The organism is Candidatus Protochlamydia sp. R18 (assembly GCF_000648255.1).
GTDB lineage: Bacteria > Chlamydiota > Chlamydiia > Chlamydiales > Parachlamydiaceae > Protochlamydia > Protochlamydia amoebophila.
The window spans coordinates 1-57671 of the sequence record NZ_BASL01000696.1; the positions used below are offsets into that span (position 1 = coordinate 1).

Below are 57671 nucleotides of genomic sequence, written 5' to 3' on the forward strand. Positions count from 1 at the left end.
ATGGAGTTTTGTAGGAAATAAGAAAAATGATCAGTGGTTATGGCTCATCTTGCATAAAAAAAGTCGCCAAGTGCTTGCTATGCAAGTGGTTCCTCGAGATAAAAAAATCGCTGAGCTTCTTTTTGCAAACTACCTGAATCATTAAAAAAAGCCCTCTGTTTCACTGATAAATTTAATGTCTATTATGAAACCATTCCTTGGAGTCAACATCAAACAGTTAGCAAGCAATCTGGTCAGACAAACTACATTGAAAGATTTAATTGTACTCTCGGGCAAAGACATGCAAGACTTGTAAGGAAAACACTTTCATTTTCTAAAAAACTAACTAATCACATTTAGTTAATAAAATACTTTATTTGTGATTACAATAGACAATTGGGAGCCTTACCTATTTAGCACTACCCTTTTTAAAGTGATTTTAAGCCTTTTACAAGCATAAAATATAGAGGAAGGGTCTACATTAAATTCTTTCGCTATCTCTTTCAAATAACTATCAGGAGGTTTTTTGATATAGCTCTTTAGTTGGTCATGATCAATTTTAATTGGACGTCTTTTCCTTGGTTTGTCTTCTAAACATCTATTCCTTTGGCGCTTCAGCCAGTTAAAGACTATTCTTAATGCTACACCGAAAACTTGTCTAACTTTTTCTGCAGATTGCTCCAACCACCGTAATCTGGAGGCAAATCCCTCCATGGAGCTCCCGTTCTTAATATCCAAAATACTGCATTGATAAAAGTCCTATTATCTCTTGCTATACCACCCCAAGCCCCTCTTCTTCCTGGCAAATGAGGTCCCAGTAAATTCCAAACTCTGTCGGATATATCATGTCTTCTGTGCACTTCCATAAGATGCTCCATTGATGAGCGTAGAAGAGTAGCACATTTAAGCATTTATTTTATTTCTCGTGACTACACTATCTAGACAAATCATCCACAAAACAAAACAGTTTGATCCTCTCTATCTCGTTCATTTTGGCCTCTTTGCTTAGTTTTTGTTCTGGAAAACAAAATCTTCTAACAGAAAAGAGGCCTTTTTTCAACAAAGATCCCTCAAAATATAGCCAGAAGATAGATTACGTTAAACTGGCGTAAAAATTAATGTAGTTATAGACATGTTTGAAAGTTTTGTCATTTGACTGATGAAATAAAAAGATGATGGTCATCATTTCAGCTGGAGTTAACACAGATTCTGGACTCTTTTTGTGCTTTCCAGATTCTATAAAGTGTTTTTCCCATTCTTGCTTGAAAGTTTTCCAGAAATCATCAATTGTACAATAGAGTTCAGTCACATCCATTTTTGACCTCTCATGATTTAAGTATGATTGTAGTAAACAATGCTTTTAAATCATGTTGAGGTCTTTTGTCATTCAAATCTTATGTAAACTTTTAAGCCTAAACACCTAAATCCAAAGTTCAGGTTATAAGATAAAACAAATTAGCTTCACGAATAAGGAACGGCGGTCTTCAAAAATCCAGACGAATAGGATTAATTTGAGGAGCGAATTACAAGTGGATCATATTTAAATAAGAAAATCTGATAAAGATGTTTCAAACAAGAACCATTTAACTGTAGAGTTTCTTGAGAAGAATCAAATTCTAGGATTAATTATCTAAAAATGGATTTTACAAAAAAATACTTATTTAAATGGATATCGAAATTTTAAGAGATAACTAAAAGGTCAATATTGGGGGTAAGAACTTCAGAAACTTCTTGCACAATATTACCTCTGAGCATCTGTAGCAACGTACTGTGTCGCGGCCTACCTAAAATAACTCTAGACACTTGTAGTTTTTCGGCCATATCGACAATTGAGTTAACAGGTGAAGCACTCACAACATAAAAAAATTTAATTGTCATTTCATGAGAGCTTTCTTTTGCATAATCAAAAATTCGGCAAGCCTCATGATCATCAAGCCAAGTCCGATTTTTATCTTCATCTGTCACAATTTTTTGTTCCCTAATAAACAAGATATAAAGAGGTTGCCCCTGTTTTTTGGCTTCTTGAAGAGAAAAATTTAACGTTTTGCCTATAGTTCGAACAGCACATAAAATTGCTCCATGATGTAAAGAAGCTCGCGTATCATCAGTGTATAGTGAAGCATGCTTTAGGGTTACCTTTTTTGATGCCCACTGTTTTTGCCGATGTTCAATCACCAATGCACGTAACACTAAACCAACTGCCATGATATAAATCGCAAAAAAGCGAGCGTTAGGTTTATCTATCAAAAGAGTGATTTCAATGATAATCATCACAAAAAATGTTAACGACATGAAACTTCTCTCCCATTTACTCATGGGAATTGTGGAATCATAAGCATTAACACCTAAATTAGTCGCAATGGCTCCTACAAATCCCACAGCATAAAGATCTGCTAAAGCAGCAACATCATGTACAAAAATGAGAACAAACGAAGCAGCACCTGTTGCAATTAAGAGTGGAACAATAGGAACTCCAAAGGCATTGAGTTTTTGAAATACAGCGGGCATTTCTCCATCACGAGACATCACAAACATTAATGAAATCAGTGCATTAATAGCTGTATTAACCGCAGAAAGGAGCAAAATGGCAAAAGCTAAGCTAATAGCATAACCAACAAAATAACCAATCGACTCAGATCCCCATTGATTCGTTACAAAATAATTTCCCATATAACGAAGCATCGCATCACGAATATTGGTTCCATCAGGTGTCACAATATGACCATCAATAAACTGTAAATGTGGAATTGCATTCATGGCAAGGCCAAATAGACCTGTAAAAAGGCAAACTTCGATCATGACCCATAAAATAGCTTTTTTAGATGTCTGATGTACTGAAGGATGAGCATCTGTACTGCCTAAATCAAGCTTCATCACACCTGTTGTATTAGCAATGGCCTCTACACCTGATAATGCAACAATAATTCCCACAAAGCTATTCCAGTTTTTGAGAATCCCCCCTTCAAGAGGTTTGATGGAATCCACCGCATCTTTCAAAAAAGGAAGAGACAAAAGGGCTAAAATAAGAACTGTTATAAAAGTAAAAACAGCAATTCCTAAGGCAAGATTACCTGTATGGCGCGGCCCAAAAAAATTAAAAGCTCCAATGCATACAATAGAGCCGATTGCCCAATAAGCGGGATGCTCTACACCCAAGTATTCAAAACAGGATAAAGAACTTAGTCCTGCAGTAATGAGATAATCAGCAATTAAAAAAAAAGCTCCTATTAGAGCCAATACTTCCGATTTTCTTCTCGCTGAAGCATAAACTCCCCCTCCTGTGGGGCTAAATTTACAAATCGTAATATAGTTAATTCCTACAAAAGCAATTAACATACAAACAGCTAAAATCAGCCAAAATGAACTATAACCTGCTATCGCAAATGCCAATCCAATGACATAGGCTTTACTTGTTCCCCAGTCTCCATATAAGAGAGCTGCTGCTTGAAAGGGGCCAACGTTGCGAGGTCTTTTAGTAATTGATGTTTGCATGATGATATTTTATCAAGTTTAAAAAATTTTATCATAATCAAAAAAATATTGATTTGAAGTTTTTTTTACACTTTTAAGTTGAAAATTGCAGCTGATAAAGGTTTTTGCCAATACCTCTTTGACTGATTAGCCCTTGATGTGCTCTTTTTAAACCTTTTCCTTCTGTTAACGTGTAATCTTTAACCGTAAAAATCGATAGACTAGGATTAAAAAAAATTGATTTGTTTTAAATTATTAGCTTATTCCCCATATATTCAGCATAAAATGATAAACAGTAGGGATAAAAGCTCGCGGTTTTCCCACTTTGAGAAACCTTGATTTTTGAATGAAAAGTAAGAGAGCAAGTCGATTTTAGTGAATTCAAAGGCAAGCCATTAAGGCTTGCCTTTGAATATGGATTCTAATGGAAGAAAGTATGAAGAAGTCGACTTAAATCATGATAAGTTAGAAAAATAAAAAATCCGATTAACAAAATCGCAAATGGAATGATCAATTTTTCTATTGTTTTAGATTTTAAGCGACGCCCTGTGATCAATTCATAAAGAGCAAAGCAAATAGTTCCTCCGTCTAATACTGGTAAAGGTAAAAGATTTAAAAAGCCTAGATTCAAGCTAATTGCTCCTAACCAAAATACTGCTTCTTTCCAACTAACCATGGAGTGATCATGGACAACTTGCACAATCCCAATCGGACCGCTCATCCATTTCGGATTTAAAGATCCTGTAAATAAAGCTTTCAGGGTATGCCAAATTTCTTCGAATACCTTGTTAAATAAAACTAAAGGATTAGGGTTGTAATTAACTGATTTATCCTTGACAGCAGGTAGTCCTAAAAGTAGTTGATTATCTCTATTTTCAAGTAGAAGTCGGGCATGGGCTCTTTTTTCAGGATCTTCAATACTTTCAATTTCTTTACGTTGCGCTTCTAATTCTACAATAAATGCGACTTGACTTTCTTCATTTAAATCAAAATTCTTTCGCATTTTTGGTACAATTGGGTCAAGCAAATAAAGGTTTCCAATAGATTTAGGTTCATTTGTTAAACCTATTTGAGAAACGAGTTTTTCTAAATCGTTTGGGTTAAATTCTTCATCAAAAAGCTGATCAGCCAATTTCCATGAAGGAACTAAAGCAGGCTGTTTCGAACGCTCGACAATCACATTGACTCGTTTTTGTTGTAGTCGAGATAAAATTTCAAATGAATAGCTCACTTGAATACCGTCTATGGCTAAAATAATATCCCCTACTTCTAAAGGAGTTTCCAGAATTGAAAACGGATTAGAAGGAAATGCTTCTAACTCTTTTTCCTTATCGATAAATTTCACAAAACCTTCCACTACACATTCATTGTTAAGGTTGTAAGGAATCGTAAATAGTTTTTGAATTTTTGTTCCGTTTAATTCTGCTTCAAATTGCCAATCGATCAATTCTTCCCTTACTTCTGAATCCAGCTTAAGTTCTTCCACACGAATTCTAGGGATACGACGCAAAAGTGTTTCTTGTCCGCGTTGGATAGTCACCAATGCCTTAGAATCATTTAAAACATGAGAAAGTTGTTGAAGGGAATAAACTGGCAAGCCATCTATCCAAACAATTCGATCGCCATATTCAATTCCGCTATATTTCATAGGAGACCCTTCTGGCAATGGATTTTCTTCTCCATTAGAGAAACGATCATACACAACATAATTAGCAGAATTCAAAATTCCGGCTGTCAAAATGTCTTTTTCAAGAGCACTAGGATGAGGATATGTTTTGACAGTATAACGAAAAGGAATTTTTCCTTTTGTCATAAAATTGACATGATTACCAGCTATTTCAATATCACTCGTTGAAGTCATTGGAGCTGACAAATGGTCTTTTGAGCCTTGAAAAATTTGTCCGTTGTAACTTGTAATTTCATCACCAGGTCGAACTCCTTTTACATATAATTCAGATTTCGGATCTATCCAACCAATTTTACTAGTATATTCACTAAATTTTTTCTCACGCCCGCCGGCCAACCAGAGTGCACTAAAGGCTAACAATGCAAATACGATGTTCACGAAAGGGCCCATAAAAGCTACTTTAATTCTATCCCATGGGCTTTTTCCAAAAAAACCATCTTGGATGTCATAAAGGTCTTTTTGATCAGAGATATCCATGCCAGCAATTTTGACATAACCTCCAAATAACAACCAACCAACTTGCCATTTGACACCATCTCTTTCCCACGAATAAATAGGGCTTCCGAAGCCAATCGAAAAAGTCTCTACTTTCATTCCCAATCGACGAGCCATATAGTAATGGCCTAATTCATGGATAAAAATCAAAAAGCTTAAGCCTAGAATAGCTAAGATCACATAAAGAATACTGACAACCATAATAATACAAACCTTATATTAAAAACGGGTTATATCAATCGAAAATATCTATTTCGTTGATATTAGTTTAGACCTTGCAGCCTCTTCCCGAGCAAGAGCATCTACTGCTAAAATCGTTTCTAAAGAATCAACCGAAATCGCTGCATGTTGATTCATAAGTTTTTCTAATTGAATTCCAATATTTTTCCAGCTCAATTCTCCTTTTAAAAAACGCTCTACGAGCACTTCATTGGCAGCATTCATATAACACGGAAGAGTCCCTCCGCATTTCAATGCTTCATAAGCAAGAGCTAAACAACGGAAAGTTTTTTTATTGGGCTCAAAAAATTCTAATTTACTATTTTTCATAAAATCAAATGGCTTAAAGAGACCCGGAGCTCGGTCAGGATACGTCAGCGAATATTGAATGGGAACGATCATGTTTGGCTCGCTCATTTGAGCCAACATAGAACCGTCACAAAATTCCACAAGACTATGAATAATACTTTGGGGATGAACAATAACATCAATTTGTTCTGGCGATACATCAAATAACCAAAATGCCTCAATAACCTCTAAACCCTTGTTCATTAAAGTTGATGAATCAATTGTGACTTTAGGCCCCATACTCCAAGTTGGATGATTTAGAGCTTGCTCAACTGTTACAGTTTCTAATTGTTCTTGAGTCCAAGTTCTAAAAGGTCCTCCAGAAGAGGTCAAAATAATACGCTGAACTGACTTAAGAGCCTCTCCATTTAAACATTGAAAAATGGCGCTATGTTCACTATCGATTGGTAAAAGTTTGATGTTTTTCTCTTTTACTAATTTCATGATTATTGCGCCGCCAGAGACGAGAGCCTCTTTATTCGCTAAACCAACATCTTTTCCTGCTTTAATGGCTTCAATAGTAGGTTGAAGCCCCATTGTCCCAGTCATAGCGGAAATAACAAGATCTGCCTCAGAATAAGAAGCAGCAGCTAATAGACCTTCCATCCCTGCCAATACCGTTTTTCCTGGCAAACGCTTTTGTAATTCATAAGCCTTAGCATTATTAAAAACAGCAATAATATCAGGACAAAATTCTTTCGATTGAGCCTCTAATAAATCAATATTTTCTCGAGCAGCAATCGCGACGACTTTAATCCGTTCTTTCAAATGGCGAACCACTTGCAAAGTGTTTTTTCCAATTGAGCCTGTGCTACCTAAAATGGCAATATGTTTCATCTTCGATTCTTTTTTTAATATTTTGCTAGTATAGCAAGCTGTACGAAAAAGTCAATGAACCTCTCTTGTTATTTGATAATACACTACTCTGAAACAGAATGTCTCATTTTGTTATGCTGAACCCAACGAACAAACAGCCCTTGCTCAGGTGCTATAATTAAAGCAATGAGATAAATCATTAGAATTAAAGTAACGACAACGCCAGACGTGGATAAGGCTATTCCATAAACAGTTAAAATATGTCTTGTTAAAGCAACCCCTGAGCAAGCTGTTAATATGCCAATCAACACAGCATAAACCAGCAATGTACGAAGGCGATGAGTGAAAAGACGAGCTGTTAAAACGGGACCTGTCATAAAAGCTAAAACTAAAATGACTCCAATGGCTCGGAATGCTGTAATAGAGGTAATAGAAACCTGAGCCATTAATAAATAATTGAATAAGTTTGGAGAAAAACCGAGTGCAAAAGCTAAATATGGATCAAAAGTTGTCAACTGGAAAATCTTAAAAAAAACAGTGATCAAAATAAGATTAATGATTAAAACAAGATAAACCCAATAGATGTCTTTTGAATGAAGCGCATCAGCATTACCCATGACCGCTTCTGTCCCTATATGAGCATCTCGAATTAAAACAGTCACAAGAATAACTCCTAAAGCAAAAAAACTTGTAAAAACAAGGCCTACGCTCGCATCTTCTTGTAAACCACCTGTTTTAGTCAAAAACTCTGTTAGGAAAGCTGTTAAAAAACCAGTTACTAAAGAAGCAATTAACATGGCTTGCATGGTAATCAAACCATGCCCACTTGTAGATGCGGCCGAGCTAAAAAAATAAGCTAGCACAATTCCAATCAAGATTGTATGCGATAATGAATTAGCTAACATAGTCATCCGCCTGAGTACCAAAAATGTCCCAATCAGAGCAGATGATGCTGCTACACCAGATAAAACCAAGATTTGAATTTCATCAGACACTAAATGATCGAAAGGTAATTGCCCGATTATCCCTTGCATCAGTCTAACTAGCAATTGCCAAAAAAACTCCAAAAAATTTTTATCGTGGTATGGATTATAAAATGAGGTATTAAACAACATGCATCCCTTCCTTAGATGGAATAGGTTGTCTATGAGGATCGTGCTTAGGATCATGTAAAAGTTCAGTTAATTCTTTTTCTAATTCTGGAGTTAAAATATGTTCCATTTCTTCGGCATTATGGTGGACTCTTTCTGTTCGTGCCCCTAAATATTCCACTAAATAAACTTCCCATAAACGATGTAACCGTATAATTTTAGCTGCTCTTAATTGCCCATCTTGAGTCAGTTGATAAGTATTATCTCTATTAAACTGAATCCATCCATTATGTTTCATTCGATGCAAAACAAATATTAAGTATAAAGGCGAAGAAGGCTGATATTTGATTAACTGGTCAAAGCGAACAACAATGTCCGGACTCAACCTCCAAATTGTTTTCAGTAAATTTTCGCATGTGCATTCATAATGAAAATAACCAATTCTAATAAGCCGGATCAGTAATCCTCGTTCGGGAGCGAATAATAAGGCTAATAAACAAATAAACGAAGCCACAATGACAATCATAGGGCCTGTTGGTAACACAAGGCGTGAAGAAGGATAATAACTTGCAAGTAAATCGGTTATTTGGACAGATAGATAATTGCCCAAGAAACCGCTTAATAATCCAAAAAATCCTGAAAGAATGAGCATCATTGAAAATTTGTTTGTAAATTGTCTAGCTGCAACAGCCGGGGCGACAAGCATCGCCGACATCAAAACTACACCCACAGACCTAATTCCAATAATAACCGTCAACGTAAGTAAGATAAAAATGAGAACTTCAATTGTCCTAACGTGGATACCTAAGCTTTTTGCATATTGTCTATCAAAAGTTAAAATTTGTATTTCTTTATAAAGCCAACTAATTATCGTAATAACGACTAGCAACAAACTCCCATAAACCATAATATGAATATCTGTCATGGTAGCGGCTTGACCATACAAATAAGTGGAGATCTGTTTATACAAAGATGTATAGGTGAATTGTACTTCGCTTGTCAGCATCAATCCCACCCCAAAAAAAGTCGAAAGAACAAAACAAAGAGCTGCATCACTTGTCACTTTTATTTTTTTTTCGAGGAATTGTACAAAACCCACTCCGACTAAAGAGGTTGTAAAAGCTCCTGTTAAGGTAAACAAAGCTAAACGTAATTCATCGGTTTCTTCTACTGAAAAAAAACCTGCTAACAAAATTCCTATAATCACACCAGGATAAGATGCATGGGATAACGTTTCTCCTGCGAGAACTTGTTTTCGTAAAAAAATCACAACTCCAATCATGCTTGCCGTTAAACTCATTAACATACAACCTATCGTTGGAGCTCGTAAAACAGGATCAATGAAAAAAGAAAATGGAGAATACACGTTATTCCTTAGCCTGAATTTTTAATCCTGTTTGTTTTTGTAACGACAGTTTTAAAGCTTCATCAAATAAAGCATAGCTTTTCCCATAGGTGGCATGCAAATTTTGTGGAATAAAAACATCTTCGACAGGTCCACAAGTAATAAGTCTAATATTTAACATTATTACCCAATTAAAATAACTTTCTACAGTACTTAAATCATGATGAACAACAAAAACCGTTTTGCCCTTCAAACGCAGCTGTTGTAATAATTGTATAATAACGGTTTCTGTAGTTAAATCCACTCCAGCAAAAGGTTCATCCATAAAATAAATATCGGCTTCTTGCAGCAAAGCTCGGGCTAAGAACACTCTTTGCTGCTGTCCACCCGATAATTGACTAATTTGACGATCTGCATAGGCGCTCATTCCTACAATATTCAAATAATGTTCTGCTGCAATTCGATCAGCTTCCCTTGGACGGCGCCATAAACCTAAACGTCCATAGCGTCCCATTAATACAAGTTCTTTCACAGTCACAGGAAAATCCCAATCTACAGATTCTTTTTGAGGAACGTAGGCAATCCGTTGACGAACTTGTTTTAGTGGTTGTCCAAAAAATTCTACATGTCCAGAAATAGGTTGAATTAGTCCAAGCACAGCTTTAATAAGCGTACTTTTACCCGCTCCATTTGGCCCCACAATGCCCACTAACATTCCTTGTGGAATTTTTAAAGAAATATCCCATAAAGCTGATGTTTTACCATAATTAACTGACATTTGAGTAACTTGTAAGGCTGGTAAAACAGAAACTGGGTTTGGTAAAATTTTATTCATTCCATCACTTATCGAATGAAATATTTTCATTCATATACCGGGTTAATATTTTAGCATTATACTTAATCATTTTTAAATAACTATCTCCATCTGAACCTGGTTTCCCCATAGCGTCTCCGTATAAAGGACAGCAAGCCATTTCTACATGAAGCCCTTCTTCCTGGCCAGCTTGAACAATTTTTCGAATAGAATCTCGACTCACATTAGATTCTGGAAAAACAACAGAAATATGATTCTTTTTCAGGTAATTAATAATCATTTTAATATCTGTGACACTTAGCTGACTTTCAGGAGCAAGCCCTTCAGGGGCAGCAAATCTTTTACTCCACTCCCCTGTTTCTCTTTCATTACCTTCAGCTAAATAAGCTCTAGTAAAATAATTAAATGCATCATGGCTCGTAACCATGAAGCGTTTTTCAGCTGGAATCTGCCCTAACATTTCTTTCACTTCTTCATGAACTTTCAACATTTCTTTTTGAAATTCATTGGCGTTTTTACGAAATAGGTCGGCATGTAAAGGATCTTGCTCGCTCAATCTTTCAACAATTAAAGGAATTGTTTTCAACCATAAAGAAATATCCATCCATAGATGGGGATCTTTTTGTCCATTGACATAAATAATAGCTGAAGAATCTTGCTTCTCAACCCAGTCTCCAAGAGCATAAGCTTTGGGATTTTCAACTAAATGATAATGTAAACTAGGTCCGTGCTCCAAACCAAGCCCATTATAGAAAACCAGATGAGCAAACATTAATTTTTCATCATCTCCTTTTACTAATTGGTAAGAATGAGGATCTAACTCCCCTTGAATGAGAGTGAATGTGTCAACTCGATCACCACCGACTTTTTGTACCAAATCATTAATCATCGCTGTTGTGCTTAAAACTTTGATTTTATCATTTGCATGGATCCATTGTTGGAACTCAGCGTGCCTTTTAGAATGTGTAACTTTAGAACAGCTTATTAATGCTAATAGTCCCACGAAACTTAAAACAACAAGAAGATACTGTCTCATTCTTTCTCCATTTGCCGAAGCATTTCAAAACTATAAATCCCCATGGAACATCCTGTATTGAAGTGAATTTGTAATGCATAACGACCCACATTGCGAATTGAAAAAGCTTTAACATCTTCCTTAACACTTGTAAGATTCAACAATCTATTCCCATTGTTTTTATTCCGACAATTCGCACACGGACATTTTTCTTGTAATTGACTCAAGCGAAATTCCTGTTTTTTTCCATCGCTCCAAATAATTGAAAAAGTATGATTATCTTTTTGAAGAATTTGCTTAATAGCGATAGGTAAATTCATATATGTTTCATTTCCTTCCAAACAAGCTCGACATTTGACAAAGTCGTATTCATTTGATTTTGGATAGATTCAACTTGTTCAACAAGCAACTGAGCTAATTGAATAAACGCTTGAGTAACAGCTTTTTCAGATTGAGAATCCATGGAGAACAAAGATTCCCCTTTATCCCCACAAGTTCCCACCAAAGGATCTAAAGGTATCTGCCCTAAACAAGGATAGCCAGTTTCACGAGCTAACCGCTTTCCTCCCTCTTTTCCAAATAAATAAACAGGCTCATTTGAATGGGGGTCTACATAATAACTCATATTTTCGACGATACCAACAATTGGTACTTTAACTTGATTGAACAGCGACATAGCTTTCTGCACATCTAAAAGAGCTACTTCTTGTGGAGTCGTTACCAATAAGGCCCCTGTTAAATGAGATTTTTGACTTAGAGTAATTTGAATATCACCTGTACCAGGAGGGAAATCTATCAATAAATAGTCTAGCTCACCCCAAGCTACCTGATTAATAAACTGAGAAATTAGTCTATTGGCAATAGGTGCTCTTACAGCAGTCGCTTCTGTTTCTTTTCTAAAATAAGCCATTGAAATCATTTTAATTCCGTTGCAGAGCGCAGGTTGAATGATTTCTCCTTTTTGAGAAGGTAAACGATCTTCAGGCAACATTTTTCTGATGGATGGACCATAAAGATCTGTATCCATGATACCTATACGATATCCCAGACCTTTTAAAGCTAGCGCTAAATTAACAGTAACAGTTGACTTTCCTACCCCCCCTTTTCCAGCTGCGATACCGATAGTCGATTTAATAGAAGCTAAAGATGGAATAGCTTGATACATTTCTAAAGGCATACCTTACTCCCATAAACAATCCGTTAATTAATTTTTTTATTCAGATGATCATGAAATATAGTGTAATTCATTGAATTTTGGTTGACTAGTAAAACTTATTCTCAAATATCTGAGAGTGTTTAAAAACTTTAATATTTTTAAGTACAGTTTCATTTTTTTAATTTGATCTTTCTTATTCATTCACTCAGATGATTATAGATAATTATTGCTTCTATGCTTAGTCAGGAATTATACCGTTTAATTTTGAAATTAGATTATTAGAAAAAAACAGTTTTTCTGATTAATTTATCTTGCGCAAAAATTTATAATTTCTTAAATTTTCATTAATAAATTAAAGAGAAGCAATAATTTGCTTCGATAGAGAATTTTACAAATCTATAACAGATTTTTTCGATTATCTTGACTAAGCTTCCATGACTTAATATTAGTCTTAGTCAAAAATCAATATCCAAAAATAAATTGTCTATTAAGGGCTAGATTTGTAAATATCTCTTTATTTCCCAATAAAAAAAGCGACAATGAAGTTATTCAATAGAAATAAGTTAATTTTTTGTACTTGTTTATTTAAAAATAATTTCAACAATATTCAAAAGTTCTTAAAATGATATTATTTGTTTTTTGATTTTAAACAATATTCTAATGAAGTTAATAAAGTGAATAGCAAAGTCATTTCGAATAAAATCTTGTGAAATTAATAACATGAATTTAATAGTGAATCGCTTATTTTAAATTTCACAATTGAAGCATTGATAAATCGTAACAATTATTGTTACAAAAGGTAATTCAAAATTACCAAAGGGCCTTGTGGCATTGGCCCGAATTTTAAACCAATATTGAGGAAAAAAATGGATAATAAACAACTCGAGCAATTAATTCAGACTGCTACAAAAAAAGTAGGTGGTAAAAAGGAAAATGATATATGTCATTATTTACCAATCGGAACCGGAGGTTACATCCACCACTTTACTATGCGAAAAATGAAAACTGAGAATCCCCAACAGTTAGCTGATATGATTAATAAATACATTATTAATTGCAGTAATCCTCAAGAAGTTACTCCAAAACCTCGTGCTGCTAGAGGCTCTCGCAAAAGAAGGGATTTATTTACTTTTTCTAAGCAAGATTTAGAAAGAATGCTTAATATGGCACGGATTGCTGGCGATAAAGAAATGGTCCGTAAATTGACACCTAAGAAAGATTTAAGAACAGTAAAAAGAGAATTGATCTCTTCTATCCGTCACGGCAGAATCGAACCAGAACTATGGAATATGTATGTTGAAGCGATGGCTGCACAAGCCAATCTAGCTACTATTCCCTCTAATGCAGCGCCTGCATCGATCTAAAAAACTCTCGTTTTTTCTCTTTTATCAGCCCTTGTTTTTGATAGGGCTGATTTTAAAATCTCATCCGCAAAAAATCAATCGAATGTTCATATATCAATAAGATTAATTTTTTTCTCTTTAATAATTTATTTACTTGGAAATCATTTTGATTATTAATAAATTCTTTTGATATCTTTCCGTATATCCCATTAAATCTAGCATTTTCTAAGACAAAAGCGAAAAAAATTTAAATAAAGTCATAGGTTTCGAATAAATAAAAGCAAATTTAATTTAATAATTTTAAATCGATTTGATATGAACTCTTATATATTAGCTATTAATATCCCCTCTTCTATTCAAAGGCACTTAGCTCAAATCTGTTATGGCATCCCTAATGTAAATTGGTTGGATTCCAATGAATTTTATTTGCAGCTTCGCTCTTTTGGACAGCTTTCTTTAGAAAAATTAGAAGAAATTCGAAAATGCTTAAATTCTCTTTTTTTTAATTCCTTTTCCTTGCAATTGAAAGAAATAGGACATGATCATTTTAAGTCTCAGCAGGGAACGATTTGGGTGGGAGCTAACCCACTTTTAGAGTTAATTGAGCTGAAAAATCAAATAAATAAGCTTCTTAAAGAGTTAAATCTTCTCCCAGAACGCCATTCAAATTTAAAAGTTTTTTTAGGTCATTATTATAAAGTCCATTCCGATAGATTGTTAGAATATTTGATGAATCACTTCTTGTTTCAAACACCTTTTTTCACGGCTACTAAATGCTCACTTCTTCTTATTAAAACAACAACAAAAAGAACTTTCATGGAAGTTATTGAAGAATACGAAGCAGCCTCGCCAGCAACAGGAGAAGATTAAAGAAGGATTGTTTTAAAATCGGAGGAATTTAAAAAGGAATTTAAAAAGAAAAACAAAGAGGCTTTTATAACCTCTTTGTTTTTTAGTACTTTAAGCACGTTTGACAGAAGACTCCGTATGTTGATGCTCTACTTCTTTATTATGGAAGTACAGCATAACCGGAGAAGCAATGAATAGCGAAGATAAAGTTCCTACCAAAACACCTACTGTCATCACTAGTGAAAAGGCAAAAATAGATTGCCCTCCTAATAAAACAAGTGCTAAAAGCACAAGCAAAGTTGTTCCAGATGTCATGATCGTACGACTTAATGTAACATTCAAAGCATGATTAATGATTTCTCTGAATGACAAGCGACGAAGAGTCTTCATATCTTCACGAATTCGATCGAATACAATAATCGTATCATTTAATGAATAGCCGATAATTGTCATAATTGCTCCCACAACCTGTAAATCAATTTGCACAGGAAATCCTATTGCATGGAAAAGTGCTAAAATGCCAAGTGTAATAATCACATCGTGAACGAGCCCAATTACTGCTCCAATTGCGAACTTAAACTCAAATCGGAAAGTAATATAAATTAAGATCGCTATTAATGCTGCGCCAAGCGCAACAATAGCATTATTTCGCATCGTATCAGAAAATTGTCCACTCATGATAGTCCAATTTTTCTGAAGAGTCGTTAACTGAGACTGTTGAACATCTAATCCATGAGATTGAAGCGTTTCAACAACCCAGCTCAAACGAGGATCTTTTTGATAATCAAAAGCATATTTACTATCTGGATTGATTTCAGGCATCTGATAAAAAGGATGCCCTTTTTCATCCATACTTGTTCCTAGTTGAATGCGCAATTGATTAGGTCTGCTTAATTCACGTACTTCGAAATCCCTGCGTGAAGCACCCTTATCTAAGAAAGCATTGATAGCTTCTAAGCGATAATCAGGTTTTTCTGTCTTCTCCGCAACATCTAGTGTTAGAGAGTAACCTCCAGTAAAATCCATTCCAAAAATAGTTTTACGTTCAGAAACAAGGAAATAAGTGCCTATTCCCATCACGATTAGCGAAATCACGATAGCCTTCTTAGCTTGTTTTAAGAAGTCAAAATGTGTTTCCTTCAAGAACTGGGCCATTGATAATTGCTTATGCTCAGGCTTTTTAACCCACCCAGCAAAGAAGTAGCGAGTCATAAACAAGGCTGTAAACATAGAAGAAATAATACCAATGATCAATGTCACAGCAAAGCCCTTAATTGGTCCAGAATCGAACTGAATTAAGATAATAGCTGCAATAATTGTCGTAATATTTGAGTCAATGATAGCACTAAAAGCTTTGCGGTAACCTGCTTGAATTGCGGAAGCAATCCGACCAGTCACTTTAAACTCCTCTCGGATTCTTTCAAAGACAAGAACATTTGCATCAACAGCCATTCCAATTGTTAAAACAATTCCTGCAATTCCAGGTAACGTCAAGGCTGCTCCTAAATTTTGCAATACACCCCACATGATAAAAATATTAAGCAAAACTGCACAAGAAGCAACAAAACCTGCAAAATGATAGTAACCGACCATAGCTATCACAACTAAAGCTAAAGCGACTAAAGAAGCGACAATCCCTTTGGTTCTTTCTTCACGACCAAGTTCTGGGCTTACATTTTCTTCCGACAAAATACGTGGCGTAAAACTTAAAGAACCAGCTTTTAAATCTGCTGCAAGTTGGGTCACTTCTCGCTGAGAAAAACGACCGCTAATCGTTCCTCCATCACGAAGTGCTGCATTCAATGAAGGAGCTGTAATAATGCTACCATTAAGAATAACAGCCATTCTCCAACCACGTCCGTTAGAATAAACTTCTTTAGGTGTTCCTGCAATTTTATCTTCTGCAAATTGTGAAGTCCAATTAAAAAAATTGTCTCGAGGGCTGCCACTTGCATGCTCACCTGAATCGAAAGAGCGTTTAATTCCAAATGTTAAAATATTTCCTTGTGTTGCATCATAACCCGGTTGGATGTTTTCTAAGTTAGATCCTTCCAAAGCAAAATTATGAAAAACCACTAGTAAAGGATGTGTTTGATTATCCCACTCCGTAGAATCTCCACCTCTGAACATGGCCAGGGTTGAAAGCGACTCATCAAAGGCTTGAGTAACCACGCGATTTTTGGGATTAGCTAAACGCAATCCATTTTCATAAAGAATTTTTGCATGATCTGTTCTTGGGCGCATAGTGATAGTAGATTCCTCATCTCCACCTAAATGCTGCCAAGCAATTTCGTTGATGCTTTCTATATCTCTACGATTTGTTACAACGGCTTCGTTCCAAATATCTTGTAAAAACTGATTGACAGCTCCAGCAAGGGCTGTATTTAAAGGCCCAAATTTTTCGTTGACAATATGAAAATACATTGCAGAAGCTTTTACCAATTCAGAAGCGGACAAATTTTGAGAACCTGGAAAATCTAATAATATATTAGAATTTTCAATTCGAATTGTTCTTTCTGCTACACCCATTTTATTGATACGTGTGTAAAGCTCATTGACGGCTTGTTTGAGATCTTCTGGATTTGTCACAGTTCGACCATTTTGATCTAAAAGACCAATGCGGACTGTTTTCCCCCCCGATAAGTCAAGACCCCATTTAAGAACTTTTCGATCATCTCCTCTAAAGAATTTTACTACGCTCAGCTTCAAATTTTCCCAATAAACATTTTTAGTTGGTGCTGGAACTGTGTATTTGCTTGTTAAGTTCAAATCAACTTGAGCAGCATTATAAGATTCTTTCCATTTCAGAAGGTCTTCTTGTATACGATCATCAATTTTGTTGATAGTTAACAAACGTTGCTCTACATCAGAAAAGTCTAAGATAGCAAAACGTTTACTTCCTTTGACTTGAAAATCTTCGCGAGAAGCTTTTAAAAGAGTGCTATAATAATCATTCAATTCAAAAATATAATCTTTATTAAATTCTTTTGGTAAATTAAAGGCTGAGCCAGGATAACCAATAAAACCCATTTGCTGTAAAAGGGTATTGAGTTGGTTAAAATCTGTAGCTAAAACTTGATTTTCTTCCGCTTCTGGAGCTTCCTGATATTTCTGAACAAGAGCATCCATTCCTTTTGCGATTACATAGATCGATCCAGTTCGGAAGCCTGTAGGCGCTGCAGCTGAATACATAGCAGGAGCATAAACCACAAGACCTAGCTTTTGATCTTCTGATTTTTCTGTTTGATAATCATTATAAGATCGAATCGGATAAACATCTTTAATCAAATCTGCATGGGCTGGAGACCAAGAAAGAATAATTTGATCTGTGACTTGCTGAGCTATTTTATCTGCTAAATAGCCTAAATTGAGAGCCAAATAACTTTGACTATTTGTTAGATTATCAAAATTTATAACAAAACTTTCTTCATTAGGTTTAAATGTTTCATCTGATAAACGGGCAATACGTGCAATATCATTGATTAAATATTGGTTAATTCTGTCTTTGACAAATGCATCTTTTTCAGTTTTTCCTTCTGAAAAACGCAAAGATTGTACATCGTCATATAAATTGACTAACAATAAACCACTTTCCCAATTGATTGTTAATCCTTTGATAAAAGGATGATAACCCGTTAAATCGACAATTTGCATTTCATGGTTGGAGTTTTGTTTTAACAACTGCTGAATATTTTCATTTGTTAAAGGCTCTTTCCCTTTTTGAAATTCTTCGTTTTCACGCATAATCGTAACAGCTGAATCCAGCGCTTGAATTTGATTATTTGAAACTGCTAGATTTTGTGCAGCTTCAGCTGAAGAATCTCCATATAAACTAGCTTGCTTTTCTTTAATTTTTTTACTAAGTGTTTCCATCTTAGCAATAAATTTAGTATTTAATCCTTCACGTTCTTTAGAGGATAGTTGAGAAAATGTTTCGTAGTAACGTTTTGTAATCGGATTATTTTTTCCTAAAATATTACCTACATCAACAATTTCTTTTGCTAAGGTGATAATTATTTCGTCATAACTAGGATCATTACCTGCTTCACTAGTTGTTGCAAACATTTGCAAAGCGGTTTTACTAGGTCCTGCAATTGCTAGAGCGACTTGAGTCACTCGATCATCAATAATTTCACGGTAAAGATCTGCGATTTGGTGATCATGACTATACTTTGGAGTAAATTGAAATAACTTATCCATGTCGCTCGCATCTAATCGAACAGCAACATTACGTCGAACCAACACTTGAGTAGGATCGACATTAGCTGTGATAGAACTTAGCTCAAGCTGATTAGGTACAAATGGAATTAACGCTCCAGCTCTTGGTAAAAATCGCTTAAATAACTCAGCATCTTGTTCATTTTTAAATGAAATTTGAAATAATCCATTATTTGTTGTAACTAAATCAATAGAGATTGGTTTAATTCCTAATAAACGACAAAAAGAATATAACCATTCTTTTGAATCCACTTCTGTTTGATTCACTCTTTCCACAATCCCGGATGCAACGTGCTGTGCACGCGGAGCATCAATCGAAGATTTCAGAGGTTTCGAGTAAAAAAATAAGGTGGGGAGAATGTTATAAAGCGTAATTGCCAAGACGGCAACAATCAAATAGAATTGCCAACGCTTCTGTTTTTCCATATTTTCATGATTCCTTCTATGATTGTGAATTTCCTTTTGAAAGCTATGGAAACCTCGCCTAAATGAGGTTTTCAACTCTAACTCAAAATGAAATTAACTGTGAATGAATGTGGGACATCAAAAAGCGCCTTTACAAAGTGAAGACTCTCTAAGACAAAGGAAAAGCATAACAAATCATTATGCATTCTGTCTACATAAAACCAATTTCATTAAACACGGATTTTACCTATAAAATGGCGAATGGAACACGGAGAGATTTAATCCATGATCTTTGCTTAATTCAAAATAGAGAATTTCGAAAATGAATTAACAATCAAGAAATAATAAACTGTTCTGGCCCATTAAAAATTTCTTACATCCTCTGAATTTAAAATAGAAAATAAAAAACCCTCCTTTTTTATAAAGGAGGGTATGAACAAGCATATTTTTAAGACATCAAATTTAGCTAGTAGCTATTTCCGATGTTTTATCAATATTTTTCTCAATATTCTGCTCAGCAGTCAATTGAGTAAATTGTTTGCTTAATGAACGGGCAGCCACAATCCAGGCAGCAATAATAACCATCAAAATCGCGCCAATGTAAGGTGTAATAGTTGCTAACGTTCCAAATGCAAGTAATCCCATTTGAATAATAGAGCCGCCAGATTTTCCTAAACGAGCTCCTACTACGTCAACTGCGGCTTTACCTTTTACTTTAGATTCATCATCTAAAGGAATGTAAGCCATTTCTTTTGTTGGATCAAATAAAGAGTATTTAGCAGATTTACTCATAATATTTTGAGCCGCACCAAAAATGACAGCTAAGAATAGTGGAGTAGTTCCTAAGGCAGCAATATATCCAGCTAGGTGATCTTTAAAAATCACGAATGAGAAAAAAGCAATCCCGGTGACTAATAAAACAACTGGAGTAATTAAAGCTGCAAATCCCCAACCTTTATAACGAATTACGTTACCACCAACGAATAACATCATCAAAATTGTGACGGCACCCGTCATTGTTGAGAACCATCCCATGAACGTGCTGTAATCATTTGGATTAGGATACTGAAGTTTCACCTGGCTCTTCCATGTAATTTCTACTAAGTTAATAGAAATACCGTAAGCAATAACCAATATCGCCAAACAAAGGATATACTTAGAGGTAAAGAGAAATTTGAAGCTTTCTCCAAGAGACATTTTAGCTTTTTTCTTTTTACCAGGAGCTTTTTCTTGATTTAAATCATAAAAACGTGGATCTGTTAAAACTGCACGATTAATCCACCAGTAGATAGCTAAAATTGCTAATCCGGCAATGACAACCATACCCATTAAATAATTTAAAGAAATTTGCCATGCATCAACATTTGCAGGTAAATGCTTGCGAATATCTGATACATATACAATAGCAGGACCTGAAACTAAAAGTGCGAAATTAGCACCCAAACCGAAAAGGCTATAAAAACGTTTAGCTTCATTTACACGGGTAATTTGGTTAGCAAATCCCCAAAAAAGAAGAGATAATACAACGCTTCCCCAAAGTTCAGCTAAAATGTAAAAAATCGAATACATCCAGTTTTCATATGCCGCCGCAAGCCCGGTCCAACCGCCAGGTAAATAAGCTTTTAAAGCTTCAGCAGAAGCATGAGGCATTAAAACTTCTCTAGCTGGATACATGACAAAAGCAAATAAGCCGAAGAAAATAATAAAAGGTAAAAGCGTAACGTAAAATAAATTTTCTCTGCTTAGCGTATTGCTAAGCTTGGCATAAATGATCATAAAAAGGATAGCTGCAGGGACAACACCAAAAGACTTCAAAAATGGAATGGCTTCCGCACCTGCAGAGGTCACGATTAAAGTGTCTTTTGTATCTCTTAAAATTGTGTAATTGAAAGAAATAAAAAAGAACATAAAAAACATTGGAAGAAGTTTTTTAAGTTCATAACCGTGTACAGGCCAAAAGAAGGCCCTCCACTTACCAAAGTCTTGTTTCGCATCTTGCGACATAGTAAAACCTCGAACTAGTTTATTGTTTGCAAATTTTTGATAATAAATTGTGAGTTTTCATAATTTTGTGTAAAAACATTACTAAGTATTCGGGATTATCAAGCCATTTATCTAAAAAAGCAAGAAAAAACTACAAACAACCCCCTTACGTATTAAAAACACTAATTGTATGGGAAATTATCTTTAATACATTGAGATAGATTAAATTATATTAAAAGAAAAAATTTAGCTCTTATGAGAATGAAAGCTAAATTCAGTAACAGAATCATTTTTTTATATTGAATTTGTGTTTCGCCCTATTTATTGATGATAAGAACTCAACGATCAAGTCATGAATAATTTTTCAAGAAAATTTTTTTACTATTCAATTACAATCTTTTAGTTTTTTTATAAGTCATTTTTAAAATAGCAATTAATTAAATTTAAAATTTTTCGTTGTACCGTTCTGGCAGACTAGCTAAAATTCCAGATCGAAAGGAAGCATTTTACTTAGATTTTTCAAATACTTTTTAAACCTAACTTCGGGGATTATTTTTCTCCCGCTTTAAAACGACTAACAATAAAAATAGATTAGCGGTCCATCCTTGTTTGACAACTTTTAGTCGATTTCATGTTAAATGATTTCACTTGACAAGGGAGTTTTGAAAGCTACAATGTTGAAACAGAGATCAACAGTTCATTGACAAATCTAACTTTAGTCTTATAAATTAAAGCAAAACTAAACCTTGATGCCGCATCTCTCAGGCAGGTTAAAAAATTACTGATTTAATCTATTTATCTTTTAGACTATTGTATAGAAAATGATTTAGATGAACGAACGAGATAAGTTATATACATGTGTATTAGCCAAACTCTAACGAAAAACACTCGATTTATAGAAACGGAGCTAGATTTTAATGCATTTCACAACAAATGTCCAAGAGGATCCAATATGGGTTTATCCCCCAATGGACGAAGCATTAAAAGAAAGCATTGTTAAAGAATTTAAACTTCATCCTGTTATAGCACAAATTTTGGTTTCCAGAGGATTTACTTCTTTTCAACAAATTCACGATTATTTATATGCTAAATTACCAGAATTGCACGATCCTTTTTTAATGGCAGAAATGCCTCAAGCGGTTGAACGAGTTTGCCATGCTATCCGTGATCATGAAAACATTCTTATCTATGGCGATAATGATGTTGATGGAATGACTGGAACTACTTTGTTGACCGAATTTCTACAAGATTTAGGCGCAAATGTTTTCTTCTATGTATCCAATAGAGGAGCGCTTCGACAAAGTTTAATTGTCGAAGCTTTAGAATATGCTCTCATTAATAATTGCAAATTACTTATTACTGTAGATTGCGGTATCACTGCTGCTGTGGAAATAGCTAAAGTAGCTGCACAAAACGTCGATGTGATTATCACTGATCACCACGAACCGACAGATAAAATTCCTCATTGTGTAGCGACTCTAAACCCAAAACTTGTTAACAACCCTTATCCGAATCGAGATTTAACAGGAGTTGGAGTCGCTTTTAAACTAGCTCACGGAATCACTAATCAACTGACATCTGAAGGAAAAATTCCTCCTTCTAAGATTGATTTGAAAAAATATTTAGACTTGGTAGCATTAGGAACTATCTCTGATATGGGTTCATTGCTTGACACAGAAAATAGAATCTTAGTTCGCTATGGTCTTCGCCAGTTGCGTAAAGGCAAACGAATGGGTCTAGCAAAACTTTTTTCTATTTGTGATGTTGATCTCAATGATTTAAATACGTTTACCATAGCTTCAAAAATTGCACCTCGTTTAAACAGCTTAGGACGTATTGATGACCCTCGTAAAGGTGTCCAAATGTTACTTGTAAAAAATGCTGATTTGGCAGAAAAGATGGCATTAGAGCTAGATCTTAATAATATCGAAAGGCAAAAAATTGAAAGAACAATGTCTTCCGATGTAGATAGTACTATCCAACAAATACCTGCTATTTTATCTAACAAAGCAATTGTAATGGTTTCTGATAAATGGCATCCAGGTGTCATTGCCATCATATCGACACGAATTTCAAAACAATACAACAGACCTACTGTGATGATTGCTATCGATAAAGGAATTGGAAAAGGTTCCATTCGCTCTATCCGCGAATTCCCCCTTCTACCAACTTTAAAAGAATGTTCAGATATTTTGATCAATTTCGGTGGACATGATTTTGCTGCAGGATTAACTATTAAAGAAGAGCACGTTGAACAATTTAAAAATCATTTTATTGCTTCGGCTAATAAAAAGCTTGCTGATACAGATGTTATGAGTAAACTTTATCTTGATGCAGAAATTAAATTTAGTGAATTAACTTTTGATTTTATTGAATCAGCAAGGCTATTAGAGCCATATGGAAATGAAAATCCTCAACCCATTTTGTATTGCGACGCTTGGCAAACCTGGCCTCCAAAGATTGTTGGTAAAACGCATTTGAAGCTTTATTTAGAACAAGGAGATAGAGTTCTGGAAGGTGTTGCGCTTGGAAAAGCAACTTATAGCCAACAACTAAGGAAAAAGAATTTAAAACTGCGCATTGCTTTTACCCCTCAAATTAACAAATCCAGTATTCAATTACTCATTCGTGATTTTAAAGTTTTAGAAGAAGTGCCTACCACTTTTACTGAATTGGAACCCGCTCAATATCAAAATTTATGACCCATTTATTGACTATCCATACTCAAGTTGAGGGAGAAATTACAGCGATTGCTTTTGGAGGTGCAGGAATTTTAAGATATCATGGATTTGTAATTTTTGTTCCTTTTACTGCTCCTGGCGATCAAATTGTTTGTCGTATCATCGAAATAAAAAAATCTTTTGCAGTAGCAGAACTTGTCAAACTCAAACAACCTAGCTCTTTAAGAGTTCAGCCCCCTTGTCCATATTTTGGGAAATGTGGAGGATGTCAACTTCAGCATTTAAACGAACAAACACAATTAAACTATAAACTTACTGCCATCACTGACAATCTTAAACGAATTGGTCATCTTAAAGTACCTTCTGTTGAAATGAGTACAGCTCAATTGAATTGGGCCTACAGGCGACATATTACCCTTCATTTAAAATCCTTTAATCAAAGTTTTCAAGCAGGTTATATAGCAACAGATCATTTTTCTCTTATTTCAATCGATACATGTCCTATTTTTAATAACCTTCATGACCCTATCATTAGCATATTACAAAAATTTATTAGTACTTTGCCTAATCCCAATCAGCAAGATGGCCGATTGACATTATTAAAAAACCAAAATTCTCAATATATTTTATCATTTCAATTTTGTTCATTGAATGAACTTAATCGAATCCTGTTTCAAGAGGCTTTAGAAAAATATCCTATTCTTTCGGGTATTCTAGTAACTTCTCCCAAGAAACAGTGGATAATAGGTAACCCCTACTCTGAACAAAAAATTGAAAATTTAATTTTTCGGTTTACTCCTCAAGCCTTCATACAAAATCACCCTGAACAAAGCCTTTATATTTATAAAAAAATTTGTTCGTTAACGACACAACTAAAATCAAAAAAAATTTTAGATCTTTACTGTGGGTTTGGAATTACCTCTTTACTCCTTGCTAGTCAAGGACATTTTGTAACTGGCATTGAATATAATTCTGACGCCATTCGATTTGCGAAAGAAAATAGCAAGTTGAACCATTTGCCTCATGTCGAATTTCTCGAAGGAGATGTAGAAAAAATTTTACCTATTTGTTTAAAGTCTCAAAAATGTGTAGATTTAGTTATTGTCAATCCTCCAAGAATTGGCTTATCTAAATCAGTAATCAAAATATTAATGAGTGCCTTACCTGAAGACATGATTTACATCTCTTGTATGCCCTCTACTTTAGCTCGTGATTTGTCTATTTTGTGCGAAGATTTATATGAAATTCACGAGTGTACTGCGTATGATATGTTTCCACAAACTAGCCATGTCGAAACACTTGTTCATCTTAAAAAAGTATAACCTCTCAATTTCTTTAAAAAAAAGACTTGAAAGGTTATAAAGTTGTTGCTCAATCAATGCATTTAGATTTTTTGAAGAAGAATGACTTAACTCAGCAATAATTCATTGCCGGTTGCTCAGAAGCTAGCTGAAATCAGCTAGCTTGACGACGATTTTTTTTCTGCATGAATTTTTCTTGATATTCTTTCATACTATCAGAATGAATAACCCATGCAGCCCCTTTTCGCTCTGCTTTCAGCAAACCAATACGAGTCGCGTAATAAATTTTTTGTGCAGGGACACTTAACAATTCCGCTACTTGATTAACAGAATAATATCCTTTTAGATTATCAAATAATAATTCACCGTTAAAAGTAGATTTCGTTCTAGAATATTTTTGACGACGGTAATCTTCTAAATCTTCTAAGCTAATTGTCCAACGAGTTGTCTCTTTAGTAGCTTTTAATTTATTTAATTTAATGGCAACATAAATAGCTTGTCTTGTTACTTTATTTAATTTAGCAGCTTCTGTAATTGAAACTACTTTTTTATCATCAGTTTTATTCTGAGACATAATATTACCTCCACAATATATTAAATATGTAATTTCCTTTTTTTTTAATAAATTTATAATTTATTTAAGGAAAAATAATCTTTACATAGTAAAGAATTTAAATCAATGATTTTAAATTATTTTTGAATTTTTTAAATTTAATTTTAAACAAATATAAACAGATAATTAATTAATAAATTAATAAAATGAGTATAATTATGGGAATAAACGATTTTTAACAACCAGAAATCTTAATTGGAAAACGCTCTTAATATACAAAAACTTTTATTATTAATCAATTTATTTTTTTATTTATCTGACTCAAAAGAGGTTAGTAATAGCAAAAAAAGAAATAAGCATGAAAAATTTAAGTTCTCTCTAAAAGGATAAATTCAAATTATTGAATTTATCCTGGCTATTTTCTACAAGAATAATCATCCAAAACTCGCCTAATAATAAGTTTTTGGTTATAATTAAAACTTTATCTCCGGCTTATCTTAAAAGATTGAGGAAATTTTAATGTACAAATTTTTAATTTATTTAATTTGTTTAACAACTTTTGTTTTGGAAGCCAAATCACCTGATTTGAGTCCTAAGGAAGTCACGTTTAAAGCAAACGAAATTATGAAAGCTCATGCTTCGCAAAAACAACTTTCACCTACTCTTACTCGTCGAATTTTAAATAACTATTTAGAAAATTTAGATCCTAATAAAACTTACTTCATCGAATCAGATATTTATGAATGGACTCATCCAACAGATGAACTCCTCACAAACATTATTGATGATTACAATAACAGTAATTTTTCTACTTTTGAAAGTATTCATACTGCTCTAATTAAAGCTATTTTAAAACGGCGTCAACTAGAAAATAAAATAGACTATCAAAGCTTGCCTAAAAATGTCCGAGCAGAAGAATTTAAAGATATTCCATGGGTTCAAACTGAAGAAGAGCTTATTGAACGGTTAAAACGCATACGAGCTTTACAAATTGAAACTGCAGCAAAATTAAACGATAATATGAAGGAAAATGCTCTTCAAAGAATCGGCAAACGACAAGCAAAATACGAAGAAGAGGTATTAAATCCAAAAGAACAAGAAAAGCAACCTTTAATCTTATCTAATGTTTTAAAAGCCACAGCATCTGCTTTAGACGCCCATACAGCTTATTTTACACCTGGTGAGGCTGCGCAATTTATGATTAATGTTCAACAGCGTTTATTCGGGATTGGCGCTCAATTGCGTGATGACATTAATGGATTTACCGTAATAAAAATTATTGAGGGTGGCCCCGCAGCCTTAGGTAAAGAACTTAAATTAAAAGATCGCATTGTTGCAGTCAATGGAGAACCTGTTGTCGGAATGGATATTACAGATGCAGTTGATTTAATTCGAGGGGAAGAACATACTCCCGTTATTTTGACAGTCATTCGAGAAACGACAAGTGCTGCCGGTGAAAAAACTGAAGAAAAATTGGATGTGACTATTTTAAGAGGAGAGGTTATTTTAAAAGAAAGTCGTTTCAAAAGTTCTTACGAACCTTATGGAAATGGGATAATCGGTTATTTAAAATTATACTCTTTCTATCAGGATCGAGATAGTTCATCCGCAACAGATTTGGAAGAAGAAATTAACAAACTTAAAAAGAATCAAAACATGTTTGGCCTTATTCTTGATTTAAGGTATAACTCAGGAGGCCTTTTATCTCAAGCTGTTGCCGTAACGAGTTTATTTATTACTAAAGGGATTGTAGTCTCCATTAAAGATGAAAACGGGAAAATTCAACATTTAAGAGACTTAGATGGAACATCAACTTGGGATGGCCCACTCATTATTTTGGTGAATCGCATGAGTGCTTCAGCCTCAGAAATTGTGGCGCAAACACTTCAAGACTACGGTAGAGCAATCATTGTTGGAGATGACCATACATATGGAAAGGGATCATATCAAACATTCACTTTGACGACAACCGAACACGAACAAGTCAATCCTCAAGGGGAATATAAAGTCACAAGAGGGCGTTATTATACCGTTTCTGGTAAAACCCCCCAATTATCAGGTGTATTATCTGACATTTCTATACCAGGTGTATTATCAGAGTCAGAAATTGGAGAGAAGTACACCAAATATCCTCTTGAAAACGATCACATCAAAGCAAATTTTGATGATGATCTTTCGGATGTTCCCTTTTTACAGCGAGATAAAATTCGTAAGTTGTATAAATTTGGTCTTCAAGAGAAGTTAGACACTTATCATCCATATTTTGAAGTATTAAAAAAGAATTCTTCCAAACGCTTAGAAAATGACCCCAATTATCAAAATATGCTTAAAGAAATAAGAAAGAAGGAAAATAGTGATATAGAAAGCATGGAAGACTTTGGTCAAAATGATTTACAATTAGAAGAAGCTTATAAAATCATGAAAGACTTATTAATTATGATGCAAGAAAAAGGAATTCCTCTTATTTCTTCAAAATTATAGGAAAGTTCTTTTTAAATATAAAAACTTAATAAGATTAAAAAAAAATTATTTATAAACATTTTATTCATTACTAAAAAGATATTTTATGCGCGTTAACAAAATTTTTGAAAATACTTTTATCATTCTTGAATTGGTTGAAAAAACCTTGAATTTTGCAGGCTACATTCCAGGCATAGGAACAGTCTCTGCTTATGTCCGAGGTGGGCTGGCGAGTATTGAAGCCGTATCAGGAATAGGTCTAACAATTATTGGATTTATTGCAAACTCTCAAGGTAATCCAGCCAGTTCTATTTATTTAACTACGGGTATCACTTTTATTGGGCATGCGCTTTTAAATGGTTTTCGCGCTTCATTTGAAAATCAGCCTTTCATTTCACTTGTCACAACCTTACCTTATGATATTGGCTCTTACTTATTGTTAGGACGTCGAGTTTTTCCATATTTGAAATAATTTTTCAGACGTTTTACACATAAGATCAATACTGAATCCATGACCAGCATTAACCAACCTCGTTAAATTAAACAATGATGGTAATTTTTTATAGGTTGAAGCTCATTAGGTAAATATTGCGGATGAATTTTCCTAATCAAAAAAAATAAATAAAGCATGTTTTTTTAGTCTTTTAGATTTAAAAGATATCGTTTTCTCCTTATTATACTTGTAAAAAGAATTGTTAAATACAAATTCACCCACTATTTATTAAACCTTCTTATTTAGAAGGGTCTCTACAGATTTTAAAGAAAAGGCCTTAGTTTTATGTCAGTTCGCGTGCGCATTGCGCCTTCTCCAACAGGTGATCCCCACGTTGGAACAGCCTATATGGCTTTGTTTAATATGATTTTTGCACGTCATTACAATGGAACATTTATTCTTCGTATTGAAGATACAGATCGGGCTCGTAGCCGACCAGAATATGAAGAAAATATTTACTCAGCCCTCAAATGGGCAAATATCCAATGGGATGAAGGCCCTGATATTGGGGGTGATTATGGTCCTTATCGACAATCAGAAAGATTTGATATTTATAAACAATATGCTGAAGAACTTTTATCTAAAGGGAAAGCCTATAAATGTTTTTGCACTGCGGCTGAACTTGATGAAATGAGAGAGTTGAGCGCTAAACAGGGTGGAAGACAAGGTTATGATAGACGTTGCAGACACCTGACTCCTGATGAGATAATTGAGAGAGAGCAAGCCGAACTTTCGTATGTCATTCGTTTAAAAGTCCCTTTAAACGGTGAATGTGTTTATGAAGATGCGATTAAAAAACGAATGACCTTTCCTTGGGCTGATATAGACGATCAAGTTCTTCTCAAATCAGATGGTTTTCCCACCTACCACCTGGCAAACGTTGTCGATGATTATCTTATGAAAATTTCTCATGTGATTCGAGGCGATGAATGGATGAGTTCTACTCCAAAGCACATCTTGCTATATGAATCCTTTGGATGGACTCCTCCAACGTTCTTGCATATGCCTCTTTTATTAGGTAAAGATGGTAAAAAATTGTCTAAACGAAAAAATCCGACTTCCATTTTTTTTTATAGAGATAGCGGTTATTTATCCGAAGCTTTCATCAATTTCTTAACATTGATGGGCTATAGTATGACTGGCGATCAAGAAATTTATAGCTTAGATGACATTATACGAGAATTTGATTACAAGCGGATTGGCGTCTCCGGAGCTATTTTTGATGTGCAGAAGTTAGACTGGGTGAATCAACAGTACCTCATTAAAAATATTCCTGTTGAGCAACTTTGGGATAGGATCAAAGAATGGAGCTTTAACGATGAATTTATGCAACGCCTAATGCCTCTTTGCCATTCTCGCATTAAAACTTTTGGCGATTTTATGGATCTGTTTAACTTTTTATTCATCAATCATCTTCATTATAATGATGCGATATTTGTCGTTAAAGATCTATCTAAAGAACAAATTTGCTACTTGATTCAATCTTTAATTTGGCGTTTGGATGAATTAGAAAATTGGAACGGAACAGGTGTTAATCAAGCTTCCAGAGAGATTGCTGAAATCTTTGGAGTCAATCATAAGAAAATTGTCATGCCAATTCTCTTTGCTAGTTTGATGAGTAAAACACAAGGTCCTCCTCTCTTTGATTCCGTCAACCTTTTAGGGAAAGATCGTACACGTGCACGACTGCTTAAAGCGATGGAATATTTAGGAGGAATTTCAAATAAAAAAATGGCCAGCCTCAAAAAGGCCTGGCAAGAAAAAAGCGGTCAACCGCTCATGATCAAGGATTAAAAATTCTTTTAATTAATGCTGGATGAATGAGATTTAATTCAGCATTGATTTATGCAAGTATAGGAGAGATAAAATGGATATGACTGCACATGCTTTTTCTTTTTTTCAAGTGTCTTCTCAAGTCTTAGAAGGCTCCTATGGACTATTTTTACAGATCTTAAGTATTGTTCTTTTTTTACTATTTTTTAATTTTCTTATTAAAGTTGGTTTAACTAAATTAAAAAAACGTTTTTTAAGTCAAAATAAAATTTGGTCTTCTAGTTTTGTTTCAGCGATTGAAAAACCCCTTAATTATTACGCTTGGTTTGTTGCTTGTATTTGCGCTCTTGACGCAGCAATCAATCGATTTTTAGAACATCATCTTTTTAATGTACATGTCATTCTAAATCTAGGGGCAGTTTTAGCCATCGGTTGGTTTCTCTTAAGATGGAATAATAAAGTTTTACAAGACATGTTGAGTATGAGCTACCAGCACCGCATTAACCTTACTCCTGCTAAATTAGATTTGATTAGTAAACTAGCGACTATTGTTATTATTTTTTTAACAGTTTTTCTAGCCATGGATGTTACGGGTCGCGACATGCAAACAGTGATTGCATTTGGAGGAATTGGTGGTTTAGCCATTGCTTTTGCGTCGCAACAAGCCATTGCAAATTTTTTTGGCGGAGTCATGGTCTATCTCACACAACCTTTTAGCATCGGAGAACTCATTAATATTCCTGAAAAAAAAATTGAAGGACATGTGGAAGAAATTGGTTGGTACATGACACGTATTCGGAATCTAGACAAACGACCTATTTATGTTCCCAATTCAGTTTTTACACAAACGATTGTCATTACTCCTTCTCGAATGAGTCATGAACGTTTTTTTCATACAATTGGATTGCGCTATAGTGATATCGATACTATTAAACAAATAGTTGCTGATATCAAATTAATGCTTCTTAAGCATCCACAGGTAGATCATGAGCAAAGAGTAGATGTTTATTTTGTAAGTTTTGGAGATTTCGCTTTAAATATTAGTATTTCTGCTTATATTCATTTAGGCCAGGCAGATTTCCCCAGTATTCGGCAGGATATTTTATTAAAAATTGCCGATCTTATTCGGAGTCACGGAGCCTCTATTGCTATCTCTCCACAAACTATTCAGATAGCATCCGGAATGCAATTGATTCCTAATGTGGAACCATCAAAACCATCACTATCCACTTCTTCTTAATAACACATACAACAAGCGAGAACTTTAGTAGTAGTAGCTATAAACAGCCAAAAAAGCTACAATTAGTCTTATATATACTCAACCACTTAATTTTTTTAATTTTATGCTAATTTTTACACCATCAAATGTTCTGTCTTTTTTAAGAGGGCCACTCGCACTGGCATTTATTGTTGATCATCCCTTTTATAGAAGTTTAGTAATCATTTTAGCCATGTTAACAGATAGCTTAGATGGATATCTTGCTCGTCGTTTTCGAATGACAAGCCAGATCGGAGCTTTCCTAGACCCTTTGATGGATAAGATATTTGTTTTTACAGTTGCTCTTATATTTATGTATGAAGGGAGATTGGAGACTTGGGAAGCCTTGACCTTAATTTCGCGAGACTTCGCTGTATTATTGTTTGGGCTTTATCTAGCTATTAAAGGAAATTGGGCATTTCGATTTCGCTCTATCTGGTCTGGTAAAGTGACAACAGCTTTACAATTTTTTGTTTTATTAGCCTTAACGTTTCACTATACAATTCCTCACTTCGTATTTTATTCTTTCATTTTGCTAGGTTTTGTAGCTCTATGTGAACTATACATCGTTGAAAAAAAAGAATTAAAGATTAAAATCGCCCGCCCTATGTCCCTATAACCTAGATTAAACCAACAATTCAATTTGACATCGATAAATTCTCTTACGCACTATAAACGTATTAAATAAATTAGCTTTTTCGAATTGCAAAATTCAAAAAGAGCAGAATAGCAATTTTCATTTATGTATAATCGAAGATTTACTTACAGCAAACCTCCAATTAAATGACATTTGAAAATAAACTCATATATAAATATGGATATATATCCACCCTTAACGCTTGTTTTTTTATTAACACTTGCTGCACCAAAACATGATATTATTAAGATGCAGCTTTTAAGGGATGTAAAACTTGCTCTTCACTTGTTCTTGGAGTAGATTCACCAATATCTTCTCGAGCTTTTTCCCCAATAATAGCAGCAAATTGCTTACCTAATGAACGTACGCAAAGCATCCAAACAATGATAACGCCAATTAAGATGACAGCTACATAAGGAGCGCTGGAGCTAACAGTTGCAAAAATCATCAATAAACTTTGATGAATTAAGGAACCGCCCGATTTACCAAGACGAGAACCCACACCATCAATCGCAGCTTTTCCTTTCAATTTACTTTCATAATCCAGAGGGATAAAAGCCATTTCTTTTGTAGAATCAAAAACAGAATACTTACAGGCTTTACTCATGCAGACTTGAGCTGCACCAAAAAAGACGGCTATAGTTAAAGGTGTCGTTCCTGTTAATATATAAACAGGATCAGCCAAATCATTTCGAAATAGCATAAAAGCAAAAAATCCCACACTTGTGACGAGCATAATAGTCGGTGTTACTAAAGCTGTCCGTGTCCATCCAAACCGAGTAATCATTGTAGACATAAATAAGGATGTGATTGTGGCAATAATTCCGACTGCTGATGTCATGTTATTCATATAGCGAATATAATCAAGGCCTGACGAATAAAGTTGACGAAGCTGGTCTTTCCATACAATTTCAACTAAGTTAATGACAAGATTATAAGAAATAACTAAAACTGCAATACAAATAAGATATTTAGAATTAGCGAGATAGTTAAAACTTTCTCGGATCGATAATCTTTTTTTCATTTTTTGAATGCGTTTTGCTTCATGGAACTCTTGAAATTCTGGACCATTGAGTACATTTTTATTCATCCAACGAAAAATAACCATGGCTATTGTTCCACTTACAATGACAGCAACCATGAGAATATTTAAAGTCTGTTCCCAACTTTGATCATTAGAGAGGAGATTGGCTATGATTCCTGCTATCGTTGCAGCAAAACTTGCAATGACACCAAGCATACTATAAAAACGACGAGCTTCAGTCATTTTTGTGATTTCATTCGCAAATCCCCAAAAAAGGACAGTTAAAACAATATTACCCCAGAGTTCACAAATTACATAAAACAAAGTAAATGACCAATTACGGAACATGGCAATTAATCCTTTAAATCCTGCTGGTAAGATCGTTTCTAAGTAATCGCATAGTTGATGAGGATGTAGTACGTCACGTAAAGGATAAAAAATATAAGTAAACGAACCAAAAAATAGCAAAAATGTAGAAATGACAATATAAAAAACTTTTTCTTGGCTAAAACGGTTAGACAACTTAGTGAAAATTAAAGTAAATAAGACTGCTGTGGGTAACAGCACCCATACTTTAATAAATGGAATAACTTCAGCCCCTGAAGCCTTAGCAGTCACAACAACAGCATCTTTAACATTGCGTAAAATACTATAGTTGAAACAAATCAAAAATAGCATCAACATCATTGGAAGCACTTTTTTGACTTCATGGCCGTGAATAGGCCAAAAAAATGCCCTCAGTTTACCAAACTCTGATTCTTGTTGAGACATTTTAAACCTTTTGTTATAAAATAATATATTATATTTTTTATTAATTCTCAACTATTTATTTAATTAATAAAAAAAACAAAAAGCACATTAATAATAAATACTACTAATGTGCTTTGATTTTAAAATTATACAGCTTTCTGTTCTTTCAGAATTGTGTCTGAAAGAATATTAACAGCTCGAATAGGAGTCATCAATGTCTCAGAAGTTTCATTGTTTTCTACCTGGCTTGTTAATTCATTAAATTGTTTACCTAAAACGCGAATTGCCATTACCCAGACTACAATTACGGCGAACAAGACGATAGCTACATAAGGGGCACTTGTATTAATTGTAGAAAACAAAAGTAGAAGGCTCTGATGAACCACAGATCCACCCGATTTTCCGAGGCGAGAACAAACTCCATCAATCGCCGCTTTTCCAACGAGTTTGGATTCAGGATTTAAAGGAACAAAACTCATTTCTTTAGTGGCATCAAATACAGAGTACTTAGCTCCTCGACTCAATATGTTTTGAGCAGTTCCAAAGAAAACCACTAAAACCAAAGGAGTTATTCCGGAAAAAGATAAGAAAATTTCGGGAGATGCCTTTTTAAGGAAGAAAAAGGAGAAAAAGCCCAAACTTGTTACAGCTAAAATGATAGGTGTAATTAAAGCAGTAGTGGTCCACCCAAATTTGCGAATCGCATTTCCTGATACGAAAAGGGAACTTAAGGTCGCTACTACCCCGATAATGGATACGATATGATTCATATATAAAGTATAATCATTAGGATCAGGATATAGCTCTCGAACTTGATGTTTCCATAAAACTTCTGTGAGGTTAATAACTAGGTTATAAGAAATAACAATAAGAGCAACACAAAGTAAGTAATTAGAGCGAAGAAGATAGGAAAAGCTTTGCTTTAGAGAAAGCTTACCTTTAGCTTCTCCTTCTGTTTTAACCGAAGAAGGATCATAAAAACGTTTATCGGTTAAGACTTCTACATTCATCCAACGAAATAAAGCTAAAGCTAAAGCACCCGATAATAAAATTAAAGAAACCATCATTACTAATGATTGATACCATGGATCACTACCAAGAATTCCCAAATCGTTCTGCTTATTAAATTGACAACAGTAAACAGAGGCTTGTCCTGCGAAAATACCCGAAAAATTAGCACCTACCCCAAATAGACCGTAAAATCTTTTTGCCTCACTAATTTTAGTCACTTGATTAGCGAAGCCCCAAAATAAGACAAATAAGACAGTACTTCCCCAAAGTTCTGACATCACATAGAAAATAGTAAAAGTCCAGTAACGAAACATCGCAACTAGTCCTTTAAATCCAATCGGCAAAATTGTTTCAAGATAGTCAGCAGTTGCGTGAGGATGGATAATATCTCGAATAGGATAGAGAATAAAAGTGAAAATAAAAAAATAAGATAAAAAAAGAGAAGTGATAAGGTAAAAAACGATTTCTCTTGACAGGCGATTAGACAACCAAGTGAACAAAAGGGTCATTAAAATAGCTCCAGGGAACATAGCCCAAACCTTTACAAAAGGAATGACCTCAGCACCTGAAGATTTTGCAGTTATAAGTAGTGAGTCTTTTAAAGTACGTAATATGTTGTAATCAAAAGAAATAAAAAAGAATATTAACAACATTGGGATGAGTTTTTTAAGCTCATAGCGATGAACGGGCCAAAGATTGCTCCGCCATGGACTAAATTCACGGGACCCTGTTGGTGTCTGTGACATGCTAACCTTTTCTTATGATTAAGATCGGCAACTTTTTATCCTTAAGTTTCACAAATAAGGAAACTCGCAAGCTTCTAACCTTTCAGTTTATTTACAGGTTAGATTCTAAATTTTCTCTTTACCTCATTTTTAGCTAAATGAAAAACCTTAGATCTAAACTTATACATTTTTAAGCCTATTTTATCAAGCCATTTCTGATTTGCATAAAACCGTTATTTATCAATAAATTAATTTGATATAAATCATATTATTTAAAAATTATAAAAATAAATTATTTATTAATTTATATTTAATTTTTGCATTAAAAACAAAAAAAACAATCGAAAATAAAGGAAGGGAAAATGATTTTAATGATCATTAAGAGATTTGTGCAAGATAATAAAAAATAAGGAGTTTGGAAGAACTGGACAATTGGTCGTAATAGAAAGGATAGCTATATCACAGCGAGAGTTAAAAATAAAATTTCTTAGCAGTGTTATATTTTTTTGACTAGCTTTAGTTCAAACAAATTCGAACTCTAAGATTTATTTATCTGATAGAGCTTCAATCCCAGGTAATTGCCCAAATTCTATATATTCTAAAGAGGCACCCCCTCCAGTTGAAAGATGGTTTATTTGTTTAGAAACTCCAGCTTGTTCTATAGCAGCTAAGGAATCCCCTCCCCCAACAATAGTAATCGCGTTGACAACAGCAAGAGTTTGAGCAATAGTTTGAGTCCCTCTAGAAAAAGCGGGAACTTCAAATACTCCTAAAGGGCCGTTCCAAAAAATCGTAGCTGCTCTGTTCAATTCTTCTTGATAAAGTTTAATAGTGTTTGGCCCAATATCTACCCCTTGATACCCATCAGGAATTCCTTCTTTAACTGAAATAATTCTCGTTTCAGAGGAGGATTCATCCATTTTTTTAGCAATGACCAAGTCTATGGGTAGTAAAAGGCGGCAGCGAGACTGTGTGTCAACACCTATCAATTCACGAGCGACAGCAACGAATTCGCTTTCGTAAAGCGAATCCCCAATAGGTATTCCTTCAGATTTGAAAAAAGTGAAGGCCATCGCTCCCCCTATTAATAAAACATCTGCTTTAGACTGTAAAGCTTCGATGACTTTAAACTTTGTGGAAATTTTTGCACCTCCCAACACTGCACAAAAAGGACGTTTAGGATTCGTTAAAGCACAACCTAGATAAGAAATTTCCTTTTCAAGTAACAAACCCGCTGCTGCACGATTGGGAAAAAATTTTGCAATTCTTGTTGTCGAAGCATGAGCACGATGAGCAGTTCCAAAAGCATCATTGATATAAACATCTCCCAACTCTGACAAAGCACTTGTAAAATTAGGTTCATCTTCAGGCCTTTCTTCGCCTTTGTGAAAACGTAAATTTTCAAGCAATAAAACTTCTCCTGATTTTAGCTGACGAACCATCTGTTCAACGTCTAATCCACAACAATCTGCAGCCATTTTTACAGGCTTCTTTAATAATTCTGATAAACGTTTAGCGCAAGGAGCCAACGAAAATTTAGAATCAAACAAACCTTGAGGACGACCGAGATGGCTCATCAAAATAACGGCTCCTCCTTGATCTAAAACATATTGAATTGTGGGAAGAGAGGCTTGAATACGACTATCATCTGTAATCAAACCTTTTTCTAAAGGGACGTTAAAATCGACACGAATTAAGGCTTTCTTGTCTTTCAAATTTAAATCGCGAATCGATAATTTATCCTTCACCGTCATCCCCCTTAATTCATTTATGAAATGAGTTAATAACTTAAACAAAAAGTTCTGTCAAGTTTCTTATTAACAGACAAAAGACTAATGAAGAAAGATCTATTTCTTATAATTTTCTAAGTTTTCTTTGACCATTTCAAGAAAATAAAGATGAATAGAAGGGTTGACTGTTAACTCCGGATGAAACGATGCTCCTAAATGATGCCCTTGCCGAACCAAAATAGGCTCCTCTTCATAAGAAGCAAGAATTTGCACGGGAGTTTCACTTGTTCGAATACGTGGAGCTCGAATAAAAAAAGCAGGAAAACATATTTCGTCTCCTGGTTTTAAATAAACAGACACATCCACTTGAAAAGAATCGACTTGCCGCCCAAACGCATTTCGCTCGACAGTAATATGTAACAGTCCAAGCGGCATCATTGCAGAATTTTGAACGTGAGAAGACATTAAAATAAGGCCAGCACAAGTTCCAAAAACAGGTTTATGAATCGCAAAATGAACTAATAGCTCTTTAAGATTTGTTGTTTCAAGTTGTCGCATCATCACAGTAGATTCCCCACCAGGAATAATAAGAGCATCACAAAAATCTAACTCATTTCGAGTTTTAACTTGGATCGTTTCTATACCAAGAGAATGAAGCATTTCTTGATGTTTAAAGAAATCTCCCTGTAATGCTAATATACCTATCAGCATGCTCTACCAACCTCTTTGAGCCATCAAATCTTCTCGTTTAAGTTGTCTAATATCAATCCCTTTCATCGCATCAAGAAGATCCATCGAAAATTGGGCTAATTTTTCAGGATTTTGAAAAAATGTGGTGGCGCCGACTATTGCACGAGCTCTTTTTGCAGGATCTTCTGATTTAAAAATTCCCGATCCTACAAAAACAGATTGTGCCCCTAATTGCATCATCAAAGCAGCATCTGCTGGAGTGGCAATTCCACCTGCAGCGAAATTAGGCACAGGGAGCACACCAGATTTTGCAACCATTTGGACTAAATGAAAGGGAGCACCTAATCGTTTAGCTTCTGCCATGAGTTCCGAAGAATCCATCAGCATTAAATGCCTGATTTCTCGATTAATAGCCCGCATATGTCGAACAGCCTCGACAACATTTCCTGTGCCGGCTTCTCCTTTCGTTCGAATCATTGCAGCCCCTTCACCAATCCTTCTTAAAGCTTCCCCTAAATCTCGACAACCACAAACAAAGGGAACTTTAAAAACATGTTTATCGATATGGTTTTCTTCATCAGCAGGCGTTAAAACTTCGCTTTCATCAATAAAATCAACTTGTAATGACTCTAAAATTTGTGCTTCTACAAAATGTCCAATTCGACATTTAGCCATAACAGGTATTGAAACTGTTTCTTGAATTTTCTGGATAAGTTCAGGATTTGACATGCGGGCGATTCCGCCCTGAACACGAATATCAGACGGAATTCTTTCTAAAGCCATAACGGCAACCGCCCCAGCATCCTCTGCAATTTTAGCTTGCTCTGAGTTCGTGACATCCATGATCACTCCTCCTTTCAACATCTCTGCCAAGGCAACTTTAATTTCAAATGATCCTTTTTCAGTTTGATTAGTTTGTCCCATGTCTACCCCTATGCATTAAAGTTTTAAGAAAGGATTACTGGATTGATTAAACTGATTTCCATGTTTACGTCTTTTTAACTCGGTTCGCACAGAAAAAAGCAAATCTTGATCAAAATCTTTATTGCAAACCCATTGTAAATATTGCAAGGGAATTTCTTTAAGAAGCCGTCCTTTATGTTTACCAAGGGGCATTGTATTCATCAAAATTGGCTTTGATAAAACTTCAAAAAGTTGTTCTGTAGTTCGATAACGCTTCGATAAATGTTTAAATACTTCTTTATTGACAATTACGTCACTCATGGCACGATGAGCTCCTTCAAGCGGAATATTAAAGTGCTTGCGTAAATATTCAAGGGAATTAACAGGGCTTTCTCCATAAAGTCGGGCCATTCTTAAAGTATCTAAAAATCGATTTTTTCTGATTTTGCAAGGGATGCCATGCCTTTCCGCTGCAACTGCCAGAATTTCAATATCAAATCCTACACCATGACCAATAATAATATGATCGCTAATCAATTCTAAAATTTGCGGTAGAACATGATTAATTGTCGGTTTATCTTTTACCATATCTTGAGTAATATGATGAATAGCTATAGACGTTTCAGGTATCGGACATTCAGGATTAATAAGGCTTTCCATTTGTGCATAAACTTGATTCCCGTCAAAACACATGACAGCTACTTCAATAATACGATCTTGTTGAGGATCTAAACCAGTTGTTTCACAGTCAATGCAAATAAATTTATGTTTTTCTATATCGGGCATAGTCTCTATTCTTGTTTATCTTCATCATTCAAAGCATCTTGAATCATTATCATGAGCTCTTTTCTACCCCGATTTTTAGGGACAGAATAATAAAGGTGGTGTAAATTCATTAAACTTAGCGTATCTAAGATTTTTGTCGTATTGAGCCTTAACTCTTTCTGATTAACTTTATCGATTTTCGTTAAAACTAATATAAGAGCTTTCTCGTGATAAAGAACCCACTCTAAAAATTGGATGTCTTCTTCATTAGGAATGCGTCTAATATCCAACAAAAATAAAATAAGTTTTAAACTTTCCCGACTTTCCAAATAAGAGCGAACCATGGGTCCCCATTCTTTTCTAACAGAAGGGGGCACTTTAGCATAGCCATAACCGGGCAAATCAGCGAAAGCAATTTGATCATTTAAGCTAAAAAAATTTAAAGCTTGCGTTTTACCAGGTGTGGCAGAAGTTTTCACTAGATGCTTAGCTTCAAATAAATGATTGAGCAGGCTAGATTTTCCTACATTTGACCTTCCTACAACTGCGACTTCGGGAAGAATATCACCAGACGGAGAACGGATTATAGGATAATCTTTATTCAAAATAGCAGTTTTAATAAACTTAGCCTGAACCGCCTTTTTCATTTTGTATCCTTCTCAATAATCTTAATTTCTCTGCGATTCTCTGCTTGATGAGTTAATATCACAAATAAGCAATTAGGAGGGAGTATCGAATGAATTCGTTCAGACCATTCCACACAACAAATTCCGCCAGATTCAAAATATTCATCAAATCCCATGCTCAGAAACTCATCCACATCTTTCAAGCGATATAAATCAAAGTGGTAAACAATTTGCTTTCCCTCATAAATGTGAAGATAAGAAAAAGTTGGACTTTGCACAATATTTGGATCAAGTTGAGATGCTCCTGCAACCAAACCTTTAATAAAAGTTGTTTTGCCAGCAGCTAGATCACCAAAAAAACAGATGACAGAGTTGGCGGGCAATGTTAAACCAAAATTAAATCCAACTTCTTGTGTTTCTTCAGCAGAATTTGAATAATAGTGTATTAATGTAGACATAGAGCATCACAAATCAAATTAAGCAAACAATTCATTGCATTAATCTTCTGCTTCTACCCAACGCTCAACGTATGGCAGAAATTCATCAAACTCCGCTAATGCTTCCACAAATGATGCGATTTTATCTTCTACTAAATGTTTTTGAATAAAGGCCAAAAAGTGATCCTCAATTTTAAATTTATTTTGAATTTGTACTTCGACTAAAGACAATTTTTTCAAATAATTTCGTTTAAAGTCTTCGATCACAGCTTCTTTACTATTGAAGAGTTTCCCACTTAAAACCGAAGAGTAAACAACTTTCTTAATGGCATCTCTGCGTGATTTGGTTTTATCGATATAACTTTTGATGACCTCTGGATCTTCTGAAACAAAGAAACGTTTGACTCTCAAACCGCCAATCCTTTCAGTATTTTCTGGACATTTAGATACCCAATCGTAAATAGCATCTTGAGGGTTTGGATGCGTGTTATCTCCAAATACTTTTCCCGTGAATGGGCAAATGTAAACTTTCTTAGTTTCCTCATTAACACTTGCATGACCAAAACCAATTTTAATTTCTGTTTCATGCCAAAGCTTTCCTTCCCTTTCTAGGTTTTTGATACAATCTTCCGCACTTTGGTAGATAATTTTATCTTTAGGAAAAAGTACGGGTTGTAGTTGGAATTTGCTCTCAATAAAATGCAGATAGGTATTGATTAATTCAGCTGGGCGATTTTCATCGAGAAATTGTTCTAACATTTTTTTTTGTTCATCAGTTATAACAACTTTTGTCATGAAAACCTCTACCGGAAATTTAAGATTAAAATTATACTTTTGAGCGAACTATTCTTTTCTTTATTGGTTTTAAAAACCGGTTTTAAGCCTAATTTTAGACCAGTATGAGTGAATTAAAAAAAAGATTTCTTACGCTCATTGTATAAACTTGTGATTACTGCTAATTAGATTAGCTTGTAAAATATTATCATACAAGACAATTTTCATCTATCTCACAAGGAGAATTTGATGCAAAAAATTCGGAAAATTTAAACTTTGAATAATTAAAACTCAAGGGGGTTGATAACATCTGCAAACTTTAATCTTACTTGTATGTTACCGCTTAGAATTAGCTTAAAACGCTATTTTAACTGTCTGCACTAAATTGATAATTTAATGCTGATTTCTTTTATTTTTAAGGATTAGTACTCAAAATTTCGTTAGCTTCTGATTCTGCGAGCCGACTGATAACTAATTCTGACTCTAAATAAGAGATATGCATCACATCACCAGGTAAATACTGAGCATGCAAAATTGTTTTTGCTATTAATGGTGTCAATTCATTTTTAATCAATCTTTGCATAGGTCTTGCGCCCAGCGCAGGATGATATCCCTTTGTTTGAATATAGTCTACAACAAATTCATCAAAATAAACTTTAACTTTTTTTTGTTTTAAAATATTTTGCGCTAATTGATTTAACTTAATTTGGGCTATTTCTTTCATCATTTCCCGATCTAACCCTTGAAAAATGACTGGTTCAATTCGATTGTAAAATTCTGGAGTTAAAGCATTAATGAGATAAGTCTCAATTGTATCAAGGGCTTTTTCATAAGAAAAAGGATGAATATTTAAGATGGCTTGGCTGGCAAGGTTCGTTGTAGCAATAAACACACAATTGCGACAATCAATCAATTCGCCGACACCACTCGTAAAATAACCTTCGTCAAATATATGTAGAAATAGAGCTCTTACTTTTGGATCAGCTTTTTCAATTTCATCTAGTAAAACAACAGCATGAGGGTTCGCTAAGATTGCATTAGAAAGAAGCCCTCCATGTTCAGAATCTTTATAACCATTAGGAACCCCTATTAATCGATTAATTCCTACCTGAGATTCGTATTCTGACATATCAAAACGAAGTAATTTAGTTTCATCTTGAAAAAGCTGTCGTGCAAGCTCTTTAGCAAGCTCTGTTTTACCCACTCCCGTTGGACCTACATACAAAAACGAAGCAATAGGTTTATTTGGATCATTAATTCCTGCATAATAACACAATAATGCATTAGCCGTATTTTTAACAGCTTGCGACTGCCCAATCACTTTTTCTCTTAAATTATTTTCTAGTTCTAATACGTTAAAAGGAGATAAAGGTTTAGGATTGACGTCTTTAGGTGATGTACTTAACCAAGGCCACCAAGCTTGTAAATGATCAATTTCTTGTAAAGATAAAGTTAGTTCTTTCTCTTCAGTTGTTATGGATAAATTTTCTGCTTTAATTAAAGAGACAGCTAAAAAGCTAATTACTAAAAGAATCTTTTTCATTTTTAAATCCTTTTTAATATTCCATAATTAGTCTAAACAGTTTAATTATTTTATATCAATTAATAAAAATTTAGTAAAAATCAGATTTTGAGAGGATCTTAATCATTGGATTCTCGAACATTATTTTGGATATGTGTAAGTGACTTGAGAAATAATTCTACAACAGGCATGATCATCAAATTTCTAACTTCATTTTCGAATTAACTTAAAATTATCTTAACAATTATGCATACTCTTTTATCAGTTTTAGCAAATCTTTTTCAACAAGCCATAGCTAATGCGTTTTCAGATCTTTCTGTTTTGGATCCCAATTTTCAACCTGAAATCACTCCAAGTACTCAAGAAAAATTTGGTCATTATCAATTTAATTCCGCGATGAAGCTCGCTAAGCTTCTTAAAAAAAATCCTAGACAAATTGCAGAAGCTATTGTCAATCAATTAACCAACTCTTTGCCCCCCCTATCAAAAATCGAAATTGCGGGACCTGGTTTTATTAACATGACTTTTTCGACAGATTTTCTTTCTAAAAATCTCGATATTTTATTACGAGATGCTCATTTTGGAATTCCTTTTCCCGAAAAACCAGAAAAAATTATCATTGATTTTTCTTCTCCCAATGTCGCCAAAGAAATGCATGTGGGACATCTTCGCTCAACAGTTATTGGAGATAGCCTCGCACGTCTATTTGAATTTCTGGGTCATCATGTTATTCGCCTCAATCACTTAGGAGATTGGGGAACATCATTTGGAATGCTAATTGCCTATATGAAAGAAGAAGCTCCTAATGTTTTGTCTGGAGAACAAAAGACAGACTTGACTCATTTAGTGAGCTGGTATCGCTCTTCCAAAAAAAAATTTGATGAAGAACCCGAATTTAAACGTCGTGCACAACTTGAAGTAGTAGCATTGCAACAAGGTGAACAAAAAGCTCGGGAAGCTTGGCAAATGATTTGCGAAATCTCCCAAAAAGCCTACCAAGAAATCTATCAACTTTTAGATGTCAAAATCATAAATCGAGGTGAGTCGTTTTACAATCCTTTTTTACCAAATATCGTCTCTGATTTAGAAAAAAAGGGATTAGTTAAAATTTCTGATGGGGCAAAATGTATTTTCTTAGAAGGGTTTCAAAACCGTGAAGGAGAAAATCTTCCATTGATGATTCAAAAATCTGATGGGGGCTATAATTATGACACAACGGACATGGCGGCCATTTATCACCGCATTTATCATGAAAAAGGAGATCGTTTAATTTACATTACTGACGCTGGGCAAGCTACCCATTTTCAAATGATTTTTAAAGCCGCCGAAAAGGCGAAGTATCTTGACACAACACAAATTCGAGTTGACCATGTCCCCTTTGGATTGGTTTTAGGAACAGATGGCAAGAAATTTAGAACTCGCTCTGGAGAAACTGAAAAATTAATCGATCTTCTTAGGACAGCTATTAATTGCGCGGATAAAATTTTAAGTGAAAAAAATCCAGAAATGGAAGAATCGGAGAGACGTCATCTAGCCAAATCACTTGGAATCGGAGCTATTAAATACGCGGATTTGTCTTGTAATCGCGTTGGAGATTATACATTTAGTTACGATAGAATGCTTCGTTTTGAAGGAAATACGGCAGCTTTCTTAATGTATGCTTATGTGCGGATTGCTGGTATCAAACGTCGACTCAAAGCAAATCTTCCTGCTGTTTTAGAAAACACGCATATAAACTTAGAACACTCGACGGAAATTGAATTAGGGCTCCATATACTACGTTTTCATGAAACACTAAATTTAATGGCTAATGATTTACTTCCTAATCGTTTAACAGATTATCTTTATACACTCGCCGAGAAATTCAATGCCTTTTTTAGAGATTGTCACGTGGAAGGGACCCCTCAGCAAAACGCACGCCTACTTTTATGCGAAGCTACTGCCAAAGTTCTCAAACAAGGATTAACCATTCTTGGATTGACCACAGTTGATAAAATGTAGAATTGAATGACTAAAATAATAATTGAATAGGTGTTTTGTGAGCTTCTCCAGCAATCTCTCTTACATAGCGAGGTATTGCATATCCAGATAAGCGTTTGGATAGCTCTTGAATTAAAGCTGCCCCTTCTTTTTCTCCCAATTCAAAATGAGAAGCCCCTTTTACTCGATCTAATTGGTGAAGATAATAAGGAATAATTCCATGATCAGAAAGGAGCTCGCAGAGTTCTTCTAAGACCTCTACCCGGTCATTTACTCCTTTTAATAAAACTGATTGATTAAGTAGTACGCAACCTCTAAGGTGAAGAGCCTTCAAACGCTCAAAGATATCCTCATCTAATTCTAAAGGGTGGTTACAATGAATAACAAAAAATATTTGTTTAGGACAGTTTTCAATGATATTCAAAAATCCTTTATCTATTCTTTCTGGAATACCAATTGGAAAACGTGTATGGAAACGAATTCGCTTAAGATGAGAAATTCCATTTAACTCTTCGAATAATTTAGTCAAAATATCATTAGATAAAGAAAGAGGATCCCCGCCGCTTAAAATAACTTCATGAATGGACGAATCTTGCCGGATGAGGTCTAATTCTTTAAGAAAAGTCTTATCATGAGATTGATAGGAAAAATTTTGTCTAAAGCAATAACGACAATGCATAGCACAAGCACTTGTACAAACCAACAGAACACGTCCCCGATATTTGTGCAACAATTGAGCTGTGCGGCGACATTGTTCATCTCCCACAGGATCTTGAACAAAGTGATCATGATTTTCAAATTCACTTTTGAAAGGTAAAAATTGTTTTACTAGCGGATCTTCTAAACTCCCTTTTGTCATTTTTTGCGCGAGACGATAAGGAACATTAATTGCAAAGGTAGGTTTATCTAAAAGTTGTTTTCTTTGCTCAAAATTTAAAGCTAAAAAATCTGCTAAAATTTTTAAATTCGTGAAATTCTTTCTCTGGATAAGGCGCCAAGATTCTGTGGGATTCAAGTCAATAAAGCATTGGGATTTTGAAGCAATCAAGTTAAAAGGTGTTTTTACACTAATCATAGAATTGGTTAAAGAAATGTTTAAAGAAAAATATCAACATAAAAAGGACTGCTACAAAATAGCATTTAACAATTCAAAAATAATGATTTTAAATTATCGTAAGTTTATTAGACTTTTTTAACATCCGGTGTTTGAAGACAAACTATTCATTTATTTTAATTCACCTGCAATTCGGCAAATAAAGGAAGTTTGGAGGAGTTTTCAGGCATTTCTTTTACGGTTTTTTCTTCTTCAACCAAACTGACATTGGCTCCAAGATCGGCTAATTTACCAATAAAGTTTTCATAACCACGTTGAATAAAAGGAAGTCCTGAAATTGTACTTGTATCAGTAGCAATTAAAGCTGCCATAATATAAGCAAAACCAGCTCTTAAATCTGGAATGCGAATTTCCTTTCCAACTAATGGTGTTGCCCCTTTAATAATCGCACTATGGCTAAAACTTTGTGAAGCAAATCGACATGATTTACCGCCCAAGCACTGCCTAAAAGGGGTAATATCAGCACCCATTTCTTTTAAAGTATCTGTATAGCCAAAACGATTTTCATAAACTGTCTCATGAACTACAGATGTGCCAGAAGACTGCGTTAATAAAACGACAAAGGGTTGCTGCCAATCTGTCATAAAGCCTGGGTGAACATCTGTTTCCAGATGTAAGCCTCCTTGTAAAGGTCCATCATAGAAAAATTCAATTCCATTGCTACGAACATCGAACCCTCCACCTACTTCTCGAAGCTTATTAAGAAAAGTAATCATATTCAAATGCTGAGCCCCTTCTACAAACACTTTTCCCTTTGAGCTAATCGCTGCCATACCCCAAGAAGCTGCTTCAATTCGATCTGGAATGACTGTATGTTCGACTTCATAAAAACGGCGAGTACCTTGAATTCGAATTGTTCTATCGACATCAATTGTAATAATGGCTCCAAGTTTTTGTAAAAAGAGAATCAATTCGACAATTTCAGGTTCAATTGCAGCGTTTTTAATGACAGTTACACCCCGTGCAGTGATTCCGGCTAAAATCGTATTTTCTGTCGCCCCAACTGAAGGATAAGGCAATGTAATAAGCGTTCCTTTCAAACCATTATGAGCATGCGCGAAGTAGGCCCCTTCCCGTTTCATTCCTCGATATTCAATGACTGCTCCAAGCTGCTCTAATGCTTGAATGTGAAAATCCACTGGCCGTTGTCCAATAGGACATCCTCCAGCTGTAGGAACTATAATATCTTGGTCTGTTCTTCCTAATAAAGCCCCTATCATCAAAATAGGAATGCGATTAGATCCCGAAAATCTTTGTGGAATATAGGAAGTTTTAAGTTCTTTTGTAATGACTTCCATGATTCCCGCTGAGCGATCCCATCTCACTTCCATGCCAATTTCTTGGCAAAGTGAAACTGTTACTTCAACATCCCCAATATTGGGAACATTATAAAAAATGCATTTTTTATCAGATAAAAGAGAGGCGACCAGCAATTTGGTCATGGCATTTTTTGCTCCGGCAGCTTTGACTTGCCCTTTTAAGGGAATCCCACCTGTAATTTTTAACACATCCATCCCTATTACCTATCACTTTTTAATTGAGAACAATTTTATATCATTTATTAGAAATAATGTCATTAATCCGAATAAAAAGGATAATAAATTATTATAAGTCAAGGTAGAAATTTTCACTTAACAAAAAGTTTTCTTTTCCAAAATATGTAAATTATTTAGCCATTTTTTTTATACATATTAAATAACATCTAAAACAAGCTTTCTTTTAAAAAATTGGTAAGGAATTTTTTCCTGCTCTTTAAAAATTTTTAAAGGTAAAAGAGAAGGTTGTAAATCTTGAAGGGAGGCAAATCTTAACCGAATCGTTTGATTGGGGAACCATTTTTTTTGTAAGCGTAAAGCGACTAAAGACATTGTTTGTCGAGCATTTATTTCTACAACTGGATAAAGGTGGATTTTAGCTCCCGAATGATAGAGGAAAGCATCAATTCCTACATTTCCAAAAAAGCCTTTTTTGAATAAATCATCTAAAACTCTCTGTACAAAGTGATAATGTTCCAAAAGTTCTTTAAAAAAATTTTTAAAAAGCTTTTTTTCATCACCGGCTAAAGTTCCTAAATACATCCCTCTTTGATCGGTTTCAAAGACGGTTGAGCCTAATAATTCATGAGATCCATTTGAATGAATGACCCACTGAGAACTGAAGTCAAAAAAACGCTCAAGCCAAGGTTCTGCGATAATGTCTCTGCCAGCTTTCCATTCCTTTTCACAAAAATTCAACGTAGCTGGTGTTAGAGTCGATTGTTTAATCAACCGATTTCCTTTTCCAGATAATCCAAAACATGATTTGAGCACTTTTTCACCCTTAACTTGCTCAAACCATTTTTCTAACTGAACAGAATTTTCTATCAAAGCAGCTTTTGAAAGAGTCGTGTATTTAAAGCTATAAGCTTTGCTATTAATTTCTCGTATCATTTCCCAATTAATTGGAAAATGATAATAAATTTCTCTTTCTTTTGCCCAAATTTGAGTTTGCTGAGAAGCACCCCAAACTCTACCAACCTGTTTTTTAAATGCGCATTTATCTTGCCAATTAACTAATTTGGCTAAAGGTTGATTTTTTCTCCAACTTAAATTGTGTAAATCACATAAGAATTGATCCGATGGAAAAGTGGAAACAGCAATGAAATCATCTGAACAAGCGTATAAAAGAGGAATAAATTGAAGCTGTTGACATAAAGTATATTGCTCCCAGTTTTGAGATATCGTTTGCCTAGGGTTAGCCAATTCAAACTCAAAATCAGTATTATTCAAATAAACAGGCATAAAATATTTCTTTTTTAACTTATCATTACTTTAATTTATGGTAGCATGATAAAAGAATGTTTAAATTTTTCTCTTTCACTTTAAAGAATTCCTGTGAGAAAATTCCGTTTGATTCAAAAAATTCTATGAAATTAAAACCCTTAGCTATGTAAATTTCTGGTTATCTAAAGGAGATTTTATGACTGTGCGTACTGGTATTGGGCAAGATAGCCACCGTTTTTTACCTCAAGACTCATCTAAATTGTGCATTATTGGAGGAATTATTTTTGATGATGCCCCAGGTTTTAATGCTAATTCTGATGGAGATGTCGTATTTCATGCAATTTGTAATGCCATTACATCCTTAACAGGGATTCTTATTCTAGGAGATATCGCTGATGATTTATGTTTGAAAGATGGGATTACTGATAGTGAAATCTATTTAATCAAGGCGATGAAAACTCTAGAAAGGCAAAAAGTTACTCATGTTGCGATTACTATAGAAGGAAAAAAACCCAAATTTAAGCATCGTCTTCTTGAAATGCGCCAAAATATTGCTCGTGTCATGAACCTTGATATTACTCAGGTAGGAGTGACAGCGACTTCAGGTGAAGGATTAACCGATTTTGGATGCGGAGATGGGGTTCAAGCATTTGCTATTGTCACAACGACTGAATAATTAAAAAAATTAATTATTTTTTGTAACTACTAAATTTCAAACAAAATTGAAATGTTTTACAAATAAAAATGCAAACTTCCTCATCAACAATTCAAAGTTTTTTTACTAAAAAAAATATTGGCGTTGCAAGTTGATCAACAAGGAAAATCTGGTAGTTCTAAATAGGTAGTGATTTCAAATTGCTATTGTTGTCAGATAAACATCTGATCAACCCAATAAAGTTTTCTATTTTTTTTAAAAAAGATAATGTTTTTTGAAATAATTTTATTTCGGAGATTCTCAATGAACTGCTTCCGACATGCAAGACATTCCTATTTTTGTTTTCTGAGGCGAATCACGCATCATTTTTAGGAATGGTAGGTGGAATGGCAATTAGAGCAAGAAATGTCCATCGGATGCTCCGATATTTAAAAAAATACCATGAAACAGTCATAAAATAAAATCTTGAATCACTACTTTAAAATAGTCCCGATCAAAACGTTAATACACATCTCTTAAATATTTTTTTTGTTGCCGTAGACGTTTCACATATTCACGAGCTTCTTGAAAATCTTTTTTACCAAATTCTTGAATAATTGCAAGGAGAGTTATCTCAACATCCTTTGCCATTCTCTCTGCATCACCACAAACAAAAAGATAAGCCCCTTCTTCAAGCCATTTAAATAACTCTTCCCCATGTTCAAACATCTTATGTTGAACATAAACTTTTTCTTCCTGATCTCTCGAAAAAACGGCATCTAATCGTAAATGTCCATGTTGTTCAAATAATCGCCAATCTTCTTCGTAAAAGAAATCTGAAGAGCGATTCCTCTCACCAAAAAACAGCCAATGTTTTCCTTTGGTTTGGTGATGCAGTACCCGTTCTTGTAAAAATGCCCGGAAAGGAGCAACACCTGTTCCAGGTCCGACCATGACAAGAGGAGCATGTAAATCTTCAGGTAATCTAAAACTGTGAGAAGGCTGAATAAAAACAGGAACTTCAGGATTATGCAATTTCACTAATTCACATAGATAATGAGTACAAACTCCCCTTCTTTTATGGCCATTTGTTTCATATTCTAAATGAGCAATTGTTAAGTGCACCTCTTCTCCCACATATTTCTGAGAAGAAGAAATAGAGTAAAAACGGGGTAAAAGAGGCATTAGCAAATCAGCAAGTTCTTGAGGAGTGAAATGCACTTCAACATGAAATAATAATAAATCCCAAACTTCATGTAAAGCCAAGTACGCTTTCAATGCTACTCGATTATTTTCATCTAAAAGCAGTTCTAATTGGTGTTTTTTGTCTAAATTTGTTTGCCTATTATATAACTCTTTTAAAAGTTTCTGACTTACGTCCGTGATATTTCCTTGTTTAGAAAAGAAATCTCTTAAAGAAATTGTTTCACCAGTTTGTTTTGATTGAATGTATTCCTCGCCACTGGCTCTTGCTGCAATTAATGTTTTATTAATAAGTTCTGGATCATGTTTGGGATAAACTCCAATACTATCCCCTGCTTCATAAGTCAACTGAGATCCTCGCAAATCAAGAACAAGATGTTGCGTATTTTTTTGAGATCCAGATTTTGATAGTTGGTATCGATTTCTAATCGTAGCTAAAAAAGGATTTTGTTTATTATATGTAGAATAATTCATAAAATCCTTTATTTTCTAAGAGTTTTCCAATCTTCCGCTGAAGAGGCGGGCTCACTTCTTCCACCTAAATACTTCACCAGAAAATCTTCTGCCGCAGCTGCAAATTTCAATCGATTTTCCGGCCTTGCGAAACCATGGCCTTCGTCAGGAAATAATAAATATTCAACAGGTAAGTTTTTCTCTCGCATCGCTTTAACAATTTGATCACTCTCTGACTGCTTTACCCGAGGATCATTGGCACCTTGCGCGATTAAGAGAGGTTTTTTAATTTGGTCAACTTTAAAAAGAGGGGAACATGCTTTTAAAAATTCGGCGTCTGTATCTAAATTCCCTAAACGAAGCTCCATTTTTGCTTTTAAAGGAGCCCAATAAGGTGGGAGTGTTTGCAAAAGAGTTACGAGGTTAGAAGGGCCGACGATATCAACTCCACAACAAAATTCATCAGGAGTAAATGTCAGCCCTACCAGCGTAGCATACCCACCATAACTACCTCCATAAATAGCTACTTTATGAGGATCAACATATCCTTGTTCAATCATCCATTGCTTTGCATCCAGTAGATCAGTGTGCATTTTTTTAGACCACTCTCGATTTCCCGCATTCAAATAATGTTTGCCGTACCCACTTGAGCCTCTGTAATTTAATTGCACGACAGCATAACCGCGATTAGCTAACCACTGAACAGTTGGATTTAATCCCCAAGAATCCCTTGCCCAAGGACCTCCATGAACAAGTAAAATCATTGGCAAGTTTCTAGGTTCTTTTCCAGACGGTAAAGTCAGGTAACCGTAAAGCTTCATTCCATCTCTTGCCGATAAGCAGATAGGTGACATAGCACTTAGAGTGAAATTCTCCAAGGAACTTTGAGCACTAAAAAGAAAGGTTAAAAATTTAGACTGTCTTTCATATAGATAATAACGAACAGGGCGCTGATCAGACAAAGAAGCAACAACCCACTTTTGATTGGCTAGATCTGAGTTAATGATCTTGAAAGGAGTATTTAATTTCGTTGATAATAAAGAAAAATCAGTTTTGACGTCATTGTCTAAAGCTTTCCATTCAAACTTTTCCTTATCAAATCCTACTGCTTCAAGAGCATAAGTTGTTGGGTGAGTCATCAAAGTGGATAAATCGTATACGGGATCGTCCACAATTAAATTTTGTTTTCCTGTCGTCAGATCAACTAATAAAAGACCTGCCGTATTTCCCTGCAAACTAGAGATTAAATAAATTGATTGATTATCAGCTGTAAAACCGTAAACTTCCCCGTTAATTTCACTAGCATCAAGTTTCAAAAAGTCTTTCCAAGATTGATCTTTGCCCTCTCTTGTTCTAATTAGCATTGATCCATCATCATTATAGGATTGAGCAATCCGAATACAAAGATTGTGATCTGCCACCCATCTAATGACATTTGCCTGATTTTCCGTATCAAGCTGTAAATTTCTCGTTTGCAAATCGAGACGATATACGTCAAAGAGTTGAGGATTGCGCAGGTTCAATTGTACTAACAAATCTTGGGGGAATTTAGGATCGTATTGCACAATTTCAGCTTTCACGCCTTCGTATGGAGTCAAATCTCTTGTAAAATTAGATTTAATATGCGTTTGATAAAGATGCCAATTTTCATCCCCATCTTTATCTTGCTCATACAAAATATGGTCTCCGTCAAATTGCCATAAAAATGAGCGGATTCCTCTTTTTTTATCTGTTGTAACTTGTCTGTCTTTTTCTGCTGTTTTTAAATTTTTTAACCAAACATTTAAAACGTTTTGTGCATCAGGCGCTAGATAAGCCAAATATTGACCATTTGGAGATAATCGAGGATGTGTTTTCTCAGGATTTCCAAATAGAAGATGTCTTGGAATTAAAGTGGTCGACTCCTGAGATGAAATTGTTGCATTTGTCATACTCCAACCAAACAAACCCACTAAAATCATTAATTTCCAAACTCTCATAAAAAACCTACTTTTTTGCGTCAGAGAAATATTTTACTGCCTTGCTTGATTATACTCAACTAATTGACAAGCAAGAAAAATAGTACGAAATTTGATATCTCAAAAAAAATTTTAATCTTAGCAAGACTCCTATAAAATATAAATGTTTTAAGATTAAAAGTTTATATTTATTTACAATAATTATTCGCAAAAGTAACGTTTTAAGTGTACTTGAGTATAAAAACAAATTCCTTGTTTACTTTCCTAAAAACAGGTAATTGTTTATAACAATCTTTTTTTATTTCACTCATCAACTAACAAGTAAGACAAATTATTTTATCACGTACTTGCAAAAAGGTTTGGTATTTATGCGCGACTCTATTTTTTACTCTGCTCTTAAAGCACTATTCGTCGCTTTTTGCGCTATTATTGGGATTTGTTTGGGCTTTTTGGCTATAGGAATACTGATAGGATTGTCTGGAACCTCAAAAGATAGCCAAATTAGCTTTGTGAATACAGAAGAAATTTTACCTAATGCTAAAGGTAAACGAGAAGTTGTGGCAAGTGATGCACCCGTCATTTTACAATTGAATATTGATGGAATCATTGGAACAGAAAATTTAAATACACAGACGGTAAGACAACAGCTAATCGAATCTCGGGAAGGAGCTTATAAAAATAATCGCGTCAAAGCCCTTCTTCTTTATATTAATACGCCCGGTGGAACTGTTGCTGATGCAGATGGAATTTTCCAACTGCTCGCTGATTACAAAAAAAAATATCAAGTCCCTGTTTATGCTTACATTGATGGTTTATGTGCTTCAGGAGGTATGTATATTGCTCTTGCAGCCGACAAAATTTACGCTAGTGACATTAGTTTGATTGGAAGTGTGGGCGTTATTGCCCCTACATTTATGAATGTCACAAAATTATTGGACAAATTGGGAGTTGAAACACTTACCATTTCAGCGGGTAAAGATAAAGACGCGATGAATCCACTTCGCCCTTGGAAACCAGGGGAAGAAGACAACTATAGACAAATTATTGATTATTACTATACTCATTTTGTTGATCTTGTCTCTTCTCATCGCCCTGCGCTTTCTAAAGAAAAACTCGTAAAAGATTATGGAGCTCATGTTTTTCCTGCTCCAAATGCTGTAGAAAAAGGGTATATTGATGTAAGCGGAGCTACAATCAGTGAAACCCTCAAAGAACTATTAATGACAATTGGTATTGATAATGACCATTATCAAGTGATTAGACTTGAAAATAAAGGATGGTGGAAAGGATTGTTTTCTTCTCAGTCCTCTTTGCTGAATGGGACAATTAAACATGAAGCTTCTGTATCTCCTGTCATCAACCTTTTGTTGCAAAATCAATACCTTTACCTTTATTATCCCCAATAAATTTAAGGCACTAATGATTTATCATGGATAAACTCTATATTCTAGATGCCTCTGGCTACATTTATCGTTCTTATTTCGCGATTCGACAAATGACCAATGCCAGAGGTGAATCTACCAATGCTCTTTTTGGTTTCGTCCGTTCAATTTTAAAATTAATTAAAGATTTTAATCCAACTCATCTTGTAGCTGTTTTTGATGGACCTAACAACTCCCAAAAAAGAACAGAACTCTATCCTGCCTACAAAGCTCATCGAAAAGAGATGCCTAAAGATTTGCTTTACCAAATTTTATGGTCGCAAAGATTTTGTCAACTGATGGGGATTCCAGAATTAATGGTTCCAGGTGTTGAAGCTGATGATACAATGGGCAGCATTGCCAAATGGGCCGCAACCCTCAACACCACAGCGTATATATGTACTAGCGATAAAGATATGTGCCAACTTGTCAGCAACCAAATTTTGATTTTAAACACTTTTAAGGATAATTTAATTATTGATGCTAATGGTGTGAAAGAGCAGTTTGGTGTGATGCCTGCACAAATGATTGACTACTTAGCAATAATAGGAGATGCATCCGACAACATTCCAGGCCTTACGGGCTTTGGACCTAAAACTGCTGCTGACTTACTAGAAAAATTTGGTTCATTAGATTATATTTTAGAGCATCCTTTGGAAGTTTCAGGCAAAAAAAAACAAGACACGCTAATATCTGAAAAAGAAAAAGTTTTGTTAAGTAAAAAACTTGTTATTGTCGATACAACTGTTTCCTTTCCCAACCAAGAAGATTTTTTTAAATTAACATCCCCTGCTTATCAAAGCTTAAAAGAATTTTACGCAGAAATGAATTTCTCTTCTTTAATTCGAGAGCTGGAAGCTGTAAAAAGTGGGATTAGTTTTTCAGACCTAGAGAGTCAAAATGAGGTAGTTTATCAGCTTGTTAATGATGAAGAAACCTTAGTTAACCTTATTTCCTATCTATCGCAGCAAAAAGAAATTTGTCTAGATACTGAAACAACGGATCTTCGTCCTTTAGAAGCCCAACTTGTCGGAATTGGTTTAGGTGTAGAACCCAAAAAAGCTTGGTACATTCCCTTGAACGGGCAATTAAATGGTGATTTCGTTTTAAGTCAACTTAAACCACTACTTGAAAATCCTTCAATTGGTTTTTATGGACACAATTTTAAATACGATTATCATGTTTTAAGAAATCACAATATTTCTGTTGCAAATATAAGTTTTGATACGATTTTAGCCTCTTACCTTCTCAATTCTCATAAAAGACAACATTCATTAGATCATTTGGCTCTAGAATTATTTGATAAGGTTAAAATCGCTATACAAGAATTAATCGGGAAAGGAAAAAACCAGCTTAACATGAAGAATGTGGCTTTAGATAAAATATGCCATTATTGTTGTGAAGATGTAGATTATACCATTAGACTTAAAAACATTTTGTTATCTCAACTAGAGGAGCGAAAATTAACTTCTCTTTTATTTGATTTAGAACTTCCTTTATTGTCCGTTCTTGCACAAATGGAAAGAAATGGGATTTTTATTGATACGGCTTATCTAAAACATTTATCCCAGTTTATTGGGCAAGAAATTCATTGCTTAGAACAAAATATTTATGCGTTAGCAGGAGAAATTTTTAACATCAACTCTCCCAAACAACTCAGTCAAATTTTATTTCATAAACTCGGAATCAAACCCCCTAAAAAAATTGCCACAGGACACTCAACAAATGCGGAAGTTCTAGAAATTCTCAAACATGTTTATCCAATTGCCGAAAAACTTCTCGAATATCGGACTTTAGAAAAACTTCGCTCAACTTATGTTAACTCATTACCCCTTCAAGTTAACGCTAAAACTGGACGTATTCACTGTAATTTTAACCAGTCTATGGCGGCAACAGGTCGACTGTCTTGCCAAGATCCAAATTTACAAAATATTCCTGTCCGCACTGAAGTCGGTCGTCAAATTAGAGAGGCATTTCGACCTGAAAAAGAAGATTGGAGCTATTTGTCAGCAGACTATTCTCAAATTGAACTTCGTTTGCTTGCTCACTTAAGCGAAGATCCTGTGCTAATCAAAGCTTTCTTATCCAATGAAGATATTCACAAATATACCGCTTCTTTAATTTTTGATGTTCCTCTTCAACAAGTTTCCTCTGAACAACGTTATCAAGCTAAAGCAGTTAATTTTGGTTTGATTTATGGACAACAAGCGTTTGGCCTAGCTCATGAACTAGGAATTGATACAAAAACTGCTGCTGCTTTTATTCAACGTTATTTTGAGCGTTATGGAAAGGTCAAAGAATTTTTAGAAGCTTGCAAACAATCAGCAAGAGAGACTGGCAAGGCTGTAACAATGTATGGAAGGGAAAGACTGCTTCCAGAAATTAGAAGCCAGAATGCCATGATTCGAGCAACAGCAGATCGATTTGCAGTAAATACCCCTATCCAAGGAACGCAAGCTGATTTGATTAAAATGGCCATGCTAAAAATCAATAAACTTCTTATACAAGAAAAGAAAAAAGGATTTATGATTTTACAAATTCATGATGAACTTATTTTTGAGGTTCCCAACCAAGAGTTAGAATCCATTTCTCATTTAGTTAAGAATACCATGGAAAATATTATAAATCTAAAGGTACCGTTGATTGTTAATATCCATATTGGCAAAAATTGGAAAGAATGTTAAAATTAAGAAAAGTAGCCATAACAGGCGGTCTTTCATGTGGTAAATCTTCAGTTTGCCGTATCTTAAAAGAACTTGGGGCTTACGCTGTAAGCGCTGACGAAATTGTCCATCACTT

42 protein-coding genes and 3 pseudogenes (1 of these 45 running past the window's edge) are annotated in these 57671 nt (G+C 34.6%); 15 read left to right on the forward strand and 30 right to left on the reverse strand.

Annotation, left to right across the window (positions count from 1 at the left end):
- Window positions 1–339, forward strand: a pseudogene (locus TY19_RS05655) (IS1 family transposase); the annotation flags it as partial.
- A 45-nt stretch (window positions 340–384) separates the two neighbouring features.
- Here the strand turns inward: TY19_RS05655 and TY19_RS12825 are convergent.
- The 12 genes and pseudogenes from TY19_RS12825 to TY19_RS05710 form a co-directional block, all read right to left on the reverse strand.
- Window positions 385–693: an IS630 transposase-related protein gene (locus TY19_RS12825; RefSeq protein ID WP_079979242.1), complete on the reverse strand. Its 309-nt coding sequence runs from the start codon at window positions 691–693 to the stop codon at window positions 385–387.
- Window positions 642–845 (reverse strand): annotated as a pseudogene (locus TY19_RS05660) (transposase); the annotation flags it as partial. The gene TY19_RS12825 and the pseudogene TY19_RS05660, both read right to left, overlap by 52 nt.
- A 242-nt stretch (window positions 846–1087) precedes the next feature.
- Window positions 1088–1294: pseudogene (locus TY19_RS05665) on the reverse strand (IS982 family transposase); the annotation flags it as partial.
- 365 nt (window positions 1295–1659) lie between these two features.
- Window positions 1660–3471, reverse strand: a complete 1812-nt coding sequence (locus TY19_RS05670; protein ID WP_042280848.1) for an amino acid permease — start codon at window positions 3469–3471, stop codon at window positions 1660–1662.
- Window positions 3472–3871: 400 nt separating this feature from the next.
- A complete protein-coding gene (locus TY19_RS05675; protein ID WP_042280850.1) occupies window positions 3872–5833 on the reverse strand; it encodes a site-2 protease family protein in 1962 nt (653 codons plus the stop codon).
- Window positions 5834–5881: 48 nt separating this feature from the next.
- Window positions 5882–7036, reverse strand: coding sequence for a 1-deoxy-D-xylulose-5-phosphate reductoisomerase (locus TY19_RS05680; protein ID WP_042280852.1), 1155 nt, complete (start codon window positions 7034–7036; stop codon window positions 5882–5884).
- An 83-nt stretch (window positions 7037–7119) separates the two neighbouring features.
- A complete protein-coding gene (locus TY19_RS05685) occupies window positions 7120–8130 on the reverse strand; it encodes a metal ABC transporter permease (RefSeq protein ID WP_042280855.1) in 1011 nt (336 codons plus the stop codon).
- The gene (locus TY19_RS05690; protein WP_042280857.1) at window positions 8120–9472 is read right to left on the reverse strand and encodes a metal ABC transporter permease; all 1353 of its coding nucleotides are present in this window, start codon (window positions 9470–9472) and stop codon (window positions 8120–8122) included. The genes TY19_RS05685 and TY19_RS05690 overlap by 11 nt, the downstream gene beginning before the upstream one ends.
- A 1-nt stretch (window position 9473) precedes the next feature.
- Complete coding sequence (locus TY19_RS05695) at window positions 9474–10286, reverse strand: metal ABC transporter ATP-binding protein (protein WP_042280918.1); 813 nt, start codon at window positions 10284–10286, stop codon at window positions 9474–9476.
- Between the two features lie 4 nt (window positions 10287–10290).
- Window positions 10291–11301, reverse strand: coding sequence for a metal ABC transporter solute-binding protein, Zn/Mn family (locus TY19_RS05700; RefSeq protein WP_042280859.1), 1011 nt, complete (start codon window positions 11299–11301; stop codon window positions 10291–10293).
- On the reverse strand, window positions 11298–11600 hold the full coding sequence (locus TY19_RS05705) for a DUF971 domain-containing protein (protein WP_226988489.1): 303 nt from the start codon (window positions 11598–11600) through the stop codon (window positions 11298–11300). The genes TY19_RS05700 and TY19_RS05705 overlap by 4 nt, the downstream gene beginning before the upstream one ends.
- Window positions 11597–12457, reverse strand: coding sequence for an Mrp/NBP35 family ATP-binding protein (locus TY19_RS05710; RefSeq protein WP_042280862.1), 861 nt, complete (start codon window positions 12455–12457; stop codon window positions 11597–11599). Before TY19_RS05710 ends, TY19_RS05705 begins: the two co-directional genes overlap by 4 nt.
- An 845-nt stretch (window positions 12458–13302) precedes the next feature.
- Between TY19_RS05710 and TY19_RS05715 the strand changes: the two genes are divergently transcribed.
- Both TY19_RS05715 and TY19_RS05720 read left to right on the forward strand, forming a co-directional pair.
- Window positions 13303–13800, forward strand: coding sequence for a hypothetical protein (locus TY19_RS05715; RefSeq protein ID WP_042280863.1), 498 nt, complete (start codon window positions 13303–13305; stop codon window positions 13798–13800).
- A gap of 294 nt (window positions 13801–14094) precedes the next feature.
- Complete coding sequence (locus TY19_RS05720; protein WP_042280865.1) at window positions 14095–14649, forward strand: 2'-5' RNA ligase family protein; 555 nt, start codon at window positions 14095–14097, stop codon at window positions 14647–14649.
- A gap of 90 nt (window positions 14650–14739) precedes the next feature.
- Here TY19_RS05720 and TY19_RS05725 read toward each other — a convergent pair whose 3' ends face one another.
- Both TY19_RS05725 and TY19_RS05730 read right to left on the reverse strand, forming a co-directional pair.
- Complete coding sequence (locus tag TY19_RS05725; protein WP_042280866.1) at window positions 14740–19272, reverse strand: protein translocase subunit SecDF; 4533 nt, start codon at window positions 19270–19272, stop codon at window positions 14740–14742.
- Between the two features lie 441 nt (window positions 19273–19713).
- On the reverse strand, window positions 19714–21255 hold the full coding sequence (locus TY19_RS05730; protein ID WP_042280868.1) for an NTP/NDP exchange transporter: 1542 nt from the start codon (window positions 21253–21255) through the stop codon (window positions 19714–19716).
- Between the two features lie 896 nt (window positions 21256–22151).
- On the opposite strand from TY19_RS05730, the gene recJ reads away from it, so the two are divergent.
- Together recJ and rlmD are read left to right on the forward strand one after the other, a co-directional pair.
- Complete coding sequence (recJ, locus tag TY19_RS05735) at window positions 22152–23936, forward strand: single-stranded-DNA-specific exonuclease RecJ (protein ID WP_042280870.1); 1785 nt, start codon at window positions 22152–22154, stop codon at window positions 23934–23936.
- The gene (rlmD, locus tag TY19_RS05740; protein WP_042280871.1) at window positions 23933–25237 is read left to right on the forward strand and encodes a 23S rRNA (uracil(1939)-C(5))-methyltransferase RlmD; all 1305 of its coding nucleotides are present in this window, start codon (window positions 23933–23935) and stop codon (window positions 25235–25237) included. The genes recJ and rlmD overlap by 4 nt, the downstream gene beginning before the upstream one ends.
- A 133-nt stretch (window positions 25238–25370) precedes the next feature.
- Here the strand turns inward: rlmD and TY19_RS05745 are convergent, their stop codons facing one another.
- Window positions 25371–25790, reverse strand: a complete 420-nt coding sequence (locus TY19_RS05745) for a helix-turn-helix domain-containing protein (protein ID WP_011174797.1) — start codon at window positions 25788–25790, stop codon at window positions 25371–25373.
- 498 nt (window positions 25791–26288) lie between these two features.
- On the opposite strand from TY19_RS05745, the gene tsp reads away from it, so the two are divergent.
- The 5 genes from tsp (at window position 26289) to TY19_RS05770 (ending at window position 32372) form a co-directional block, all read left to right on the forward strand.
- Entirely contained in the window at window positions 26289–28250 is a 1962-nt protein-coding gene (gene tsp, locus TY19_RS05750; RefSeq protein ID WP_042280873.1) for a tail-specific protease Tsp, read from the forward strand.
- A gap of 85 nt (window positions 28251–28335) precedes the next feature.
- Entirely contained in the window at window positions 28336–28701 is a 366-nt protein-coding gene (locus TY19_RS05755) for a hypothetical protein (protein ID WP_042280875.1), read from the forward strand.
- A gap of 306 nt (window positions 28702–29007) precedes the next feature.
- Window positions 29008–30516, forward strand: coding sequence for a glutamate--tRNA ligase (gene gltX / locus TY19_RS05760; RefSeq protein WP_042280878.1), 1509 nt, complete (start codon window positions 29008–29010; stop codon window positions 30514–30516).
- 73 nt (window positions 30517–30589) lie between these two features.
- A complete protein-coding gene (locus TY19_RS05765) occupies window positions 30590–31735 on the forward strand; it encodes a mechanosensitive ion channel family protein (protein ID WP_042280881.1) in 1146 nt (381 codons plus the stop codon).
- Window positions 31736–31838: 103 nt separating this feature from the next.
- Complete coding sequence (locus TY19_RS05770) at window positions 31839–32372, forward strand: CDP-alcohol phosphatidyltransferase family protein (RefSeq protein ID WP_042280882.1); 534 nt, start codon at window positions 31839–31841, stop codon at window positions 32370–32372.
- A 262-nt stretch (window positions 32373–32634) separates the two neighbouring features.
- Here TY19_RS05770 and TY19_RS05775 read toward each other — a convergent pair whose 3' ends face one another.
- The 10 genes from TY19_RS05775 to TY19_RS05820 form a co-directional block, all read right to left on the reverse strand.
- Window positions 32635–34185, reverse strand: a complete 1551-nt coding sequence (locus tag TY19_RS05775; protein ID WP_042280889.1) for an NTP/NDP exchange transporter — start codon at window positions 34183–34185, stop codon at window positions 32635–32637.
- 125 nt (window positions 34186–34310) lie between these two features.
- A complete protein-coding gene (locus TY19_RS05780; protein WP_042280890.1) occupies window positions 34311–35921 on the reverse strand; it encodes an NTP/NDP exchange transporter in 1611 nt (536 codons plus the stop codon).
- Between the two features lie 524 nt (window positions 35922–36445).
- Complete coding sequence (locus TY19_RS05785; protein ID WP_042280891.1) at window positions 36446–37654, reverse strand: phosphoglycerate kinase; 1209 nt, start codon at window positions 37652–37654, stop codon at window positions 36446–36448.
- A 93-nt stretch (window positions 37655–37747) separates the two neighbouring features.
- Window positions 37748–38341, reverse strand: a complete 594-nt coding sequence (pdxT, locus tag TY19_RS05790) for a pyridoxal 5'-phosphate synthase glutaminase subunit PdxT (RefSeq protein WP_042280892.1) — start codon at window positions 38339–38341, stop codon at window positions 37748–37750.
- A gap of 3 nt (window positions 38342–38344) precedes the next feature.
- A complete protein-coding gene (gene pdxS / locus TY19_RS05795) occupies window positions 38345–39244 on the reverse strand; it encodes a pyridoxal 5'-phosphate synthase lyase subunit PdxS (RefSeq protein ID WP_042280893.1) in 900 nt (299 codons plus the stop codon).
- A gap of 15 nt (window positions 39245–39259) precedes the next feature.
- Window positions 39260–40009: a putative quorum-sensing-regulated virulence factor gene (locus tag TY19_RS05800; RefSeq protein WP_042280894.1), complete on the reverse strand. Its 750-nt coding sequence runs from the start codon at window positions 40007–40009 to the stop codon at window positions 39260–39262.
- A gap of 5 nt (window positions 40010–40014) precedes the next feature.
- A complete protein-coding gene (yihA, locus tag TY19_RS05805; protein WP_011174785.1) occupies window positions 40015–40635 on the reverse strand; it encodes a ribosome biogenesis GTP-binding protein YihA/YsxC in 621 nt (206 codons plus the stop codon).
- Window positions 40632–41072: a tRNA (adenosine(37)-N6)-threonylcarbamoyltransferase complex ATPase subunit type 1 TsaE gene (tsaE, locus tag TY19_RS05810; protein WP_042280895.1), complete on the reverse strand. Its 441-nt coding sequence runs from the start codon at window positions 41070–41072 to the stop codon at window positions 40632–40634. The genes yihA and tsaE overlap by 4 nt, the downstream gene beginning before the upstream one ends.
- A 39-nt stretch (window positions 41073–41111) precedes the next feature.
- Window positions 41112–41846, reverse strand: a complete 735-nt coding sequence (locus tag TY19_RS05815) for a DUF2709 domain-containing protein (RefSeq protein WP_011174783.1) — start codon at window positions 41844–41846, stop codon at window positions 41112–41114.
- A gap of 394 nt (window positions 41847–42240) precedes the next feature.
- The gene (locus TY19_RS05820; RefSeq protein ID WP_052354809.1) at window positions 42241–43368 is read right to left on the reverse strand and encodes an AAA family ATPase; all 1128 of its coding nucleotides are present in this window, start codon (window positions 43366–43368) and stop codon (window positions 42241–42243) included.
- A 225-nt stretch (window positions 43369–43593) separates the two neighbouring features.
- Here TY19_RS05820 and argS point away from each other — a divergent pair, with 225 nt between their 5' ends.
- A complete protein-coding gene (gene argS / locus TY19_RS05825) occupies window positions 43594–45348 on the forward strand; it encodes an arginine--tRNA ligase (RefSeq protein WP_042280896.1) in 1755 nt (584 codons plus the stop codon).
- 10 nt (window positions 45349–45358) lie between these two features.
- On the opposite strand, the gene TY19_RS05830 is transcribed toward argS, so the two are convergent.
- The 3 genes from TY19_RS05830 to TY19_RS05840 all read right to left on the reverse strand — a co-directional run bounded on the left by TY19_RS05830 (window position 45359) and on the right by TY19_RS05840 (window position 49221).
- Window positions 45359–46402 (reverse strand): KamA family radical SAM protein, encoded by a 1044-nt coding sequence (locus tag TY19_RS05830; RefSeq protein WP_042280898.1) that lies wholly within the window; start codon window positions 46400–46402, stop codon window positions 45359–45361.
- A gap of 155 nt (window positions 46403–46557) precedes the next feature.
- A complete protein-coding gene (gene murA / locus TY19_RS05835; RefSeq protein WP_042280900.1) occupies window positions 46558–47955 on the reverse strand; it encodes a UDP-N-acetylglucosamine 1-carboxyvinyltransferase in 1398 nt (465 codons plus the stop codon).
- A 177-nt stretch (window positions 47956–48132) separates the two neighbouring features.
- Window positions 48133–49221, reverse strand: a complete 1089-nt coding sequence (locus TY19_RS05840; protein WP_042280902.1) for a hypothetical protein — start codon at window positions 49219–49221, stop codon at window positions 48133–48135.
- Window positions 49222–49399: 178 nt separating this feature from the next.
- Between TY19_RS05840 and ispF the strand changes: the two genes are divergently transcribed.
- Entirely contained in the window at window positions 49400–49879 is a 480-nt protein-coding gene (gene ispF, locus TY19_RS05845) for a 2-C-methyl-D-erythritol 2,4-cyclodiphosphate synthase (RefSeq protein WP_042280904.1), read from the forward strand.
- A 480-nt stretch (window positions 49880–50359) separates the two neighbouring features.
- On the opposite strand, the gene TY19_RS05850 is transcribed toward ispF, so the two are convergent.
- Both TY19_RS05850 and TY19_RS05855 read right to left on the reverse strand, forming a co-directional pair.
- Window positions 50360–51514: a sulfite reductase gene (locus TY19_RS05850; RefSeq protein ID WP_011174776.1), complete on the reverse strand. Its 1155-nt coding sequence runs from the start codon at window positions 51512–51514 to the stop codon at window positions 50360–50362.
- Window positions 51515–51522: 8 nt separating this feature from the next.
- Complete coding sequence (locus TY19_RS05855) at window positions 51523–53472, reverse strand: S9 family peptidase (RefSeq protein ID WP_079979243.1); 1950 nt, start codon at window positions 53470–53472, stop codon at window positions 51523–51525.
- 347 nt (window positions 53473–53819) lie between these two features.
- Between TY19_RS05855 and TY19_RS05860 the strand changes: the two genes are divergently transcribed.
- The 3 genes in view from TY19_RS05860 to coaE are tightly spaced (at most 23 nt apart) and all read left to right on the forward strand, a layout consistent with a single transcriptional unit that may run on beyond the window.
- Complete coding sequence (locus TY19_RS05860; RefSeq protein WP_042280906.1) at window positions 53820–54857, forward strand: S49 family peptidase; 1038 nt, start codon at window positions 53820–53822, stop codon at window positions 54855–54857.
- Between the two features lie 23 nt (window positions 54858–54880).
- Window positions 54881–57556, forward strand: a complete 2676-nt coding sequence (polA, locus tag TY19_RS05865) for a DNA polymerase I (protein ID WP_042280908.1) — start codon at window positions 54881–54883, stop codon at window positions 57554–57556.
- Window positions 57550–57671: the 5' portion of a dephospho-CoA kinase gene (gene coaE / locus TY19_RS05870; RefSeq protein WP_011174772.1), read on the forward strand. It continues 490 nt past the right edge of the window; only the first 122 of its 612 coding nucleotides appear in the window; it begins with the start codon at window positions 57550–57552; the stop codon falls past the right edge of the window. Before polA ends, coaE begins: the two co-directional genes overlap by 7 nt.

What these genes read in the sequence shown, in the direction of transcription:
- TY19_RS12825 (WP_079979242.1), bottom strand. Translation starts at nt 693, where the DNA reads ATGGAGGGATTTGCCTCCAGATTACGGTGGTTGGAGCAATCTGCAGAA.
- TY19_RS05670 (WP_042280848.1), bottom strand. Translation starts at nt 3,471, where the DNA reads ATGCAAACATCAATTACTAAAAGACCTCGCAACGTTGGCCCCTTTCAA.
- TY19_RS05675 (WP_042280850.1), bottom strand. Translation starts at nt 5,833, where the DNA reads ATGGTTGTCAGTATTCTTTATGTGATCTTAGCTATTCTAGGCTTAAGC.
- TY19_RS05680 (WP_042280852.1), bottom strand. Translation starts at nt 7,036, where the DNA reads ATGAAACATATTGCCATTTTAGGTAGCACAGGCTCAATTGGAAAAAAC.
- TY19_RS05685 (WP_042280855.1), bottom strand. Translation starts at nt 8,130, where the DNA reads ATGTTGTTTAATACCTCATTTTATAATCCATACCACGATAAAAATTTT.
- TY19_RS05695 (WP_042280918.1), bottom strand. Translation starts at nt 10,286, where the DNA reads ATGAATAAAATTTTACCAAACCCAGTTTCTGTTTTACCAGCCTTACAA.
- TY19_RS05700 (WP_042280859.1), bottom strand. Translation starts at nt 11,301, where the DNA reads ATGAGACAGTATCTTCTTGTTGTTTTAAGTTTCGTGGGACTATTAGCA.
- TY19_RS05705 (WP_226988489.1), bottom strand. Translation starts at nt 11,600, where the DNA reads ATGAATTTACCTATCGCTATTAAGCAAATTCTTCAAAAAGATAATCAT.
- TY19_RS05710 (WP_042280862.1), bottom strand. Translation starts at nt 12,457, where the DNA reads ATGCCTTTAGAAATGTATCAAGCTATTCCATCTTTAGCTTCTATTAAA.
- TY19_RS05715 (WP_042280863.1), top strand. Translation starts at nt 13,303, where the DNA reads ATGGATAATAAACAACTCGAGCAATTAATTCAGACTGCTACAAAAAAA.
- TY19_RS05720 (WP_042280865.1), top strand. Translation starts at nt 14,095, where the DNA reads ATGAACTCTTATATATTAGCTATTAATATCCCCTCTTCTATTCAAAGG.
- TY19_RS05725 (WP_042280866.1), bottom strand. Translation starts at nt 19,272, where the DNA reads ATGGAAAAACAGAAGCGTTGGCAATTCTATTTGATTGTTGCCGTCTTG.
- TY19_RS05730 (WP_042280868.1), bottom strand. Translation starts at nt 21,255, where the DNA reads ATGTCGCAAGATGCGAAACAAGACTTTGGTAAGTGGAGGGCCTTCTTT.
- recJ (WP_042280870.1), top strand. Translation starts at nt 22,152, where the DNA reads ATGCATTTCACAACAAATGTCCAAGAGGATCCAATATGGGTTTATCCC.
- rlmD (WP_042280871.1), top strand. Translation starts at nt 23,933, where the DNA reads ATGACCCATTTATTGACTATCCATACTCAAGTTGAGGGAGAAATTACA.
- TY19_RS05745 (WP_011174797.1), bottom strand. Translation starts at nt 25,790, where the DNA reads ATGTCTCAGAATAAAACTGATGATAAAAAAGTAGTTTCAATTACAGAA.
- tsp (WP_042280873.1), top strand. Translation starts at nt 26,289, where the DNA reads ATGTACAAATTTTTAATTTATTTAATTTGTTTAACAACTTTTGTTTTG.
- TY19_RS05755 (WP_042280875.1), top strand. Translation starts at nt 28,336, where the DNA reads ATGCGCGTTAACAAAATTTTTGAAAATACTTTTATCATTCTTGAATTG.
- gltX (WP_042280878.1), top strand. Translation starts at nt 29,008, where the DNA reads ATGTCAGTTCGCGTGCGCATTGCGCCTTCTCCAACAGGTGATCCCCAC.
- TY19_RS05765 (WP_042280881.1), top strand. Translation starts at nt 30,590, where the DNA reads ATGGATATGACTGCACATGCTTTTTCTTTTTTTCAAGTGTCTTCTCAA.
- TY19_RS05770 (WP_042280882.1), top strand. Translation starts at nt 31,839, where the DNA reads ATGCTAATTTTTACACCATCAAATGTTCTGTCTTTTTTAAGAGGGCCA.
- TY19_RS05775 (WP_042280889.1), bottom strand. Translation starts at nt 34,185, where the DNA reads ATGTCTCAACAAGAATCAGAGTTTGGTAAACTGAGGGCATTTTTTTGG.
- TY19_RS05780 (WP_042280890.1), bottom strand. Translation starts at nt 35,921, where the DNA reads ATGTCACAGACACCAACAGGGTCCCGTGAATTTAGTCCATGGCGGAGC.
- TY19_RS05785 (WP_042280891.1), bottom strand. Translation starts at nt 37,654, where the DNA reads ATGACGGTGAAGGATAAATTATCGATTCGCGATTTAAATTTGAAAGAC.
- pdxT (WP_042280892.1), bottom strand. Translation starts at nt 38,341, where the DNA reads ATGCTGATAGGTATATTAGCATTACAGGGAGATTTCTTTAAACATCAA.
- pdxS (WP_042280893.1), bottom strand. Translation starts at nt 39,244, where the DNA reads ATGGGACAAACTAATCAAACTGAAAAAGGATCATTTGAAATTAAAGTT.
- TY19_RS05800 (WP_042280894.1), bottom strand. Translation starts at nt 40,009, where the DNA reads ATGCCCGATATAGAAAAACATAAATTTATTTGCATTGACTGTGAAACA.
- yihA (WP_011174785.1), bottom strand. Translation starts at nt 40,635, where the DNA reads ATGAAAAAGGCGGTTCAGGCTAAGTTTATTAAAACTGCTATTTTGAAT.
- tsaE (WP_042280895.1), bottom strand. Translation starts at nt 41,072, where the DNA reads ATGTCTACATTAATACACTATTATTCAAATTCTGCTGAAGAAACACAA.
- TY19_RS05815 (WP_011174783.1), bottom strand. Translation starts at nt 41,846, where the DNA reads ATGACAAAAGTTGTTATAACTGATGAACAAAAAAAAATGTTAGAACAA.
- TY19_RS05820 (WP_052354809.1), bottom strand. Translation starts at nt 43,368, where the DNA reads ATGAAAAAGATTCTTTTAGTAATTAGCTTTTTAGCTGTCTCTTTAATT.
- argS (WP_042280896.1), top strand. Translation starts at nt 43,594, where the DNA reads ATGCATACTCTTTTATCAGTTTTAGCAAATCTTTTTCAACAAGCCATA.
- TY19_RS05830 (WP_042280898.1), bottom strand. Translation starts at nt 46,402, where the DNA reads ATGATTAGTGTAAAAACACCTTTTAACTTGATTGCTTCAAAATCCCAA.
- murA (WP_042280900.1), bottom strand. Translation starts at nt 47,955, where the DNA reads ATGGATGTGTTAAAAATTACAGGTGGGATTCCCTTAAAAGGGCAAGTC.
- TY19_RS05840 (WP_042280902.1), bottom strand. Translation starts at nt 49,221, where the DNA reads ATGCCTGTTTATTTGAATAATACTGATTTTGAGTTTGAATTGGCTAAC.
- ispF (WP_042280904.1), top strand. Translation starts at nt 49,400, where the DNA reads ATGACTGTGCGTACTGGTATTGGGCAAGATAGCCACCGTTTTTTACCT.
- TY19_RS05850 (WP_011174776.1), bottom strand. Translation starts at nt 51,514, where the DNA reads ATGAATTATTCTACATATAATAAACAAAATCCTTTTTTAGCTACGATT.
- TY19_RS05855 (WP_079979243.1), bottom strand. Translation starts at nt 53,472, where the DNA reads ATGAGAGTTTGGAAATTAATGATTTTAGTGGGTTTGTTTGGTTGGAGT.
- TY19_RS05860 (WP_042280906.1), top strand. Translation starts at nt 53,820, where the DNA reads ATGCGCGACTCTATTTTTTACTCTGCTCTTAAAGCACTATTCGTCGCT.
- polA (WP_042280908.1), top strand. Translation starts at nt 54,881, where the DNA reads ATGGATAAACTCTATATTCTAGATGCCTCTGGCTACATTTATCGTTCT.